This window comes from Streptomyces sp. NPDC002911, from assembly GCF_053591835.1.
This window is the reverse complement of record NZ_JBSFUO010000014.1, coordinates 113171-170841: the sequence shown is the minus strand read 5'-3', so window position 1 is coordinate 170841 and position 57671 is coordinate 113171. Positions and strand designations below refer to the sequence as shown.

Annotated in this window: 51 protein-coding genes and 1 pseudogene (2 of these 52 running past the window's edge); 41 read left to right on the top strand and 11 right to left on the bottom strand. The window is 71.0% G+C overall.

Annotated features, from left to right (window positions below; all coding sequences use genetic code 11):
• The 3 genes from ACWD04_RS22295 to ACWD04_RS22285 form a co-directional block, all read left to right on the top strand.
• A protein-coding gene (locus ACWD04_RS22295; protein WP_451134485.1) for an NAD kinase crosses the window boundary here: on the top strand, window positions 1–754 show its 3' portion. 170 nt of this gene lie to the left of the window's left edge; the window shows 754 of its 924 coding nt (coding positions 171–924); its start codon lies off the left edge, out of view; the stop codon is at window positions 752–754.
• An 83-nt stretch (window positions 755–837) separates the two neighbouring features.
• Window positions 838–2583, top strand: coding sequence for a DNA repair protein RecN (gene recN, locus ACWD04_RS22290; protein ID WP_451134483.1), 1746 nt, complete (start codon window positions 838–840; stop codon window positions 2581–2583).
• Between the two features lie 176 nt (window positions 2584–2759).
• Window positions 2760–3839: a glycosyltransferase family 4 protein gene (locus ACWD04_RS22285; protein ID WP_451134481.1), complete on the top strand. Its 1080-nt coding sequence runs from the start codon at window positions 2760–2762 to the stop codon at window positions 3837–3839.
• Window positions 3840–3846: 7 nt separating this feature from the next.
• Here the strand turns inward: ACWD04_RS22285 and ACWD04_RS22280 are convergent, their stop codons facing one another.
• The 3 genes from ACWD04_RS22280 to ACWD04_RS22270 form a co-directional block, all read right to left on the bottom strand.
• Entirely contained in the window at window positions 3847–5475 is a 1629-nt protein-coding gene (locus ACWD04_RS22280) for a PucR family transcriptional regulator (RefSeq protein WP_451134479.1), read from the bottom strand.
• A 98-nt stretch (window positions 5476–5573) separates the two neighbouring features.
• A complete protein-coding gene (locus tag ACWD04_RS22275) occupies window positions 5574–6971 on the bottom strand; it encodes an FAD-binding oxidoreductase (protein ID WP_451134477.1) in 1398 nt (465 codons plus the stop codon).
• Window positions 6972–7239: 268 nt separating this feature from the next.
• On the bottom strand, window positions 7240–9042 hold the full coding sequence (locus ACWD04_RS22270) for a glycoside hydrolase family 15 protein (protein ID WP_451134515.1): 1803 nt from the start codon (window positions 9040–9042) through the stop codon (window positions 7240–7242).
• A 440-nt stretch (window positions 9043–9482) separates the two neighbouring features.
• Here ACWD04_RS22270 and ACWD04_RS22265 point away from each other — a divergent pair, with 440 nt between their 5' ends.
• From ACWD04_RS22265 to ACWD04_RS22200, 14 genes are all read left to right on the top strand, one after another.
• Window positions 9483–11153 (top strand): CTP synthase, encoded by a 1671-nt coding sequence (locus tag ACWD04_RS22265; protein WP_451134475.1) that lies wholly within the window; start codon window positions 9483–9485, stop codon window positions 11151–11153.
• Between the two features lie 77 nt (window positions 11154–11230).
• Complete coding sequence (locus tag ACWD04_RS22260; RefSeq protein ID WP_451134473.1) at window positions 11231–11857, top strand: NUDIX domain-containing protein; 627 nt, start codon at window positions 11231–11233, stop codon at window positions 11855–11857.
• Between the two features lie 220 nt (window positions 11858–12077).
• Window positions 12078–14153 carry a tetratricopeptide repeat protein gene (locus ACWD04_RS22255; RefSeq protein WP_451134471.1) on the top strand — a complete coding sequence of 692 codons (2076 nt, stop codon included), beginning with the start codon at window positions 12078–12080 and terminating at the stop codon, window positions 14151–14153.
• A 163-nt stretch (window positions 14154–14316) separates the two neighbouring features.
• On the top strand, window positions 14317–15432 hold the full coding sequence (gene ald / locus ACWD04_RS22250; RefSeq protein WP_451134513.1) for an alanine dehydrogenase: 1116 nt from the start codon (window positions 14317–14319) through the stop codon (window positions 15430–15432).
• Between the two features lie 358 nt (window positions 15433–15790).
• Entirely contained in the window at window positions 15791–16909 is a 1119-nt protein-coding gene (locus tag ACWD04_RS22245) for a ParA family protein (RefSeq protein WP_451134469.1), read from the top strand.
• Entirely contained in the window at window positions 16894–17484 is a 591-nt protein-coding gene (locus ACWD04_RS22240; RefSeq protein ID WP_451134467.1) for a hypothetical protein, read from the top strand. The genes ACWD04_RS22245 and ACWD04_RS22240 overlap by 16 nt, the downstream gene beginning before the upstream one ends.
• Before the next feature lie 101 nt (window positions 17485–17585).
• Window positions 17586–18596 carry a segregation and condensation protein A gene (locus ACWD04_RS22235; protein WP_451134465.1) on the top strand — a complete coding sequence of 337 codons (1011 nt, stop codon included), beginning with the start codon at window positions 17586–17588 and terminating at the stop codon, window positions 18594–18596.
• On the top strand, window positions 18593–19243 hold the full coding sequence (gene scpB / locus ACWD04_RS22230) for an SMC-Scp complex subunit ScpB (protein ID WP_451134463.1): 651 nt from the start codon (window positions 18593–18595) through the stop codon (window positions 19241–19243). Before ACWD04_RS22235 ends, scpB begins: the two co-directional genes overlap by 4 nt.
• Window positions 19243–20382: a pseudouridine synthase gene (locus tag ACWD04_RS22225; protein WP_451134461.1), complete on the top strand. Its 1140-nt coding sequence runs from the start codon at window positions 19243–19245 to the stop codon at window positions 20380–20382. Before scpB ends, ACWD04_RS22225 begins: the two co-directional genes overlap by 1 nt.
• A 131-nt stretch (window positions 20383–20513) precedes the next feature.
• On the top strand, window positions 20514–21167 hold the full coding sequence (pnuC, locus tag ACWD04_RS22220; RefSeq protein ID WP_451134459.1) for a nicotinamide riboside transporter PnuC: 654 nt from the start codon (window positions 20514–20516) through the stop codon (window positions 21165–21167).
• On the top strand, window positions 21164–22243 hold the full coding sequence (locus ACWD04_RS22215) for an AAA family ATPase (protein WP_451134457.1): 1080 nt from the start codon (window positions 21164–21166) through the stop codon (window positions 22241–22243). The genes pnuC and ACWD04_RS22215 overlap by 4 nt, the downstream gene beginning before the upstream one ends.
• Entirely contained in the window at window positions 22240–22983 is a 744-nt protein-coding gene (locus ACWD04_RS22210; RefSeq protein ID WP_451134455.1) for an NUDIX hydrolase, read from the top strand. The genes ACWD04_RS22215 and ACWD04_RS22210 overlap by 4 nt, the downstream gene beginning before the upstream one ends.
• Window positions 22980–24002, top strand: coding sequence for an ADP-ribosylglycohydrolase family protein (locus ACWD04_RS22205; RefSeq protein WP_451134453.1), 1023 nt, complete (start codon window positions 22980–22982; stop codon window positions 24000–24002). Before ACWD04_RS22210 ends, ACWD04_RS22205 begins: the two co-directional genes overlap by 4 nt.
• Window positions 24003–24004: 2 nt before the next feature.
• Window positions 24005–24796 carry a nucleotidyltransferase domain-containing protein gene (locus tag ACWD04_RS22200; protein WP_451134511.1) on the top strand — a complete coding sequence of 264 codons (792 nt, stop codon included), beginning with the start codon at window positions 24005–24007 and terminating at the stop codon, window positions 24794–24796.
• 20 nt (window positions 24797–24816) lie between these two features.
• Here ACWD04_RS22200 and ACWD04_RS22195 read toward each other — a convergent pair whose 3' ends face one another.
• Window positions 24817–25383 (bottom strand): helix-turn-helix domain-containing protein, encoded by a 567-nt coding sequence (locus ACWD04_RS22195; RefSeq protein ID WP_451134451.1) that lies wholly within the window; start codon window positions 25381–25383, stop codon window positions 24817–24819.
• A gap of 47 nt (window positions 25384–25430) precedes the next feature.
• Between ACWD04_RS22195 and ACWD04_RS22190 the strand changes: the two genes are divergently transcribed.
• Window positions 25431–26297 (top strand): class I SAM-dependent methyltransferase, encoded by an 867-nt coding sequence (locus tag ACWD04_RS22190; protein ID WP_451134449.1) that lies wholly within the window; start codon window positions 25431–25433, stop codon window positions 26295–26297.
• Here the strand turns inward: ACWD04_RS22190 and ACWD04_RS22185 are convergent.
• Window positions 26293–26968, bottom strand: a pseudogene (locus ACWD04_RS22185) (nucleotidyltransferase domain-containing protein); the annotation flags it as partial. The gene ACWD04_RS22190 and the pseudogene ACWD04_RS22185 sit on opposite strands and share 5 nt — an antisense overlap.
• Before the next feature lie 248 nt (window positions 26969–27216).
• On the opposite strand from ACWD04_RS22185, the gene aroH reads away from it, so the two are divergent.
• The 5 genes from aroH to der all read left to right on the top strand — a co-directional run bounded on the left by aroH (window position 27217) and on the right by der (window position 31683).
• A complete protein-coding gene (aroH, locus tag ACWD04_RS22180; RefSeq protein WP_451134447.1) occupies window positions 27217–27579 on the top strand; it encodes a chorismate mutase in 363 nt (120 codons plus the stop codon).
• A complete protein-coding gene (locus ACWD04_RS22175; RefSeq protein WP_451134445.1) occupies window positions 27576–28661 on the top strand; it encodes a prephenate dehydrogenase in 1086 nt (361 codons plus the stop codon). Before aroH ends, ACWD04_RS22175 begins: the two co-directional genes overlap by 4 nt.
• A 114-nt stretch (window positions 28662–28775) precedes the next feature.
• Window positions 28776–29492, top strand: coding sequence for a (d)CMP kinase (gene cmk / locus ACWD04_RS22170; protein WP_451134443.1), 717 nt, complete (start codon window positions 28776–28778; stop codon window positions 29490–29492).
• The gene (locus ACWD04_RS22165) at window positions 29489–30157 is read left to right on the top strand and encodes a lysophospholipid acyltransferase family protein (protein ID WP_451134441.1); all 669 of its coding nucleotides are present in this window, start codon (window positions 29489–29491) and stop codon (window positions 30155–30157) included. Before cmk ends, ACWD04_RS22165 begins: the two co-directional genes overlap by 4 nt.
• Window positions 30158–30213: 56 nt before the next feature.
• Window positions 30214–31683 carry a ribosome biogenesis GTPase Der gene (gene der / locus ACWD04_RS22160; protein WP_451134439.1) on the top strand — a complete coding sequence of 490 codons (1470 nt, stop codon included), beginning with the start codon at window positions 30214–30216 and terminating at the stop codon, window positions 31681–31683.
• A 71-nt stretch (window positions 31684–31754) separates the two neighbouring features.
• Here der and ACWD04_RS22155 read toward each other — a convergent pair whose 3' ends face one another.
• Window positions 31755–32057, bottom strand: a complete 303-nt coding sequence (locus ACWD04_RS22155) for a hypothetical protein (protein ID WP_451134437.1) — start codon at window positions 32055–32057, stop codon at window positions 31755–31757.
• Between the two features lie 140 nt (window positions 32058–32197).
• Window positions 32198–32986, bottom strand: coding sequence for a hypothetical protein (locus tag ACWD04_RS22150; RefSeq protein ID WP_451134435.1), 789 nt, complete (start codon window positions 32984–32986; stop codon window positions 32198–32200).
• A gap of 301 nt (window positions 32987–33287) precedes the next feature.
• Between ACWD04_RS22150 and ACWD04_RS22145 the strand changes: the two genes are divergently transcribed.
• Both ACWD04_RS22145 and ACWD04_RS22140 read left to right on the top strand, forming a co-directional pair.
• Window positions 33288–34568, top strand: coding sequence for a glycosyltransferase family 4 protein (locus ACWD04_RS22145; protein WP_451134433.1), 1281 nt, complete (start codon window positions 33288–33290; stop codon window positions 34566–34568).
• 426 nt (window positions 34569–34994) lie between these two features.
• Window positions 34995–35210, top strand: coding sequence for an I78 family peptidase inhibitor (locus tag ACWD04_RS22140; protein ID WP_451134431.1), 216 nt, complete (start codon window positions 34995–34997; stop codon window positions 35208–35210).
• A gap of 83 nt (window positions 35211–35293) precedes the next feature.
• On the opposite strand, the gene ACWD04_RS22135 is transcribed toward ACWD04_RS22140, so the two are convergent.
• Window positions 35294–36340, bottom strand: a complete 1047-nt coding sequence (locus ACWD04_RS22135; protein WP_451134429.1) for a phosphatase PAP2 family protein — start codon at window positions 36338–36340, stop codon at window positions 35294–35296.
• Between the two features lie 479 nt (window positions 36341–36819).
• Between ACWD04_RS22135 and ACWD04_RS22130 the strand changes: the two genes are divergently transcribed.
• Window positions 36820–38544 carry an MFS transporter gene (locus tag ACWD04_RS22130; RefSeq protein WP_451134427.1) on the top strand — a complete coding sequence of 575 codons (1725 nt, stop codon included), beginning with the start codon at window positions 36820–36822 and terminating at the stop codon, window positions 38542–38544.
• A gap of 89 nt (window positions 38545–38633) precedes the next feature.
• A complete protein-coding gene (locus tag ACWD04_RS22125; protein WP_451134425.1) occupies window positions 38634–39863 on the top strand; it encodes an acyl-CoA dehydrogenase family protein in 1230 nt (409 codons plus the stop codon).
• Window positions 39864–39885: 22 nt separating this feature from the next.
• On the opposite strand, the gene ACWD04_RS22120 is transcribed toward ACWD04_RS22125, so the two are convergent.
• On the bottom strand, window positions 39886–40326 hold the full coding sequence (locus ACWD04_RS22120) for a cell division protein SepF (RefSeq protein ID WP_451134423.1): 441 nt from the start codon (window positions 40324–40326) through the stop codon (window positions 39886–39888).
• A gap of 287 nt (window positions 40327–40613) precedes the next feature.
• Between ACWD04_RS22120 and ACWD04_RS22115 the strand changes: the two genes are divergently transcribed.
• A complete protein-coding gene (locus tag ACWD04_RS22115; RefSeq protein ID WP_451134421.1) occupies window positions 40614–41840 on the top strand; it encodes a DUF5685 family protein in 1227 nt (408 codons plus the stop codon).
• Between the two features lie 30 nt (window positions 41841–41870).
• On the opposite strand, the gene ACWD04_RS22110 is transcribed toward ACWD04_RS22115, so the two are convergent.
• Window positions 41871–42809: an ABC transporter substrate-binding protein gene (locus tag ACWD04_RS22110; RefSeq protein WP_451134419.1), complete on the bottom strand. Its 939-nt coding sequence runs from the start codon at window positions 42807–42809 to the stop codon at window positions 41871–41873.
• Between the two features lie 450 nt (window positions 42810–43259).
• On the opposite strand from ACWD04_RS22110, the gene ACWD04_RS22105 reads away from it, so the two are divergent.
• The 10 genes from ACWD04_RS22105 (at window position 43260) to ACWD04_RS22060 (ending at window position 53729) form a co-directional block, all read left to right on the top strand.
• Window positions 43260–44126, top strand: a complete 867-nt coding sequence (locus ACWD04_RS22105) for an amino acid ABC transporter permease (RefSeq protein ID WP_451134417.1) — start codon at window positions 43260–43262, stop codon at window positions 44124–44126.
• On the top strand, window positions 44123–45964 hold the full coding sequence (locus tag ACWD04_RS22100) for an FAD/NAD(P)-binding protein (RefSeq protein WP_451134415.1): 1842 nt from the start codon (window positions 44123–44125) through the stop codon (window positions 45962–45964). Before ACWD04_RS22105 ends, ACWD04_RS22100 begins: the two co-directional genes overlap by 4 nt.
• A 45-nt stretch (window positions 45965–46009) precedes the next feature.
• Window positions 46010–46912 (top strand): amino acid ABC transporter permease, encoded by a 903-nt coding sequence (locus ACWD04_RS22095; protein WP_451134413.1) that lies wholly within the window; start codon window positions 46010–46012, stop codon window positions 46910–46912.
• 35 nt (window positions 46913–46947) lie between these two features.
• The gene (locus tag ACWD04_RS22090; RefSeq protein WP_451134509.1) at window positions 46948–47700 is read left to right on the top strand and encodes an amino acid ABC transporter ATP-binding protein; all 753 of its coding nucleotides are present in this window, start codon (window positions 46948–46950) and stop codon (window positions 47698–47700) included.
• Between the two features lie 30 nt (window positions 47701–47730).
• Complete coding sequence (locus ACWD04_RS22085) at window positions 47731–48705, top strand: ABC transporter substrate-binding protein (RefSeq protein WP_451134411.1); 975 nt, start codon at window positions 47731–47733, stop codon at window positions 48703–48705.
• Between the two features lie 16 nt (window positions 48706–48721).
• A complete protein-coding gene (locus ACWD04_RS22080) occupies window positions 48722–49798 on the top strand; it encodes an LLM class flavin-dependent oxidoreductase (protein WP_451134409.1) in 1077 nt (358 codons plus the stop codon).
• Complete coding sequence (locus ACWD04_RS22075; protein WP_451134407.1) at window positions 49795–51084, top strand: NtaA/DmoA family FMN-dependent monooxygenase; 1290 nt, start codon at window positions 49795–49797, stop codon at window positions 51082–51084. The genes ACWD04_RS22080 and ACWD04_RS22075 overlap by 4 nt, the downstream gene beginning before the upstream one ends.
• Window positions 51085–51088: 4 nt before the next feature.
• Entirely contained in the window at window positions 51089–51895 is an 807-nt protein-coding gene (locus ACWD04_RS22070) for a DUF1684 domain-containing protein (RefSeq protein ID WP_451134405.1), read from the top strand.
• Window positions 51896–52160: 265 nt separating this feature from the next.
• Window positions 52161–53063, top strand: coding sequence for a S1 family peptidase (locus tag ACWD04_RS22065; RefSeq protein WP_451134403.1), 903 nt, complete (start codon window positions 52161–52163; stop codon window positions 53061–53063).
• A gap of 186 nt (window positions 53064–53249) precedes the next feature.
• Window positions 53250–53729 carry a hypothetical protein gene (locus ACWD04_RS22060; RefSeq protein WP_451134401.1) on the top strand — a complete coding sequence of 160 codons (480 nt, stop codon included), beginning with the start codon at window positions 53250–53252 and terminating at the stop codon, window positions 53727–53729.
• A 10-nt stretch (window positions 53730–53739) separates the two neighbouring features.
• Here ACWD04_RS22060 and ACWD04_RS22055 read toward each other — a convergent pair whose 3' ends face one another.
• Window positions 53740–54669: a DUF4231 domain-containing protein gene (locus ACWD04_RS22055; RefSeq protein ID WP_451134399.1), complete on the bottom strand. Its 930-nt coding sequence runs from the start codon at window positions 54667–54669 to the stop codon at window positions 53740–53742.
• Window positions 54670–54880: 211 nt separating this feature from the next.
• On the opposite strand from ACWD04_RS22055, the gene fxsA reads away from it, so the two are divergent.
• From fxsA to fsxC, 3 genes are all read left to right on the top strand, one after another.
• Window positions 54881–55045: an FxSxx-COOH cyclophane-containing RiPP peptide gene (gene fxsA / locus ACWD04_RS22050; RefSeq protein ID WP_351279986.1), complete on the top strand. Its 165-nt coding sequence runs from the start codon at window positions 54881–54883 to the stop codon at window positions 55043–55045.
• 110 nt (window positions 55046–55155) lie between these two features.
• A complete protein-coding gene (gene fxsBH / locus ACWD04_RS22045; protein ID WP_451134397.1) occupies window positions 55156–57432 on the top strand; it encodes a radical SAM/SPASM protein FxsBH, inactivated beta-hydroxylase extension form in 2277 nt (758 codons plus the stop codon).
• A 150-nt stretch (window positions 57433–57582) separates the two neighbouring features.
• Window positions 57583–57671: the 5' portion of an FxsC protein gene (gene fsxC / locus ACWD04_RS22040; RefSeq protein WP_451134395.1), read on the top strand. Its footprint extends 1213 nt past the window's final position; 89 of the gene's 1302 nt are visible here — the first part of the coding sequence; the start codon lies at window positions 57583–57585; its stop codon lies off the right edge, out of view.

Below are 57671 nucleotides of genomic sequence, written 5' to 3'. Positions count from 1 at the left end.
GCCCTCCGTGGTGACGGTCACGGACGCGACGCCCACGGCCGTGGACGGCTGCGAACTGCTGATCGTGCTCGGCGGGGACGGGACGCTGCTGCGCGGCGCCGAGATCTCGCGCGCCTCGGGCGTGCCGATGCTCGGCGTCAACCTCGGACGGGTGGGCTTTCTCGCCGAGGCGGAGCGTGACGACCTGGACCAGGTCGTCGACCGGGTCGTCACCCGGGCGTACCGGGTCGAGGAGCGCATGACCCTCGACGTCGTCGTGCACAGCAACGGTGACGTCGTGCACACGGACTGGGCGCTCAACGAGGCCGCCGTCCAGAAGGTCTCGCCCGAGCGGATGCTCGAGGTCGTCCTGGAGATCGACGGCCGTCCGGTGACCGGCTTCGGATGCGACGGGATCGTCTGCGCCACCCCGACCGGCTCGACCGCGTACGCCTTCTCGGCGGGCGGCCCCGTCGTCTGGCCGGAGGTCGAGGCCCTGCTCATGGTGCCGATCAGCGCCCACGCGCTGTTCGCGAAGCCGCTGGTGACCTCGCCCGACTCCGTGCTGGCCGTGGAGGTCCAGCCGCACACCCCGCACGGGGTGCTGTGGTGCGACGGGCGCCGGACCGTCGAGCTGCCCGCCGGGGCCAGGGTGGAGGTGCGGCGCGGAGCGGTGCCCGTACGGCTCGCGCGGCTGCACCGGGCGTCGTTCACCGACCGTCTGGTGGCCAAGTTCGCGCTGCCCGTACAGGGCTGGCGGGGCGCTCCGCACTGATTTCCCGAGCGGCTGCGCACACCCGCGTGAGTGAATCCGTCGCAGGGGTCCGTCGCACACCGGGCTCCGGACCTCGTAAGGTCATGTCCGTGTTGGAGGAGATGCGGATACGGTCGCTCGGAGTCATCGACGACGCGGTGGTGGAGCTGTCACCCGGTTTCACCGCGGTGACGGGTGAGACCGGCGCGGGCAAGACCATGGTCGTCACCAGCCTCGGGCTGCTGCTCGGCGGGCGCGCCGACCCCGCCCTGGTGCGGGTCGGTGCCAAAGCCGCGGTCGTCGAGGGGCGGATCACGGTGTCCCCGGGCGACGCGGCGGCGGTGCGCGCCGAGGAAGCCGGGGGCGAGATCGAGGACGGTGCGCTGCTCATCAGCCGTACCGTTTCGGCGGAAGGGCGCTCCCGGGCACATCTCGGGGGCAGATCCGTGCCCGTGGGAGTGCTCGCCGAGCTCGCCGACGAACTCGTCGCCGTGCACGGCCAGACCGACCAGCAGGGACTGCTGAAGCCCGCCCGGCAGCGCCAGGCTCTTGATCGTTACGCCGGCGGAGGTGTGGAGGGCCCGCACACCGAGTACGCCGCGGCCTACCGGCGGCTGCGCTCGGTCGTCACGGAGCTCGACGAACTGACCACCCGGGCCAGGGAGCGGGCCCAGGAAGCGGACCTGCTGCGCTTCGGTCTCGAAGAGGTCGCCGCCGTGGAGCCGCTGCCCGGGGAGGACACAGCCCTCGCCGCGGAGGCCGAGCGGCTCGGCCACGCGGAGTCCCTCGCCTCGGCGGCGGCCCTGGCCCACGCGGCGCTCGCGGGCGATCCGGAGGACCAGGAGGGCGTGGACGCCACCACGGTGGTGGCGGCCGCCGGACGGTCCCTGGACGCCGTACGGGCGCACGACCCGGCCCTGGCCGCGCTCGCCGACCGGATCGGCGAGATCTCGATCCTGCTCGCCGACGTCGCCGGGGAACTCGCCGGTTACGCCGATCAGCTGGACGCCGACCCTCTGCGGCTCGCCGCCGTGGAGGAGCGGCGTGCTGCGCTCACCGCGCTCACCCGCAAGTACGGCCAGGACACAGCCTCCGTGCTCGCCTGGGCCGAGGACGGAGCCTCCCGGCTGACGGAGCTGGAGGGCGACGACGACCGCATCGGTGAGCTGACGGCGGAGCGTGACGCGCTGCGTGCCGAGCTCTCCGTCCTCGGGCAGGAGCTGACCGACGCGCGGACGGAGGCGGCGGCGCGATTCGCCGCCGCCGTCACGGAGGAGCTGGCGTCGCTCGCGATGCCGCACGCACGGGTCTCCTTCGCCATCCGGCAGACCGAGGCGCCGGACGCGGCGTCCGGCATCGACATCGGTGGCCGGAGCGTGCTCTACGGGCCGTCCGGTGCCGACGAGGTGGAGCTCCTGCTGGCACCGCACCCAGGGGCCCAGCCCCGGCCGATCGCCAAGGGAGCCTCGGGCGGTGAGCTGTCCCGGGTGATGCTCGCCGTCGAGGTGGTCTTCGCGGGCTCCGATCCCGTGCCGACGTATCTTTTCGACGAGGTCGACGCGGGTGTCGGCGGCAAGGCGGCCGTCGAGGTCGGCCGGCGGCTGGCGAAGCTCGCCAGGTCCGCGCAGGTGGTCGTGGTCACCCACCTGCCGCAGGTGGCGGCCTTCGCCGACCGGCAGCTGCTGGTCGAGAAGACCGTGGACGGCTCGGTGACCAGGAGCGGCGTCACGGTCCTGGAAGGAGAGGACCGGGTGCGCGAACTCTCCCGGATGCTGGCGGGCCAGGAGGACTCGGAGACCGCCCGGGCGCACGCCGAGGAACTGCTGGAGACCGCGCGGGCCGACGGATAGCGGGCCGACGGGCGTCAATTCCGCGCCGCCCTGTTCACTCGTGCGAGTGGGGCGGCCTGATCCGCTGTTGCCGCGACGACGGGAAGAACGTTTCGTCGGTGCCGGAACGTGCGTGCGGACTGGCATCCTTGGCGCTGTACATACCGCCGACTCGGCAGCCCCGGGAGCCAATCAACGTGTCACAGCTGCGTACGGTCCAAGTCCTGGGCGGCGGTGCCGGAAGCAGCGCTCATGTCAGCTCGCTCGCCGCGGGTCTGGTCGCCAGAGGTGTGCAGGTCACCGTCTGCGCCCCGGCCGGTTCCGGCTGCGCCCATGGCCTCCCCGCGACGGGCGCCCGCTTCGTGGCGGTGCCCCGGCGCAGCGACCCGGCGGCCGTCGCCGCGCTCCGTACAGCCTGCACCGGGGCGGACATCGTCCACGCACACGGGCTGCACGCCGCCGTACGCGCCGGGATCGCGCTGAGCGGCCGGGGCACCCCGCTGGTCGTGACCTGGCACACCCGCGCCCATGCCGAGGGCGCCCGCGGGCGACTGCTGCGGATGATGGAGCGAAGGGCCGCCCGCGCGGCCGCCGTCGTGCTGGGCAACTCGTGGGAGCTGGTCGACCGTGCCCGCCGCCGAGGCGCCAGGGACGCACGGCTCGCGCCGGCCGCGATCCCCGCGAGCCGCTTCCCCGGCGCACCCGATCCCCCGGACGACGGCAAGACACGCGCCGAACTGGGCGCGCTCGGGAGGCCGTTGCTGGTGTCGGTGGCTCAGCACGGTCACGAGACGCTGCTGGACGCGGCACGCGAATGGAGCGCAATGGACCCCGTGCCCCTGCTGGCCGTCGTGGGGGAGGGGCCCCGGGCCGGTGCCCTGCGGCGCCGGATCGCGGCGGAGGGGTTGCCCGTCGTCGCGGCCGGCGGCTCGGCGGGCATCGGCGAACTACTCGCCGCTGCCGACATCGCCGTGCTGTCGGGACAGGGGGAGGGCGGGCCGCTGCTCGCCCGGGAAGCCCTGCGGCTCGGCATCCCGCTGGTCGCGGCCCGCGCCGACGGCCTGCCCGAACTCGTCGGCGAGGCGGCCGAGTTCATTCCCTCCGGGGACGCCGGTGCGCTGGCCCGCGCCGTCGTGCGGCTCCTCGGCGACCCGGGGCAGCGGGAGCGGCTCGCCGTCTCGGGGCGCGCGCAGGCCGCGAGCTGGCCGACCGAGGACGACACGATCGCCCATGTGCTTTCCGTCTACGACGAGTTGGCGCAGCCCCTGGCGGGTTAGGCCTCAGTCAGCGGGTGTGGCGGCGGGCCCGCATGGCCAGGCTCAGGGCGAGCACCGACTGCGGGTCGTCGAGATCGGTGCCGAGCAGCTCGCCGACGCGGGCCAGCCGGTTGTAGAGCGTCTGCCGGTTCAGATGCAGTTCGCGTGCCGCCTCCGCCTTCCGGCCCGCGTGGGCGAGGTACGCCTCCAACGTGGGAAGCAGCGCGGGGCGCGATGTCCGGTCGTGCTCGCGGAGCGGCCCGATCGCCCGGTCCACGAAGGACTCCAGGTCCGGATGGTCGCGCAGCCGCCACAGCAGCAGGTCGATGTCCAGGCGGCGTGCGTCGTGCCAGGGGCGCTCCGCGAGCCCCTGCGCGGCCGTCGCCGCCTCCGCCGCGTGCCGCAGCCCCGCGCCCGCCGCCGCCCAGGCGCCTGCGGCCCCGACCACCACGACCACCGGCGTACGGTCCCCGGCCCCCTCCAGGCCCGCCCGGTCGGCCCCGGCCCGCAGCGCCGCCGCCACCCGGTCCGCCAGCGCCGCGCGCGTCGTCCCCGGGCGCAGCGCCAGCAGCAGCGGAACCCGGCCTTCCACCGGGCGTACCCCCACCAGCACGGGCGCCCCCACCGCGGCGAGCTCCTCCGCCACGGCCCGGGCCAGCAGCGCCCAGCTGCCCGACGGAGCCGGCTCGGGGGCGAGCCGCATCACCACCGGCAGCAACGGGTCCCCGCCCGGCCTGAACCCCAGTACCCCCGCCTGTGCGGGAGCGTCCCCGGGAGCGATCCGCCCCTCGGCGAGGTCCGTGAGGAAGTCACCGCGTCCCCGCGCCGCCACTTCGTCCTCCTGGCGGGCCTGCATCAGCACGACCGCCAGGATGCCCGCCGCCCGCTCGGCCGCCATCCGGTGCACCGTCACCAGCGGGCCCGCCACCGCGAGGAGCACCAGCCGGGCCCGTACGGAACCCGTCCCGAGGCCACCTCCCGGCACCTCCACCAGGACCGCACCGGCCGGTGGCGCCTCACGGGCCGCGGGTGCCCCGCGCAGCCCCTCCCAGACCTGCAGTGGTTCGGCGCCCACCGGCCCCTTCCCGGCCCCCGCCGCGAACAGCAGCCGGCCGTCCGGAGTCTCCAGGAAGACCGGGTTGGCGGCGAAGTCCGCCAGGATCCCCAGGACCTGCGGAACCCCACCGCCGCCCAACACCGCCTCGGTGCACCGCCGGTGGACCTCCTCCGCCCGCTGGAGCAGCGCGTAGTGACCGTTGACGATCTCGGTGTGAATCTCCTCGGTCACCGCCACGAACGGCACCTCGCGGTGCAGCTGGACGAGCGGCAGTCCCGCCGTCCGCGCCGCCTCCACGATCGCCGCGGGCAGCCGGCTGAAGCGTGGGCCGAGCTCCACGACCAGGGCGGCGATACCGCGGTCGGCCAGCTTGCGGACGAAGGCGCGCTGGTCGCCGGACCGGGACCCGAGGCCGAGCCCCGTCGTGAGCAGCAGCTCCCCGCCCTTGAGCAGGGCGGGGATGTTCGGCGCCTCACCGGCGTGCACCCAGCGCACCGTGCGGTCCAGCCGGTCCGCGCACGTCAAGACCTCCGGGAGCCCGCCGCGCAGCCCCGGCAGCCCCAGCGCCCGCCGCACGGTGATCCCGCCCTCTGTCTCCACCGGCTCCGGCCTCGTGCTTCCGTTTCTGCGCCCGCGCGCTCGTGTACATGAGGCGCGAACGGCCTCGGTCAGAAGCTACCGGGCCCCGCCGGGGCTCGTCACACCATGGCCACCGCGGGCTTGACGTTGTGATTGAGGTGGAACAGGTTGTCCGGGTCGTACCGGGCCTTGACGCGGGACAGCCGCTCGTAGGCGCGCTCACCGAACCCGGCCACGACCCGTTCCTGCCCCTCGCGGCCGATGAAGTTGAGATACACCGCGCCGTTCGCCCATGGCATCATCGCGCTGCGCACCTCGCGCACCCACTGTCTGACCTGCTCGTCGTCGGACTCGCTCTCCCAGACGCCGAAGGGGTGCACGGCCCACGGCGAGGAGCGCCACGGCAGCGGGTAGTCGGCGGGTCCCCGCGCCACCGCGCCGCCCATGGGAAACAGCACATGCTGGGAGTTCGTGGGCACGGGCAGCGTCGCCGCGCCCGCGCAGAAGGCCGCCGTCGCCTCGTCGGGGAATCCGTCCAGATACTCCGCTGACCAGTAGTTCCGCATGCCGGGCGGATCGTCGAGCATGCACTGCAGGTCAGCGTACGGAATCGTGTCGACGACCTCCGACTCGTGCTCCAGCGCCAGCAGAGGCGCGGCCACGTCGCGTGCTTCCGACTGCGTGCCGGCGAAGGTGATCAGCGTCGCGCACACGAGATGGCCCACCAGGGTCTCGGGCACCCACTCCTCGGGCGGCCCGGTGATGTAGATGCAGGCGCCGCCCGCCGCGTCCGGGGCGGACTCCATCACGTCGCGGTACGTGCGGACCGCTTCGGAACCGTTCTCCGGGCGGAAGAGCAGCAACACCATACTCATCGCCGGCAGGGCGTGCAGCTGCAGCGTCAGTGAGGTGACCACGCCGAAATTGCCGCCGCCGCCGTGCAGGGCCCAGAAGAGTTCCGGATTCTCGTCCGCACTCGCGTGTACGGTGCCGCCGTCCGCCGTCACCACGTCGGCGGCCAGCAGATTGTCGCAGGCCAGCCCGAAGACACGCTCCAACCACCCCGATCCGCCGCCCAGGGTGAAGCCACCGACGCCGGTGGTGGAAACCCGGCCGCCCGTGGTCGCCAGGGCGTACGGCTGGGTGGCCCGGTCCAGGTCGCTCATGACGGCGCCGCCGCCGACGCGAGCCGACCGGGCGTCCCGGTCGACGCTCACCGAGCGCATGCGGCGCAGGTCGATCACGAGACCGCCTTCGCTCAGAGCCATCCCCGCGACGCTGTGACCACCCCCGCGCACCGCGACCTCCAGCTCCTGGTCACGTGCGACCGCGAGCGCCCGCGCGACGTCGGCCTCCGAGGCGCACCGCGCCACCACTGCGGGTCTGCGGTCGATCATGCTGTTGAAGACGGTACGGGCCTCGTCGTAGCCCGTGTCCCCGGGCGCATGGACCTCACCGGTGAAATCGGAGCGGAGGGCCGTGAGGGCGGCGTCCGGCAGAGATTTTCGGGGCGTCATGCTGTGTCCCCTTCGCCGTGCGTGACAGGGCCCTTCCATCCTAGGTCCGGCCGGGGACATCGGCCCTTCCGCAGCGTCCTGTCGCGTCCTTCGGAAGGGACTTCGCCCGGCCTTCTCCACGGCCGGACCGGTCGGTCACCACTGACGGTGCGCAGCTGCCTCTCCGGCCGGTCACCGGGCTCGCCGGCGGGACGTCATCGGTCACGACCGCGCCGGGGTCCTGGCCTGCCCGGCCGTGCACGCAGGCGACGGCCGGGCAGGCCGCCGATCAGCCGGCGTACGCCCCGCTGGCCGTCAGCCGCAGCGCCGTGTCGATCAGCGGCACATGGCTGAACGCCTGCGGGAAGTTGCCCACCTGCCGCTGGAGGCCGGAGTCCCACTCCTCGGCCAGCAGGCCGAGGTCGTTGCGGAGGGCCAGCAGCTTCTCGAAGAGCCGACGGGCCTCGTCGACCCGGCCGATCATCGCCAGGTCGTCCGCCAGCCAGAACGAGCAGGCCAGGAACGCACCCTCGTCCCCCTCCAGGCCGTCGACGCCCGCGTCGTCCCCCTCGGTCGGGTAACGCAGGACGAAACCGTCCTCCGTGGACAGCTCCCGCTGGATCGCCTCGATCGTGCCGATGACGCGCTTGTCGTCCGGAGGCAGAAATCCCATCTGCGGAATCAGCAGCAGGGACGCGTCCAGCTCCTGGGAACCGTAGGACTGGGTGAAGGTGTTGCGTTCGGGGTCGTAACCCCGCTCGCAGACATCGCGGTGGATGTCGTCGCGCAACTGGAGCCACCGCTCCAGCGGCCCCTCCGCGTCCCCGGACTCGATCAGCTTGATCGTGCGGTCGACGGCGACCCAGGCCATCACCTTGGAGTGCACGAAGTGCCGACGCGGCCCGCGTACCTCCCAGATGCCCTCGTCCGGCTCGTCCCAGTGCTTCTCCAGATAGGTGATCAGCTTGAGCTGGAGGCCCATCGCGTAGTCGTTGCGGGTCAGCCCCGTCATGTGCGCCAGGTGCAGCGCCTCGGTGACCTCGCCGTACACATCGAGCTGAAGCTGGTTCGCGGCGCCGTTACCGACCCGGACCGGGCCGGAGTTCTCGTATCCGGGCAGCCAGTCCAGCTCCGCCTCGCCGAGCTCGCGCTCACCCGCGATGCCGTACATGATCTGCAGGTTCTCCGGGTCGCCCGCGACGGCCCGCAGCAGCCACTCGCGCCAGGCGCGCGCCTCCTCCCGGTACCCCGTGCGGAGCAGGGAGGAGAGCGTGATCGCCGCGTCCCGCAGCCAGGTGTAGCGGTAGTCCCAGTTCCGTGAGCCGCCGATGTCCTCCGGAAGGGAGGTGGTCGGGGCCGCCACGATGCCGCCGGTCGGTGCGTAGGTGAGCGCCTTCAGCGTGATCAGCGAGCGGACGACCGCCTCACGGTAAGGACCGTGGTACGTGCACTGCTCGACCCACTCGCGCCAGAAGTTCTCCGTCGCCTCCAGGGAGGCCTCGGGTTCCGGCATGGCGGGCGGCTCGTGGTGGGAGGGCTGCCAGCTGATGGTGAACGCGATCCGGTCACCGGGGGACACGGTGAAGTCGGAGTACGTGGTCAGATTCTGACCGTACGTGTCCGTGTCCGTGTCCAGCCAGACCGAGTCGGGACCCGCGACGGCGACCGTGCGGCCGTCGACCTTGTGTACCCAGGGGGTGACCCGCCCGTAGCTGAAACGCATCCGCAGTTCGGAGCGCATCGGTACCCGGCCGCTCACGCCCTCCACGATGCGGATGAGCTGCGGCGCTCCGTCACGAGGCGGCATGAAATCGGTCACGCGGACCGTGCCGCGGGGGGTGTCCCATTCCGATTCCAGGATGAGTGAGTCGCCGCGATAGCGGCGCCGGTCCGCATTCGGTGGCTCCGCCCCCTCGGGACGGGCGGGTCCAAGCCGCCAGAAACCGTGCTCCTCGGTACCGAGAAGTCCGGCGAAAATGGCGTGTGAATCGAAGCGGGGCAGGCACAGCCAGTCCGCTGTGCCGTCCCGGCAGACCAGGGCTGCGGTCTGCATGTCTCCGATGAGTGCGTAATCCTCGATGCGCCCGGCCACGTGCGTCTCCAGTCGAACGGCCATGTCGCCCCGAAGGGCGCTTACTGCTGGTCAAGGGGTCGTTGTAGTAGAACCGACGAGCTCTTGCACGGGTGAGCGGGCTGGGGTGGTGCCGCTGGGCCGGCCAACTCGGCAGCGAGTGTTTGAGCAGGATACGACGCACCAGGGGGTTCCGCGCGACTGTCCACAACTTGTCCGTCGCCTGGCACCGGCGAATGGGTGGGACCTGAAACGGACCCGTGGTGATCTTGTGTCCGCACCGGTGGGCGCATGGCCGGAAGCGGCCTCCTTTCGTCGCTGTTACCCTGGTAGCCCGTGGACCGGTGGCCGTCCCCGCAGTGGACGAGGCCCCCGAACCGCAGCGACGGCGCCTCCGGAATTCTCCGTACGGCATGCCGGTACGCACCTCACGATCGCGACCACGGGAGCCCCCTTTGGCTATGCAGCCCACATCCACGACGACCAAGCACATCTTCGTCACCGGGGGTGTCGCCTCCTCCCTCGGCAAGGGTCTGACTGCCTCCAGCCTGGGTGCCCTGCTCAAGGCACGTGGCCTGCGGGTCACCATGCAGAAGCTCGACCCCTATCTCAACGTCGACCCCGGCACGATGAATCCCTTCCAGCACGGTGAGGTGTTCGTCACCAACGACGGCGCCGAGACCGACCTGGACATCGGCCACTACGAGCGCTTCCTCGACGTAGACCTCGACGGTTCGGCCAACGTCACGACCGGTCAGGTCTACTCGCAGGTCATCGCCAAGGAGCGGCGCGGTGAGTACCTCGGTGACACCGTCCAGGTCATCCCGCACATCACCAACGAGATCAAGCACCGCATCCGCCGCATGGCGACCGACGACGTCGACGTCGTCATCACCGAGGTCGGTGGCACGGTCGGCGACATCGAGTCGCTGCCCTTCCTGGAGACCGTCCGCCAGGTCCGCCACGAGGTGGGCCGCGACAACGTCTTCGTCGTGCACATCTCGCTGCTGCCCTACATCGGCCCGTCCGGTGAACTGAAGACGAAGCCGACCCAGCACTCCGTCGCGGCCCTGCGCAACATCGGTATCCAGCCCGACGCCATCGTGCTGCGCGCCGACCGTGACGTCCCGACCGCCATCAAGCGCAAGATCTCGCTGATGTGCGACGTCGACGAGACCGCCGTGGTGGCCTGCCCGGACGCCCGGTCGATCTACGACATCCCCAAGGTGCTGCACACCGAGGGCCTGGACGCCTACGTCGTACGCAAGCTGGACCTGCCGTTCCGTGATGTCGACTGGACCACCTGGGACGACCTCCTGGACCGGGTCCACAACCCCGACCACGAGGTAACCGTCGCCCTGGTCGGCAAGTACATCGACCTGCCCGACGCCTATCTCTCGGTCACCGAGGCCATCCGGGCCGGCGGCTTCGCGAACAAGGCGCGGGTCAAGGTCAAGTGGGTCGCCTCTGACGACTGCAAGACCCCGGCCGGTGCCCAGAAGCAGCTCGGCGACGTCGACGCCGTCTGCATCCCCGGCGGTTTCGGCGAGCGCGGCGTGGTCGGCAAGGTCGGCGCCATCCAGTACGCCCGCGAGAACAAGGTGCCGCTGCTCGGCCTCTGCCTCGGCCTCCAGTGCATCGTGATCGAGGCCGCGCGGAACCTCGCCGGTATCCCCGACGCGAACTCCACCGAGTTCGACGCCGCCACGGGCCACCCCGTCATCTCCACGATGGAGGAGCAGCTCGCATACGTCGAGGGCGCGGGGGACCTGGGCGGCACCATGCGGCTGGGCCTGTATCCGGCGAAGCTCGCCGAGGGCTCCCTGGTCCGCGAGGCCTACGCCGGTGAGCCGTACGTCGAGGAGCGCCACCGCCACCGTTACGAGGTCAACAACGGCTACCGCGCCGAGCTGGAGAAGAAGGCCGGCCTGGTCTTCTCCGGCACCTCCCCGGACAACAAGCTCGTCGAGTACGTCGAATACCCCCGCGAGGCGCACCCCTACCTGGTCGCCACCCAGGCGCACCCGGAGCTCCGCTCCCGTCCGACCCGCCCCCACCCGCTCTTCGCCGGCCTGGTGAAGGCCGCCGTGGAGCGCAAGGTCGCGGCACACGGGACGGACGCCGACGCGTAAGGCGCTACGGTTGACCGGGGCGCGGATCCTTCACCGGATGCGTGCCCCGGTTTCTGTTCGTTCGTGGGAGGACGTACATGGGTTTCCAGGACACGCCCGAGGAGTGGCAGGTCACCGCGACGGTGACCCCCTTCACCGGTAACAAGACCAGCGTCCGCACCGACGATGTCGTGATGCCCGACGGGAGCGTCCACAGCCGCGACTACCAGGTCCATCCCGGATCCGTGGCCGTGCTCGCGCTCGACGCGGAGGGCCGGGTGCTCGTCCTGCGGCAGTACCGGCACCCGGTGCGCCACAAGCTGTGGGAGATCCCGGCGGGGCTGCTCGACATCCCCGGCGAGAACCCGTTGCACGCCGCGCAGCGCGAGCTGTACGAGGAGGCGCACGTCAAGGCCGAGGACTGGCGGGTGCTGACCGACGTCTACACCACGCCCGGCGGCTGCGACGAGGCCGTGCGCATCTTCCTCGCCCGGGACCTCTCCGTGGCCGACGGCGAGCGCTTCGAGGTTTCCGAGGAGGAGGCCGACATGGAGCAGGCACGGGTGCCCCTCGAGGAGCTCGTGCGGGGTGTGCTCGCCGGCGACCTGCACAACAACTGCCTGGTCGTGGGTGTCCTGTCGCTCACCGCGGTGCTCGCGGGCGACGGCGTGGACTCGCTGCGCCCGGCCGAGGCGCCCTGGCCGGCCCGCCCGTTCGAGGCCTGACCCGCTCCGTCCGGCCCGCCCGTACGAATTCCGACCCGGCCCGTCCCCGTCGGGGCGGGCCGGCAACGGGCCGGCCAGGAGCCAATCGTACGAAATGCTGATCCGATCGAGGGATGTGCCGGTACCGCTCGACCGTGATCGTCCGCACCACTGAACTACGCTCGAAAGGCCCCGACCGGAGTTCCGGCGGGCAACCGCGTGCAGAAGTGGAGCGTGGCCCGTGACCGATCAGGCGGTGGACACCAGCGGCCCGGCCGACGTGGCGGGGACGGCAGGAGCCAAGAAGCCGCCGGACGTAGCCCCATCGCAATTCTTCGGGCGCGTGCGCGAGTTGAAAGCCCTTCAGGAGGACATCGCGCGCGCGGGCCTGGACACCCTGGCCGGCCGCAAAGCCGCACGCGCCCGGGTCCTGCTGATCGCCGGACGGCCCGGATCCGGACGTACCGCCCTCGCCGCCGAACTCGCCCGCCGGCTCGCGGAACCCGGTGACTATCCCGACGGGGTGTTCCGGGTCTCGCTCACCGAACCCGGCGGCGAGCGCGTCCCCGTGGAGCGGACCGCGCGCGCACTCCTGGACCTGCTGTCCGTCACCGGCCCGCCCGGAGCGGACGAGGACGAGCTCTCCGAGATGGTCCGCGAGGCCTTCGCCGCACGCCGCGCACTCATCCTCCTCGACGACGCCGTGGACGCGGGACAGGTCGATCCGCTGCTGCCGGACAACCCGGACTGCCTGGTGGTCGCCACTGCGACCGGCCCCCTCACCGGGATCCCCGGCGTCCGCCCGTGCACCATCGGGGGGCTGGACGCGGGCTCCGCCGTGCGACTGCTCGCCCGCACCATCGGCCAGGTCCGCATCACGGTCGATCCGCGCACCGCCGAGACACTCACGGAGGAGTGCGGGGGGCAGCCCGCCGCCCTGACCCTGGTCGCGGGCTGGCTCGCCGCACGGCCCGGCGCGTCGGTCGCAGACGTGGCCAAGCAACTGCGCGATCAGCGGGACGACCCCGAACAGCCCACCGGGTCCCGGCCGTTGGCCCGAGCCTTCCGGCTGGTCCACGACTCGCTCCCGCCGACCGCCGCCCGGATACTGCGACTGCTCGCCCTCGCGCCCGCCGGGCTGGCCGACGCCCACACCGCCTCCGCGCTGGCCGGGTGCTCGGTGTCGGCCGCTCAGACGACCATGGACGACTTCGTCCGGTTCGGGCTGCTCCGGACGAACGGCGCCGAGCTGCCGCAGTACGAGGTGCCCGGCTGCCTCGCCCCAATGGTGCGCGCCGTGCTGGAGGAGCACGAGAGGCCCGCCGAGATCCAGCTGGCCCGGGCCAGGATGCTGGAGCGGACCGTGCGCCGGCTCCAGGCATGCCGAGCGGTCACCGATCCCGAGAATTCCCCGGCCCGCCGCAAGCTCGCCGGACTGCCGCGCTCGCTGCGCTTCCCCCACCCGGAGTCCGCCGCCGAGTGGCTGCGGATCCGCGAGCCGGCGTTGCTGGCCGCCGCCCGGGCCGCGGTGTGCGACGGGGACCTGGACACCCTGGCCCGCCGCCTTGTCGCCGCCCTCGTCCGCGCCCTGGCCGCGCACCGGGGCACCGAGGAAGCCGCCCCTGTGCTGTACGGGCTGCACGGGCTGGTCCTCGATGTCGCGGAGCGCCGCGACCTGCCCCGGGAGAAGGCCGCCGCCCTGCTCAACCTCGCCGATCTGGACGCCAGGACCGGCCGTACGCGGGAGGCGCTGGCACGCTACCGGGCCGCGCTGGACGCCGGACGCGCGGCACACGACCTCTACGCGACCGGCAGGGCAATGGAATCCGCAGGTGGTGCGTACGCGGAGCTGGGGGACTTCGACCGGGCCTCCGACTGGTACGGCCGGGCGCTCGCGCAGCGGCTCACACAGGGGGAGCGGGCCGACGAGGCGCGACTGTACGGGCGGCTCGGAGCGGTCCACACGTACGCAGGGCGCTACGGCGAGGCGCTGCGCAACTGGCGTGCGGCCGCGGCGGGCCACCGCAGGCTCGGGGACCTCCCGGCTCAGGCGCGGGCGCTCAGCGAGGCCGCGCGGGTGCAGGAGTACGCGGGCCGGCCGCAGGAATCCCTGCACACCTGCCAGGAGGCGGTCGACCTGGCGCGCCGGGCGGGTGACGTGCGCCTCCAGGCCGCGCTGGAGCTCAGGCTGGCGGACACCCTGGACCGGCTCGGGGACCCGGCGGCGGCTCGGCTGCACCGGGCGGCAGCCGACAGACTGCTGGGAGTGGAGAGCCGGACCGCTGGTCAAGGAGGGTTAGACCTGCGAAATCCGTAGTGCTTAGATCAAAACTTAATGCTTTGTAAGGCTGGACAGCGAGAAGTCCTTCATTAATGATGGCTCTGCCGCAGATCTCTGTGGTGTCTCCCCTTATGCTTGGTTCATGCGGGTATCTCCCGTTATGTCCGAGCCATTCTCCGAGTCAAGGACCGTGATCGACGTGAAGGTCGGCATCCCGCGCGAAGTCAAGAACAACGAGTTCCGGGTGGCGATCACCCCTGCCGGAGTGCATGAGCTGGTCCGTCACGGCCATCAGGTCCTCGTCGAGCGGCACGCCGGCGAGGGGTCCTCCATCCCGGACGAGGAGTACGTCGCCGCCGGCGCGCGGATCCTGCCCACCGCCGACGAGGTCTGGAGCGCCGCGGACCTGCTGCTCAAGGTCAAGGAGCCGGTCGCCGAGGAGTACCACCGCCTCCGTAAGGGGCAGACGCTCTTCACGTATCTGCACCTCGCCGCCTCCCGCGCGTGCACGGACGCCTTGCTCGAATCGGGCGCGACCGCCGTCGCGTACGAGACCGTCGAGGCCGCGAACCGCGTGCTGCCGTTGCTCGCCCCGATGTCCGAGGTCGCCGGCCGCCTCGCCCCGCAGGTAGGCGCGTACCACCTGATGCGCTCGGTCGGCGGGCGCGGTGTGCTCCCCGGCGGTGTCCCCGGCACGGGGGCGGCCAGGGCCGTCGTCATCGGCGGCGGAGTCTCCGGCTGGAACGCCACGCAGATCGCCGTCGGGCTCGGCTTCCACGTCACGCTGCTCGACAAGGACATCAACAAGCTGCGCGAGGCCGACAAGATCTTCGGCACCAAGGTGCGGACGGTCGTCTCGAACGCGCTGGAGCTCGAGAAGGCCGTCGTCGAGGCCGATCTCGTCGTGGGCGCCGTGCTGATCCCGGGTGCGAAGGCGCCGAAGCTGGTCACCAACGAGCTCGTCGCCAAGATGAAGCCCGGAAGTGTTCTTGTCGACATTGCGATCGACCAGGGAGGCTGCTTCGAGGACTCGCATCCGACGACGCACGCCGAGCCGACCTTCATGGTGCACAACTCGGTCTTCTACTGCGTCGCCAACATGCCGGGCGCGGTGCCGAACACCTCTACCTACGCCCTCACGAACGCCACGCTTCCTTACATCCTGGAGCTCGCGAACCGGGGCTGGGCCGATGCCCTGCGACGTGACGCCGCGCTCGCCAGGGGTCTCAACACCCATGACGGCCAAGTGGTTTACCGCGAGGTGGCCGAGGCGCACGGTCTCGACCACGTCGAACTGAGCACGCTTCTCGGCTGAGCGGTCAACCCTCTCCGTCAACCTCGCGCGCCCGGCCGGACCTTGCCCAGCAAGGTCCGGCCGGGCGCATGAGGGGCCCCGGCCCGACCCGCCGGAGACGTAACCCTCTACCCTTTTTGCACCCCCGCGAAAGGTGCGCCCCGGGCGCTCCGTGCTCTTGACAGAGGGGTGTTCGATTGCCGACACATCGGGCCGGGTCCGGCGGATTGTGTTGCTGCGAACCGGTGACACGCCATAGAGTCGCCAATCGTCGGCATGGTGCCACGCTGACCTATCGATAAGTTTCCTGGTCACATCCAAGGAGGTAAGACGACTTGTGAATGAGTCGACAATTACTCCCGGGAGCAGTCAACCAGGGATGCCTGCACGGGGTCTGAGCCCGATCGGGCTCGAAGCTGTCGGCTCCGTCGCTGTCCGCACCTTCGCCACCCACCAGCACATGACGACAGCCCCCCAGATGATGGACGGCCTACACGTGAACGCCATGGCCGGCAACGAGAGTGGCCGAAAGACTGACCACTTCGCCGACTTCGCCGAGGTGCCCGAGGGGCACTTCTACGACCCCGATGCCGAATACGAGCCCGATCCGGAATACGCGGCCACCCTCGCGCCCGACGCCGCACGCCAGCGCCGCGAGCGGATCGGCCCGACCGGCCGGCCGCTGCCGTACTTCCCGATTCCCGGTCCGCTGACCGAGCACGGCCCCGCGAAGATCATCGCGATGTGCAACCAGAAGGGCGGCGTCGGCAAGACCACGTCGACCATCAACCTGGGCGCCGCACTCGCGGAGTACGGCCGGCGCGTCCTGCTCGTCGACTTCGACCCGCAGGGAGCCCTGTCCGTAGGTCTGGGCGTCAACCCGATGGAGCTCGACCTCACCGTCTACAACCTGCTCATGGAGCGGGGCATGGCGGCCGACGAGGTCCTGCTGAAGACGGCCGTGCCCAACATGGACCTGCTCCCCAGCAACATCGACCTCTCGGCCGCCGAGGTGCAGCTGGTGAGCGAGGTGGCCCGGGAGTCGACGCTGCAGCGTGCTCTCAAGCCGCTGTTGGCCGATTACGACTACATCGTGATCGACTGTCAGCCGTCGCTCGGCCTGCTCACCGTGAACGCCCTGACGGCCGCTCACAAGGTGATAGTCCCGCTCGAGTGCGAATTCTTCGCGCTGCGCGGTGTGGCACTGCTCACCGAGACGATCGAGAAGGTCCAGGAGAGGCTCAACCCCGAGCTGGAGCTGGACGGCATCCTCGCCACCATGTACGACTCCCGCACCGTGCACAGCCGTGAGGTACTCGCGCGCGTCGTCGAGGCCTTCGACGAGCACGTCTACCACACCGTCATCGGGCGCACGGTGCGCTTCCCCGAGACGACGGTCGCCGGTGAACCCATCACCACGTACGCGTCGAACTCGGTCGGTGCCGCCGCCTATCGCCAGCTCGCCAGGGAGGTGCTCGCCCGGTGTCACGCCGAGTGAGTCTGCCGGGGGCCGACGAGCTGTTCCGTACCACCGGGGGCACGGGCCTGCAGGCCTCCTCCGCCGAGCGGCGGCGCAAGGCCGGCGCCGAGGGGCGGGTTCCCGCACCGGCCGCAGGAAGTGATGCGGCGGAGAGCGGCCAGGGCGGCGCACCGGGCGGTGATGACACACCCGCAGGGGCGTCCCGCGAGGAGCACTCCGCGGCGGACGCCGACGGCGGCGGCTCGCGCAGCCGCGCCGACGGGGACGACCGGGCTGCCGCAGCCCCGCCCCGGGCCCGTACCGCGCCGCCGCAGGAAGCGACCACCACCGTCCAGCCGCAGCGCGGACGCGGGGGCGGGCGGGGAGCGAACCGCCGGCCCAGCGGCCGGGAACGCCACGACGAGAAGATCACCGTCTATGTGTCGGCCGAGGAACTGATGGACCTCGAGCACGCGCGCCTCGTGCTGCGCGGTGAGCACGGGCTGGCCGTCGACCGAGGGCGCATCGTCCGGGAGGCGGTGGCCGTGGTGCTGGCCGACCTGGAGTCGCGCGGCGACGCGAGCATCCTCGTACGGCGGCTGCGGGGCCGCTGACCGGTGCCGCGCCGGTAGCCTGCCGGGGGAGGGCCGCCGTACGGGCGGCCCGGCCCCGGGGCCCATGGCCCGCCACCCGCCGCACTCCTGGACCCCAGCACATGCCGACTGCCGACGACGTGCCCCGCCCGCCCCGCCGTGCCCTCGGCCCCGGGCCGGGGGGCCGGGATGCGGCGGCTCCCGAGGCCCCGTCCGGGCCCTCAGCGACCCCTGAGCCCTCGGCGGCCCCGTCGGACGCTCCTGGGTCCACCGAGAGCCTTCCGGGCCGGGGAGCGGTCGGCCAGGAGGCCCTTGAGGCTGGTGGCGACCGCAGGTTCACCGTGCGGCTGGTCAATTTCGAGGGCCCCTTCGATCTGCTCCTGCAGCTGATCGCCAAGCACAAGCTCGATGTGACCGAGGTCGCGCTGTCGAAGGTCACCGACGAGTTCATGGCACACATCCGGGCCATGGGACCCGACGGGGATCTCGACCAGACCACCGAATTCCTCGTCGTCGCCGCGACCCTGCTCGACCTGAAGGCCGCCCGGCTTCTGCCCACCGCGGAGGTGGAGGACGAGGCGGACCTCGCCCTCCTGGAGGCGCGGGACCTGCTCTTCGCACGGCTGCTGCAGTACCGCGCGTACAAGCGGATCGCGGAGATCTTCAGCGACCGTCTGGAGTCCGAGTCCCGCCGCTACACCCGCACGGTGGGGCTCGAGCCCCAGCACGCCGAGCTGCTGCCCGAGGTCGTGATCAGCATCGGCCCCGGGGGCTTCGCCCGGCTCGCGGTGAAGGCGATGCAGCCCAGGGCCAAGCCGCAGGTGTACGTCGACCACATCCACGCGCCGCTGGTCAGCGTGCGTGAGCAGGCGGACATCGTGGTGGCGCGGCTGCGGGCGGAGGGCGAGATCAGCTTCCGGGCGCTCACCGAGGACGCGGAGAACACCCTCACGGTCGTCGCCCGCTTCCTGGCGCTCCTCGAGCTCTACCGGGAGAAGGCGGTCACGCTCGACCAGGAGGAGGCGCTGGGTGACCTCCTGGTGCGCTGGGCCGGGGGCGAGGGGGCCGAACCGGTGGTCACGGACGAGTTCGACCAAGAGGCGCGCGAGCCACAGGAGGACGTACAGGCATGAGTGCAGACGACGGCGGGCGCGACGCCCCGGTTGCCGGGCTCGACCTCAAGCCCGCGCTGGAGGCGGTCCTCATGGTCGTCGACGAGCCCGCCACCGAGGAACACCTCGCCACGGTCCTCCAGCGGTCCCGCAGGGCCGTGGCGGACGCCCTGCGGGAGCTGGCGGACGAGTACACCGTCCAGCGCCGCGGATTCGACCTGCGGCTCGTCGCCGGGGGCTGGCGCTTCTACACCCGCCCCGAGTACGCGGAGGCGGTCGAGGGCTTCGTCCTGGACGGCCGGCACGCCCGGCTCACCCAGGCGGCGCTGGAGACCCTCGCGGTGGTCGCGTACCGTCAGCCGGTCAGCCGGTCGAGGGTCTCGGCGGTACGCGGAGTGAACTGCGACGGCGTCATGCGGACCCTGCTCCAGAGGGGTCTCGTCGGGGAGGCGGGCGCGGAACCCGAAACAGGTGCGATCCTGTACAGGACGACGAACTACTTTCTGGAGCGCATGGGCCTGCGAGGCCTGGACGAGCTCCCGGAGCTCGCGCCCTTCCTCCCGGAGGCGGACGCGATCGAGGCTGAGACGCTAGAGGGTGTGCCGTCGTTCGATCCGGACGCACCGGACACCCCGGAAACTCACGCAGACGACAAGACGGAATTTTGATGCGAAGCAGTGGCAGCAACAGCGGAAGCGGCAGCGGCAAGAGCGGCGGCAACCGGAACCCCCGGGGCGGCTCGGGCGCGAAGGGCGGCGGCTCCTTCCGTCCCAAGGCCGCGGGAGGGCGCGACGACAAGCAGGAGGAGCAGCGCCCCCGCCGGCCCCGTCCCGAGGAGCGTCGCTACGACGTGGGCTCCGACAAGCCGGGCGGCGACGGTGGCCCCCGCAAGGGCCGCGGCGCGGCAGCACGCGGCGGCGCCAAGGGCGGCCCGAAGCCCGCACAGAACGTGTCCAAGGGCGGACGCCGTGTGGGGGCTCCGTCCCGCCCCCGCGAGCTCGACGCCAAGATCGAGCAGCGCAACCGTGACCGGTACGCGGACAAGCCCGAGATCAGGACCCCCAGGACCAACCCGGGCGCCGAGCAGGAGGGCGAGCGTCTGCAGAAGATCCTCGCCCGCGCCGGCATGGGCTCGCGCCGGGCGTGCGAGGAGCTGATCGAGCAGGCCCGCGTCGAGGTCAACGGCGAGATCGTGCTGGAGCAGGGCAAGCGTGTCGACCCGCAGAAGGACGAGATCAAGGTCGACGGCCTGACCGTCGCGACCCAGTCGTACCTCTTCTTCGCGCTGAACAAGCCCGCCGGCGTCGTCTCCACCATGGGCGACCCGGACGGCCGTCAGAACCTCGGGGACTACGTGAACAACCGCGAGACGCGGTTGTTCCACGTCGGGCGGCTCGACACCGAGACCGAAGGCATCATCCTGCTCACCAACCACGGCGACCTCGCGCACCGTCTGACGCACCCCAGGTACGGCGTGAAGAAGACCTACCTGGCCGCGATCCAGGGCCCGCTGCCGCGTGACCTCGGCAAGCGCCTCAAGGACGGCATCCAGCTGGAGGACGGCTACGCCCGTGCCGACCACTTCCGGGTCGTCGAGAACACAGGTAAGAACTACCTGGTCGAGGTCACCCTCCACGAGGGCCGCAAGCACATCGTCCGCCGGATGCTGGCCGAGGCCGGCTTCCCGGTCGAACGCCTCGTGCGGACGTCCTTCGGACCGATCCCGCTGGGCGACCAGAAGTCGGGCTGGCTGCGCCGCCTGACCAACACCGAGGTGGGCATGCTGATGCGCGAGGTCGGCCTGTAGCCACCGCCCGATCCCCGACGGCCCGCGGCCGGTTTCTCGTTCTTTTTCGAACAGAGACCGGCCGCGGGCCTTTCGCTGCCGCCGTTTCATCTTTATAGTCATAGTGACTCTAAAAAGAAGGAAGGGACGGCGTGACGCTCGCGGACGTACTCGGCCCCCTGCAACAGCCCCTGGTGACGATCCTTGGCACCCCGGTCAGCTGGACCGAGGTGCTGGGCTTCGGCAGCGGTGCGCTGTGCGTCTGGCTCGTGGCCCGCCAGCATCTCGCCAACTGGCCGGTCGGTATCGCCAACAACCTGTTCTTCATCCTGCTGTTCGCCCAGTCCGGTCTGTACGCCGACGCCGGCCTGCAGATCGTCTTCATCTCCCTCGCCGCGTACGGCTGGTGGACCTGGACCCACGGGGGTGGACCAGGGACATCCGTCCTGCCGGTGCGGAGCACCACCCGCACCGAATGGGCCTGGCTGCTCGCGGCGGGGGCGGTGGGGGCCCTCGGGCTCACCCTGCTGCTGTCCCGGGCCACGGATTCGACCGTGCCCTTCTGGGACGCCCTGACCACCTCACTGTCCCTCATGGCGACGTACGGACAGTGCCGCAAGCGCGTCGAGTCCTGGTGGCTGTGGATCGCCGCCGACGTGGTGTACATCCCGCTGTACGCCTACAAGGATCTCTACCTCACCTCCCTGCTGTACGCCGGATTCCTCGGGCTCTGCATCGTCGGACTGCGCAACTGGAACCGGGACCTGGCCCCGGACCGGCGCGAGGACGCGGTGGTGGCGGCATGAAGCGCCACGGGCACGGCCTGGTCCTCGGCAAGTTCTATCCGCCGCACGCCGGCCACCACCACCTCGTCCGCACCGCACGGGACCGCTGCGAGAAGCTCACCGTCCTGGTCTGCGCCGCCTCCGTCGAATCCGTCCCGCTCGCCGACCGGGTCGCCTGGATGCGGGAGGCCCACCCCGACTGCCGGGTGGTCGGCACCGTCGACGACATCCACATGGACCTCACCGACGCGGCCGTCTGGGACGCCCACATGGAGGTGTTCACCACGGCCGTGCCCGAGCGGGTCGATGCCGTCTTCACCTCGGAGTCGTACGGCGAGGAGCTGGCGCGCCGCTTCGGCGCGGAGTCCGTCCTCGTCGACCCGGACCGCACCCTCTTTCCCGTCTCCGGTACCGCGGTCCGCGCCGACCCCACCCGCTGCTGGGACTATCTGGAGCCGCCCGTTCGTGGCGCGCTCGCCCGCCGGATCGTCGTCCTGGGCGCCGAGTCCACCGGCACCACGACCCTGGCCCGCGCCCTGGCCGACCACTATCGCCGGCGCGGCGGCGTATGGGCGGGGACCCGGTACGTCGCCGAGTACGGGAGGGAGTTCAGCGAGGCCCGACTCGCCGCCCTGCGCAACCGGTGGCCGGGCGCCCAGTGGGAGGACGTCACCTTCACCACCGACGACTTCCCCCTCATCGCAGAGGCCCAGAACGCCAAGGAGGAGGCCGCCGCGCGGACGGGGTCCCCGGTGCTCATCTGCGACACCGACTCGTTCGCCACCACCGTCTGGCACGAGCGCTACATCGGCGGACGCAATCCGCTCGTCGAGAGGACCGCCGACCGGGTCACCCACCACCTCTGGCTGCTCACCGACCACGAAGGTGTTGCTTTCGAGGACGACGGACTGCGCGACGGCGAGGAGCTGCGGCCCTGGATGACGGACCGCTTCCGCGCCGAACTGACCCGTACCGGACGGCGGTACATCGAGGTCACCGGGTCCCGTAGCGAGCGCCTCGACACGGCGGTCGCCGCCGTGGACGCTCTCCTCGCCACCGGATGGCACTTCACCGCACCCCTGCCGGAGCGACGATGAGTACCGCCCCCGAGGGATATGACCCCCACGCCTACGTCCCCTTCGCCGTCACCGTCGACCTCGCCGTCTTCACGGTCCGCGAAGCGCGGCTCCATGTGCTGCTCGTGGAACGGGGCGAGGCCCCCTACGCGGGGCGGTGGGCGCTGCCCGGCGGCTTCGTCCTGCCGCGGGAGTCCGCCGAGGAGGCGGCCCGCCGCGAGCTCGCCGAGGAGACCGGCCTCACCAGGAAGTCCGTATGCGGCTTCCACCTCGAACAGTTGCGCACCTACAGCGATCCGGACCGCGACCCCAGGATGCGGGTCGTCTCCGTCGCGTACGCCGCACTCGTGCCCGACCTCCCCGAACCGCGGGGCGGCGGGGATGCGGCGAAGGCGCAGTGGTGGGACACGGGCGGCACCGGACCGCTCGCCTTCGACCACGACCGCATCCTCGCGGACGCGCACGACCGGATCGGTGCGAGGCTCGAGTACTCCTGCCTGGCCACCGCGTTCTGCCCGGACGAGTTCACCCTCGGCGAGCTCCAGCAGGTCTACGAGACCGTCTGGGGCGTCGAGCTGGACCGCCCCAATTTCCGGCGCAAGGTCCTCACCACGCCCGGCTTCGTCCAGGCCGTGGACGGGCCGCCGCGCCGCACCGGCGGACGGGGAAAACCTGCCGCCCTCTACCGGGCGGGTGCCGCTACCGCCCTGCACCCTCCATTGCTGCGCCCGGAAGGACGCCCTGAAGGACGGACATCATGATCCCGACAAGGATGCTCACCAAACACGCGGCCACAGGCGCGCTGACCGGGCTGGCACTCGGCGACGCGCTGGGCTTCCCCACCGAGTTCAACAACGTCCCCGCGATCCTCGCGAAGTGCGGTCCCTGGCGCCGGATGCGGCTGCCGAAGCCCGCGTTCGTCACCGACGACACCCAGATGACCCTCGCTCTCGGCCGCGGCATCCGCACCGCCATGGACCGGGGCCTGCTCACCCCGGAACGTCTGGTGGGGCCGGTCCGGGAGGAGTTCGTGCGCTGGTACCGCTCCCCGGAGAACAACCGCGCCCCAGGCCGTACCTGCATGACCGCCTGCCGCATGCTCGAGGAGGAGCGGCCCTGGCAGGAGGCCAGCCAGACCGGATCCAAGGGCTGCGGCGCCAATATGCGGGTCGCGCCCGTCGGTCTCGTACCGGGCCTCAGCGAGGAACAGCGCTCCGGCGCCGCCCAGCTCCAGGCCGCACTGACCCACGGTCACCCCACCGCGCTGGCCGCCTCCGACCTGACGGCCCGCGCGGTGTTCCTGCTGGCGCAGGGGGCCGAACCGATGGGCCTGGTCGGCCAGTTGCGCAGCTACGCCTACGAGAGCGCCGACCGCTATCCGGCGCGCTGGCTCGGAGACCTCTGGCGCCATGCGGGTGATGCCTCGCCCGAGGCGTACATGCGGCGCGGCTGGGACGAGTGCCTCACCGCCCTCGCCCGGGTCCAGGACGCCCTGCGGGCCCCGTCCCCCGAGACCGACCCCTGCGAGGCCACCGGAGACGGCTGGGTCGCTGAGGAGGCCCTCGCGACGTCCCTGCACTGCTTCCTGCTCTTCCCCGAGGAACCGGTCACCGCCCTGCGCCGGGCCGCCTGCACACGGGGCGACTCCGACTCCCTCGGCTGTCTCACGGGTGCGCTGGCCGGAGCGCACCTGGGGGCGGACGCCTGGCCCAAGGAGTGGTCCGAGCGCATCGAGTACCGCAGCGACCTGCTGTCGCTGGCCGCGCTCTGGGACGCATGACCATGCACAGCGACACGACACTTCGAGGCGCCGGGCTGCCGGACGCCGACCTGACCGCGGTGCTCGCCGAGGAGCCCTGCCCGCTCCTGTTCGCCACGGTCTCGGGTGCCCATCTGTACGGCCTCCCCTCGCGGGACTCGGACGTGGACCTGCGGGGGGTCCATGTCCTGCCCGCGGAGGATCTCGCCGGCCTCAGGGAGCCGGAGGAGACGCGGTCACGGATGTGGGACCAGGACGGGGTCGAGATGGACCTCGTCACCCACGATCTCCGCAAGTTCGTCCGGCTCATGCTGAAACCCAACGGCTACGTGCTGGAACAACTGCTGTCCCCGCTGGTGGTGCACACCACCGGGCTCCACGCGGAACTCGTGGAGCTGGCACCCGCGGTGGTGACCCGCAACCACGCCCACCACTACCGGGGATTCGCCGGTACGCAGTGGCGGCTGTTCGAGAAGACCGGCGAACTGAAGCCGCTGCTCTACACGTTCCGCGCACTGCTCACCGGCGTCCATCTGATGCGCACCGGCACGCTCGTGGCGCATCTGCCGACCCTGCTGGACGAGGTGACAGCCGCACCGGCCTGCCTGCCCGCGCTGATCGAGGCGAAGGCGGACGCCGAACACGGGGTGGCGCAGCCGGCCGACCGCGCGGCCGTCGCCCGGGACGCCGAAGCCCTGCACGCGGTGCTCGACGAGGCCCAGGCCGCGTCACGGCTCGCCGAGGTGCCTACGGGCTTCGACGCCCTGCACGATCTCGTCGTCCGGGCGCGGCTGGGAGGGCCCGCCGTGTCCTGACCGCCCTGGCGGCCGCCCTCTCACCCGCGCTCGCGCAAGTGGGAGCGGCGGCCGTCCCGGTCGAAGATCCCGAGGATTTCGGCGGGGCCGCCGACGGCGCCCAGCGCGTGCGGGAGCATCGTGGTGAACTCCGCCGCCTGCCCCTCCTCCACCCGCAGCCGCCGTTCCCCCAGCAGCAGCAACGCCGTGCCGGACAGCACCGTGAACCACTCCCGGCCGGGGTGCGCCTTGAGCGCCGAGGGACCTTCGGGCGGGGGACCGGTCAGCCGTATCCGCGCCACGGTGACGCCGGGATCGCCGCGCAGGGCCCACTGGGTCAGGCCCCGGGCCGGGTGGCGCGTGGGGTTCACGACCACATCGTCGGCGGCGGACTCGACAAGCTGGTCGAGCGAGGCACCGAGGGCCCGGGCGATCACGGTGAGCTGGTCCAGCGCGATCCTGCGGTGGCCGGTCTCGATCCGGCTGAGGGTGGAAGGGCTGAGGTGGCAGCGGGCGGCGAGGTCGTCGAGCGACCAGCCGTGCGCGGCCCGCAGGGCCCGGATCCGTTTGCGTACGAGGCCGTCGAGGTCACTGCCTTCTTGCGTCATGGGCAAGACAGTATGCGCTGTGCGCAAAACTTCGTAGGCTCGGCCGTATGACACCTTCCGCACCCCACCCCCACGCCCACCAGCACGGGCACGGCGACTCGGCCCCGCAGGACGGCCTCGCCCGGATGCTCGATCTCGACGCCGAGCTGTTCGCGCCCTACCTCACCTCGGTGACCGCCCTGATCGCCGGTGCGGCGGGAGCGGGCGTCACCCACGTCGTCGACCTGGGTTCGGGCACCGGGACCGGCACGTTCGCCCTGCTGGAACGCTTCCCCAGCGCCCGTGTGACAGCCGTCGACAGCTCCCCGGAGATGCTCGCCCGGCTTGCCGCATCCGCCCGCGCCAAGGGCCTGGGCGACCGGGTGCGCACCCTGGAGACGGACGCGGGCGCCGGGCTCCCCGGTATCGCGGACGCCGACCTCGTCTGGGCGTCGGCCTCCCTGCACCACGTGGACGATCCGGCCTCCGCCTTCGCCGGGGCCCGCGCCGCGCTGCGCCCGGGCGGGCTGCTGGCCGTCGCCGAGATGGACGGACAGCCGCGCTTCCTCCCGGACGACGCGGTGGCCGGCCGCCCCGGCCTGGAGGCGCGGTGCCGGGAGGCGTTGGGTGCGCTCCACGCCGAGCAGGTGCCGTACCTGGGCGCAGACTGGGGCGCCCTGCTGGCCGCGGCCGGTCTCACCGTCGAGCAGGAACGCGCGGAGCTCCTGGAGCTGACCGCCCCGCTGCCCGCTGCCGCCCGCCCGTACGCGCACCTCGTGCTCAGCCACGTCCGCGGCGCCCTCGACGGCCGGGCCGATCCCGCGGACCTCGCCGCGCTCGGGACGCTCGTCGACGGCGGCCCGGCGGACGTGCGCCACCGCGACGACCTGGTCGTCCGCTCCGGACGTCAGCTGTGGGTGGCCCGCCGCCCCTGAGCGTCATCAGGAAGGCCTCCACGCGTGCGCGGTCGGGGTCGGGGTCGGCCGGCAGGGGGGAGCGGGAGGCCGCCTCCTCGTTCTCCTCGGCCAGGCGCGTCATCCGGCGTTCCACTTCGGCCCATGGGACCTCGCCCGCTTCACCGCCGGCAGCTCACCGCGCGCGTCCCCGGCCTCGATCCGCAGCTCGCCCGTTCGCAGCAGCTCCCGGCCGGACGTCAGCAGCCGCAGCAGGTGCATGGCGTGCTTCCACCGTGGGGCCCCGTGCGTACGGACGTCGGCCTGCAGTTTCCGCCGCTGGCCCAGCGCATAGCGCACGGACGCCCCGTGGGCGTGCCGGGACAGGAATGCCCCGCGCAGGGCGAGGAGCTCACGCCCCGTGGCGTCGATGTGCTCCACCAGCGGTGAGTGCAGGCACTCCAGCACGTTCGGGTCCGCCCGCAGCGCCAGCTCGCAGAAGCGCTCCAGCTCCCAGGAGAACTGCTCGTCGGCGGGACCTTCGACATGGGCCGGCGGTTTCGTGAAGCCCCGGAACAGCGGGTCGGGCGCGAGGAACACCCCGCGCTGGTCCGTGTCGCTGTCGTCGGTGGCCAGTCCGAAGGCGCGGGAGCCCATCACACAGGAGTAGACCGTGGCTCCCGCACCAGCCGCTCGCCTTCAGGGGTGATCATGCGCGCGAGAGTACGCGTCCGGGACGAGCCGGATGCCGTCGCCTCCGAACGGCATGCGGCCCGGCGGGCAGCGGGCGCGTCGCCCGGCCGTGCTCGACCACCCGTCCTCGATGCCGAACACGCCCGACCGGGCGCTCCGGACCGGCACGCCCCGCCGCCGCGTCTCACGGACAGAGCGCCGTGACCGGCGCCGCCACCGCACCTCTAGGCTGAAAGGGCACGCAGCACGAAGCGACGAGGGGTACGACGTGGCGGTACGAGCAGTCCGTGGAGCCGTCCAGCTGGACCGGGACGAAGCCGGTCACATGGACGAGCGGGTGAGTGAACTCCTCACCGCGGTCCTGGAGCGCAATCAGCTGGCCGCCGACGACCTGATCAGCGTCTGGTTCACCGCCACCCCCGATCTGCACAGCGATTTCCCGGCGGCCGCGGCCCGGGGCCTCGGTATCGTCGACGTACCGCTGATCTGCGCCCAGGAGCTCGACATCACCGGGTCCATGCCCCGCGTGGTCCGCATCCTCGCGCACGTGGAGACGTATCTCTCCAGGTCAGAGATCAGCCACGTCTACCTCGGCGCCACCGGCGCCCTCCGCAAGGACATCGCCCAGTGAGAACAGCCCTCGTCATCGGAACCGGCCTGGTCGGCACCTCGGCCGCCCTCGCCCTCGCGGGGCGCGGCGTCCAGGTGCACCTCGTCGACCGCGACCCGTCCTCGGCGCAGACCGCCGCCGCGCTCGGAGCCGGCACGGACGAGGCGCCCGAGGGCCCCGTCGACCTTGCGGTCGTCGCCGTGCCGCCCGCCCACACCGCCACGGTGCTCGCCACGGCCATGCGCGACGGGATCGCCCGGGCCTACCTCGACGTCGCCAGCGTCAAGGGCGGCCCGCGCCGCGAGCTGGAAGCGCTCGGCGTCGACCTCACGCCGTACATCGGTACGCACCCCATGGCCGGCAAGGAGCGCTCCGGGCCGCTCGCTGCCACCGCTGACCTGTTCGAGGGTCGTCCCTGGGTCCTCACTCCGACCCGGGAGACCGACACCGAGGTCCTCAACCTCGCCCTGGAGCTGGTCGCGCTCTGCCGTGCCGTCCCGGTCGTCATGGACGCGGACGCGCACGACCGCGCCGTCGCCCTGGTCTCCCACACCCCGCAGCTGATCTCCTCGATGGTCGCCGCCCGGCTGGAGGAGGCCGACGAGACCGCCGTACGCCTGTGCGGCCAGGGGATCAGGGACGTCACCCGCATCGCGGCCTCCGACCCCCGGATGTGGGTGGAGATCCTCTCCGCGAACCCCGGCCCGGTCGCCGACGTGCTGGCCGGGGTCGCCGCCGACCTGGACGAGACCGTCCGGGCCCTGCGCGGGCTCCAGTCCGCCGACGAGGACCGGCGCCGCACGGGCACCGAAGGCATCGAGGACGTCCTGCGCCGCGGCAACGCCGGCCGGGTCCGGGTCCCCGGCAAGCACGGGGCCGCCCCGACGTCGTACGAGATCGTCGCCGTGCTCATCAGCGACCGGCCGGGTGAGCTGGCCTCGATCTTCGCCGACGCGGGGCGGGCCGGCGTCAACATCGAAGACGTCCGCATCGAGCACGCCACCGGCCAGCAGGCCGGACTGGTCCAGCTGATGGTCGAGCCGAGCGCCGCACCCGCACTGAGCGCGGCCCTCAGCGACCGCGGCTGGTCGATCCGCCCCTAGCGGACCGGAGGGCGGGGGCCCGGAGACAGGGGTGCAAAGGCGCTTCGCGCACTCGGTAACCTTGGGGGAGGCCGTCCCGTGGCCCCGCTCCGCCCGTCCCCGTGTACCAGGAAGGTGTCCACCACCGTGGAAACCGTAAGCGCCGCCGCCCGGACCGCCCAGGCCGCAGTGATCGTCGCTGTCGACGGTCCCTCCGGCACAGGCAAGTCGAGCACATCCAAGGCCGTCGCCGCCCAGCTCGGCCTGAGCTACCTGGACACCGGCGCCCAGTACCGGGCGATCACGTGGTGGATGCTGAACAACGGCATCGACGTGCAGGACCCGGCCGAGATCGCCATGGCCGCCGCCAAGCCGGTCATCGTCTCCGGCACGGACCCGTCCGCCCCGACGATCACCGTCGACGGCGAGGACGCCTCGGGCCCGATCCGTACCCAGGAGGTCACCTCCAAGGTCAGCGCCGTCAGCGCCGTGCCCGAGGTGCGCGCCCTGATCACCGAGCTGCAGCGCTCGATAGCCACGGAGGCCGAGGGGGGCATCGTCGTCGAGGGCCGTGACATCGGTACCACCGTGCTGCCCGACGCCGACATCAAGATCTTCCTGACCGCCTCCCCGGAGGCGCGCGCCGCCCGCCGCAGCGGTGAGGTCAAGGGCTCCGACCTCACCGCCACCAGGGAGGCGCTGATCAAGCGGGACGCAGCCGACTCCGGCCGCAAGACCTCGCCGCTGGCCAAGGCCGACGACGCCGTCGAGGTGGACACCACCGACCTGACCCTCGCGCAGGTCATCGAGTGCGTCGTCACCCTCGTCGGGGAGAAGCAGGCCGCGAAGTGACCGAAGCCACAGCCGCGCCGACGCTGCGCGGAGCGGCCGTCGGGCGCGGGATCGGCATCGGGCTCATGTACGGCCTGTTCAGGCCCCGTGTGCTCGGAGCGTGGCGGGTCCCCACGGCGGGACCCGTCATACTCGCGGTGAACCACGCGCACAATCTCGACGGACCGATGCTGATGGGCACCGCGCCCCGGCCCGTCCACTTCCTGATCAAGAAGGAGGCGTTCGTCGGCCCCCTCGACCCGTTCCTGCGCGGAATCGGCCAGCTGAAGGTGGACCGTACGACCGTCGACCGCACCGCCATCACGCAGGCACTCGGCGTGCTGGACGACGGCGGGGTCCTCGGGATCTTCCCCGAGGGCACCAGAGGCGAAGGCGACTTCGCCTCTCTGCGCGCGGGGCTCGCGTACTTCGCGGTGCGTGGCGGAGCGCCGATCGTTCCCGTCGCGGTCCTGGGAAGCTCGGAGCGCCGCGGACGGCTGGTATCGGCACTGCCTCCGCTGCGGAGCCGGGTCGACGTCGTCTTCGGCGACGCCTTCCAGGCCGGTGACGGCAGTGGGCGGCGGACCAGGAAGGCGCTGGACGAGGCGACGCTGCGGATCCAGGCGGAGCTGACCGCGCACCTGGAAAAGGCCAGGCGTCTCACCGGACGCCTGGGTGACACTTGAGTAGTGGGCCGCGCGATCGTGGTCCATCGATGATGATGCAAAGAGGAACGGACTTCATGAACGACCAGATTCACTCCGACGGCTCGGACCACGAGCACGGAGCACTTGGCGATGCCGAGTACGCGGAGTTCATGGAGCTCGCCGCGCAGGAGGGGTTCGACCCCGAGGAGGTCGAGGGCGCGATCGGTGAGGCCGGTCACGGACCGCTTCCCGTGCTCGCCGTCGTCGGCCGCCCGAACGTCGGCAAGTCGACCCTGGTGAACCGGATCATCGGCCGCCGTGAGGCCGTCGTCCAGGACAAGCCCGGTGTCACCCGTGACCGCGTCAGCTACGAGGCCGAGTGGGCCGGGCGCCGCTTCAAGGTCGTCGACACCGGCGGCTGGGAGCAGGACGTGCTGGGCCTCGACGCCTCCGTCGCCGCCCAGGCCGAGTACGCCATCGAGACGGCCGACGCGGTCGTCTTCGTGGTGGACGCCACCGTCGGCGCCACCGACACCGACGAGGCCGTCGTCAAGCTGCTGCGCCGGGCCGGCAAGCCCGTGGTCCTCTGCGCCAACAAGGTCGACGGGCAGAGCGGCGAGGCCGACGCCACCGCGCTCTGGTCGCTCGGCCTCGGCGAGCCTCACCCGGTCTCCTCCCTCCACGGCCGCGGCACCGGCGACATGCTGGACGCCGTCCTGGAGGCCCTGCCCGAGGCCCCGGCCCAGACCTTCGGCACCGCGCTGGGCGGCCCGCGGCGCATCGCGCTCATCGGCCGGCCGAACGTCGGCAAGTCCTCCCTGCTGAACAAGGTCGCCGGCGAGGACCGTGTCGTCGTCAACGCCCTGGCTGGCACCACCCGTGACCCGGTCGACGAGCTGATCCAGCTCGGCGGGACCACCTGGAAGTTCATCGACACGGCGGGCATCCGACGCAAGGTCCACCTCCAGGAGGGCGCGGACTACTACGCCTCGCTGCGTACCGCCGCCGCCGTCGAGAAGGCGGAGGTCGCCGTCATCCTGATCGATTCCAGCGAGTCCATCAGCGTGCAGGACCAGCGCATCATCACCATGGCGGTCGAGGCCGGCCGTGCTGTCGTGGTCGCCTTCAACAAGTGGGACACCCTCGACGAGGAACGCCGCTACTACCTCGAGCGCGAGATCGATACGGAGCTGGCCCAGATCGCCTGGGCCCCACGCGTCAACGTCTCGGCCGTCACCGGCCGGCACATGGAGAAGCTGGTTCCGGCGATCGAGACCGCGATCGACGGCTGGGAGACCCGCATCCCCACCGGCCGGCTGAACGCCTTCCTCGGTGAGATCGTCGCCTCCCACCCCCACCCGGTGCGCGGAGGCAAGCAGCCCCGCATCCTCTTCGGCACCCAGGCGGGCACCAAGCCGCCGCGGTTCGTCCTCTTCGCGTCCGGCTTCCTGGAGCACGGCTACCGTCGCTTCGTCGAACGCCGTCTGCGCGAGGAGTTCGGCTTCGAGGGCACGCCGATCCACATCTCCGTCCGCGTACGCGAGAAGCGCGGCCGCAAGAAGTGACGTAGGCACACGGCGAAGCCCCGGACCACCCGGCAAGGAACTCGGGTGGTCCGGGGCTTCGCCGTATTCCCTCAGGCGTCCGTGGACCCCGGCGGCAGCGCCGCGGGCCGGGCGCGGCCGGCATGCCTGCCGACCCGCTGCCAGGAACCGGGGTTACCGGCCCCGCTGTGGCTTCCCTGGGCGTTCACCGCCGGACGGCCGCCCAGCGGCGCACGGCTGCCGAACATCCCGACGCCGAACGTTCTGAAGCCGAGACTCTCCTCACCGGTGCGGTCCCCGGGAAGCGCCCGGAACGATCGCCTGTACTCGGAGTACAGGGCGTCGTAGATCGGGGTGGGGGACTTGCCGCCCGAAGGGTCCTGCGACGGGCGCATGGCCGGGATCGGGGTCTGCTGCTGGCGAGGAGGGTCGTATGAGTGCACGTAGGTGCCAACGACCTCACCGCCCGTCGGATGCGGTCCGGGCGGAGAAAACGCGGTTCGGCGGGCAGGGGAGGGCAGTCGTACGGACATGCTCAGGTCCCGGCGAGCGGCATCGTCGCGCCGACCAGGAGGCCGTTGACCGCTGCCTTGTCCAGCGCGTCACGGAGCAGGTCCTCGCGCGGCTGCTGGCCGATGGAACCGGCCGGCGCGGCGAAGACCAGCACGCTCCGCGACTTGCTGGCAGCCGTCCGCCAGCCCTCGGTGACCTGGAGCGGCTGGTGGGCCTGCCACCAGGCGACCGGGCTGCCGCCGCCGGCGCCCGGTTGCAGCACGGCGTGCAGCTGGCCCATGGCGAGGAGGACCGACCAGCCGGTGAGGACACCCGGCAGCCGGTTCAGATGGGGCGTGGGCAGGAAGCCCTGCTCCAGCAGAAGCTGGAGGAACTGGTCGCCGCCGCCGCCGCTGCCGTCGGTGCCGGGCCGGGCGATCGGGCCGGTCGGTTCGACGACCAGAGCCGGGCGGAGGTCGTCCTCGATCAGGACGAGACCGCTGGTGATGCCGAGGACGGCCTGTTCGGGCATGAGGCCCTCCGGATTCTGTGGCTCGCTGCCGGTGATGGACCGCACGGCGCCCTGGAGTTGGTCCTCCGTGACCTGGACCACCTGCGAGGGGATGCAGGTCGCGTGGGCGAAGGCGAGCACGGCGGACTCGTCGCCCACGAACAGCACCGTGCTGGTGCGTTCCTGGTCGGAGTCGCCGGGGGTGCGGCATGAGGTGCAGTCGTAATTGCCTGGGGCACTGTCGCCGACGAGCAGCCGGTCGGCTTCGGCATCGCCGATCTCGGCGCGTACGTCCTCGCTGACGTCGAGCATGCGCGGCACGGGTGGCTCCTCGAACTCGGTGCGTGGGCCGGGTGGTTCCCGGCTCATGAAGAGACAACGGAAGACCTGGGGCCGGAGTCACGCGCCAATCGAGGAGATTAGGCGCCGGAAGCGGCCGCTCGGCGAACCGGGAGATCGCACAGGTGATTCGGAGTCGAGCATTCCGCGCAAAGACCCCCGATGCAGGCGCGTGCGTTCGAGACGTTACGGGTTTGTGCGACTCCTGTGCGAATGCTGTGGTGTCTTCTGACGCCGCGTAAGGTCCGTTGCAGACCAGTCGAACAGGGGAAATGACTACGTAATGCACATTTCATTTCTGCTCCACAACGCGTACGGCATCGGGGGAACGATCCGTACCACTTTCACGCTCGCCAGGACCTTGGCGGAACAGCATGACGTCGAGATCGTCTCCGTCTTCCGGCACCGCGACGACCCGAAGCTCGGCGCACCCGCCGGCGTGCGGCTGAGCCACCTCGTCGATCTTCGCAAGTCGAGCCCGGGATACGAGGGGGCGGCCGCCGACCAGGCCCGGCCCGCGGCGGTGTTCCCCCGGGGCGACACCCGGCACCGGCAGTACAGCAGGCTCACCGACAGCCGTATCGCGGCCCATCTGGGCGCGCTGGAGGCCGATGTCGTCGTCGGCACGCGTCCCGGTCTCAACGTCCACATCAGCCGGCAGACGCGGCGCGGCCCGGTGCGCGTCGGCCAGGAGCACCTCACCCTGGAGAGCCACGGCTACCGGCTGCGCCGGGAGATAAGGCACCGGTACGGGCTGCTCGACGCGGTCACGACCGTCACCGAGGCCGACGCCCGGGACTACCGCTCCGGGCTGCGGCTGCCCGGCGTGCGGATCGAGGCCATCCCGAACAGCGTGCCGGAGCCCGCCGGTCCGCCCGCCGACTGCGACGCGAAGTGGATCGTGGCGGCGGGCCGGCTGCACCGGGTCAAGCGGTACGACGTACTCGTCCGGGCTTTCGCCGAGATCGCGGCCGTGCGCCCGGAGTGGCGGCTGCGCATCTACGGAGCCGGTGACGCGTCCGGCAACGAGCAGCGGCCCCTGCGCGGGCTCGTCGGCGAGCTCGGCCTTCGGGAGCGGGTGCTCCTCATGGGGTCGGTCGACCCCATGGAGGCGGAGTGGCCCAAGAACTCCATCGCGGCAGTCACCTCCGAGCGTGAGTCGTTCGGCATGACCATCGTGGAGGCGATGCGCTGTGGTGTGCCGGTCGTGGCGACCGACTGCCCCCACGGACCCGCCGAGATCATCGACGACGGCACGGACGGGCGGCTGGTGCCCCTGGGGGACACCGGGGCCTTCGCCAAGGCCCTGCTCGGTCTGATCGACGACGACGCCCTGCGGCGCCGGATGGGCCGTGCCGCGCGGGTCTCCGCCGCGCGGTTCGATCCGGCGCCGATCGCGGAGCGGCACGAGAAGCTGTTCACCGAGCTGGCCGCGGAGGGTGGCGGGAGGAGATCTCAGGGCGTGCTGCGCAGCGGGTTCCACCGTTCCAGGGGCAGCGTGCTGGACGGCGCGTATGCGCTGCGTCACAAGGCCGCGGGGGTGCTCCGTCGAGGGCGGACCTGAGCCTGGGCGCCCGGGCTACGGTCCGGGCGCCGCATCCTGGACCGCTGCATTCCGGATGGTGTGGCGTGCGGAGGCTCTTCGGCGGAGGGACCGCAGCAGGCGGGCGGGAAAAGTAAGGCCCGCGTAAGGGAGAGTTAATTCCAGGTGGCCTGCCCGTATATTCTTCTTTTCGCGGGCACCGGAAAACGGGACTGCGCATGGCCCCCGGTCACCGGTAATTCCTTTCGGCGGCCCTTCGGGAGGTATTCGGCGGGCGGTGCGCAATTGCGGTCAGGTGCCGCCCGACTCCTGTTCGGGTGAAGTTGTCCCGCGTAAACGCCCGTGGGGATCCTGTGACACAAGCGTGACCGCAGAGGTACAAGAGGATGGTCGGGAGCCGTGATCGCCCGCTTCCGCCACGGCGCCGAGCGGCCTACGGTGAGAGGCATGGCACCTGTACCGACCCCTCCCGCCCAGCCGGACGACACCCCCCAGTCATATGTCGGCCTCGACGCCGAGGTTGCCGAACGGCAGGCCAGGGCACGTGGCTGGAGCACGGTCCGGGCTCTCCCGCCGGGCACCGTCATCACCATGGAGTTCCGTGGCGGACGCATCAACTTCCAGGTGGACGCCGCGACCGTGACCCGCTGCTGGATCGGCTGAACCCGGCCCGACGAGTGAAGGCCCCGACCGGAGTCGGGGCCTTCACTCGTCGCGCGAGCGGGTACGTGTGCTGTCCCCACAGGTCAGGGAGCCACCGGGCCGCCCGCCACCGGGCGGGACGGCCCTGCGCCACTCCGCGGCGAGCGGTCGGCGTGCGGCGTGCGGCGTGAGAGAGCCGGGGTCAGCGGCATCCTTTCCGGACGTACAGGGTGCGCCTGGTACGCCCGGGCTCTGGCAGCCGCGCCCGGATGGCCGCCCGCGGTTCCCGCCGTCTCGGGTGCCGGAGCCCTGCTCGTGGCCTCGTGGGAGTCCTCGGCAGCCGCCCCACCGCCCAGCGACTGCGGCAGCAGGACGGGCTTCGGCGCTACGGGAGCGGGCGGAGCGGACTCCCGGAGCCTGCGTCGGGCCCGCCACTGCTCACGCATCGAGAGGATCAGGGTCTCCGCACGGGTGATCAGCGGCTCGAACCAGGGCAGGGCCAGCAGGATCAGCAGGCCGGCCGCCCAGCCCAGCAGGACGTCGCTGAGCCAGTGGGTGCCGATGTAGACGGTGGTGAGCCCCACGCCCAGGGAGACGAACGCGGAGAGCGCCGACAGGTAGCGCCTGGCGCGCGGCGTGGTGGCGAGATAAGCGAGGATTCCCCAGGTCACCACGGCGTTGGCGGTGTGTCCCGAAGGAAATATATCGCCGCCGGCGTAGAGCTCCGCCGAGCCGATCTGGGTGGCGTAGTGCGGGCCCAGCCGCCCCAGGCCGAGCTTGACCGCGCCCACCGACAGATTGAGCAGCAGCAGGGAGGCGCCGAGCGTGAGCAGCGGGCGCAGCGTGTGCTGGCGCCAGGAGCGCCAGCCGAGCCAGGAGGCGACCATCACGGCCGTGGGGCCACGCTGGCCGAGCACGACGTAGTAGTCGAGGAAGGCGTGGAGTTCCGGCCACTGCTGGTAGGGCCGGAACAGCATGACCTTCCAGTCGAGGGCCACCAGCCAGGACGAGACCAGCACGGCGACGACGATGGCGAGATAGAACGCCAAAGTCCCGCCGAAGAGGACGATGCGGTGACGGCTCATCCGCGGGGTCTCTATCTTCGGCGGTTCCGGCTCCCGGTCCAGACGGGCAAAGATGTCGGTACGCACGCAATGGACGTTACAGCGAGTGAGTGTGGGATCCGGCCGATCTCGCGTCTTTGTGATGACGATGTGATGTGGACTTTGTCTCAGACAGGTATCCATTCACTGTATGCAGGCGAATGGTTTGCACCCGTCGGCTATTTATTCCGAGCACTATTCGCAGAAATGTTTGAGCGTCGATGAAATGGCGCAGCGTGACCGCGTCGCGTAGCTGTGGGGCCATTCGGGGGAGCCGTCGGCCGACGGGCAGGCGCTCCGCGGCGGCAGCGGCGTGGCGGTCCGGACGTGACCCCGCGTGCAGGGGGTGAAGTGGTGTACGCCACACTCAGTGGCTGGTGAACGTATGAGCTGCACCACGCGTGGCCACCTGGAACTCGCGTACGCTGACGGCTCACTCGCCCGTCGATGCCGGGCCCGGGGGACGCCGCGAGCGGATCCCCAGCAGGTCTGCCGAGCGCGAGGGACTCATTGTGGGAGGTACGTACATGACTGGGACGTCCACGGCCGTGAGCAGGCTGCGCGCGGCAGCCGACGGCACCAACCGCTGGCTCGTCCTGGTCGTCCTCTGTCTCAGTCTGCTTCTCGTCGCGCTCGACGCGACCGTGCTGCACGTCGCCGTCCCGGCCGTCACCGAGGACCTGCGGCCCAGTGCCGTCGGCCTGCTGTGGATCGTGGACGCCTATCCACTGGTCTGCGCCTCGCTGCTGATCCTCTTCGGCACACTCGGCGACCGGATCGGCAGACGGCGCGTCCTCCTCTTCGGTTACGCGCTCTTCGGGGTCGCCTCCGCGCTCGCCGCGACGGCCGGCTCACCCGGTGTGCTGATCGCCGCGCGCGCCCTGCTCGGTGTGGGCGGCGCGATGATCATGCCGGCCACGCTGTCGATACTCCGCCAGGTCTTCCCCGACCGTCGCGAACGGGCCATGGCCATCGGCATATGGACCGCGGTCGCCGCGGTCGGCGCCGCGACCGGCCCCGTCATCGGTGGATTCCTCGTCGAGCACTACTGGTGGGGCTCGGTCTTCCTGATCAACATCCCGCTCATGGCACTGCTCCTCCCGGTCGGGCGCTGGCTGCTGCCGGAGTCCCGCGGCGAGAGCGACGGTCCCTGGGACGTGCTCGGCGCGCTGACGGCCGCGGCGGGTGTGCTCGGGGTGGTCCTCGGGGTCAAGCGGATCGGTGGCGGCGAGGGGCTGATGAACCTCGCCACCCTCGCTCCGCTGCTCGCGGGGGCCGCACTGGTCGTCCTCTTCGTGCGCAGGCAGAAGCGGCGTACGTACCCCCTGATCGACATCGCGATGTTCTCCAGGCCCGCTTTCACCACCGCCGTCGGCTGCATCGTGCTCGCCATGCTGGCCCTGGTCGGCCTGGAACTGATCGCGGTCCAGTACCTCCAGCTGGTGCTGGACCTGAGCCCACTGGAGACCGGCCTGCGGCTGCTGCCGCTGACCTTCGCCGCGATGGCGGCCGGCGCCACGGGTTCGTACACCCTGAGCCGCATCGGCCCGCGCCGGATGGTCGGCTGGGGCTTCGTGCTCACGGCGGCCTCGGTGCTCCTGCTGACCCTGATGGGCCAGCACGACCGGCCGGTGCTGCTGACCGTCGGCTTCGTGCTGCTGGGCTTCGGGCTGCAGTCCACGCTGTTCGGGGCGTACGAATCGATGCTGAGCGAGGTTCCCGCCGAGCGGGCGGGCGGCGCGGCCGCCATCGGCGAGACCTCGTACCAGCTGGGCGCGGGCCTGGGGATCGCTCTGCTCGGCAGCGTCATGAACGCCGCCTACGCCCCCGGGCTCTCCCGGCTCCACGAGGAGGGCGTGCCCGCCGCCGCCGGATCGGCCGCCTCGCATTCGCTGGGAGAGGCCTACCAGGTGGCCGGCCGGCTGGGCGGCCCCATGGGCGACCTGCTGCGGAACACGGCCCGGCACGCCTTCGTCGACGGTCTGCACGTCACGCTGCTGGTCAGTGCCGGACTGCTGCTGCTCGGGGCGCTGGCGGCGCTGCGGCTGCCGCGTGCCATGGACTGTCCTCCGGTGAAGAACGCCTGCCGGGAGCAGTCGGCCGTCGTGCCGGAGCAGGCCACGGGGCCTGGCGTCGCCGCGCCCGAGCCTCGCGCGCTCCCGGCGCCGGACGCCCCGACGGGGCACCGGGCCCCCCTTCCGGCCGGGCGCGAACCCGCCGAGGCCGCGGGCCCTGGACGATCAGGACGCTGAGCCGTAACGTCGGCACGGCGCCGTAACTACCGCTGCTAGTTTTAGTACCGTGGCGCGTTTCCGTACCGTGCGAGCTGCCGGAGGCACCCATGTCCACCACCGAGTCCGCGAAGCCGTCGGAGCCGTCGAAGGGGCAGCCGTTCGATCCGGGTGACCCCCTCGGCATCGACGACCTCCTCGGCCCCGAGGACCTCGCGATCCGTGACACCGTGCGCAGCTGGGCCACCGGCCGGATCCTCCCGCACATCGCCGAGTGGTACGAGAACGGTGAGCTCCCCGGTATCCGTCACCTGGCCCGCGAGCTCGGCGCGCTCGGTGCGCTGGGCATGTCCCTCCAGGGGTACGGCTGCGCCGGGGCGAGCGCCGTCCAGTACGGCCTGGCCTGTCTGGAGCTGGAGGCCGCCGACTCCGGCATCCGCTCCCTGGTCTCCGTCCAGGGCTCCCTCGCCATGTACGCCATCCACCGCTTCGGCTCCGAGGAGCAGAAGCAGCGATGGCTCCCCGGCATGGCGGCAGGCGAGACCATCGGGTGCTTCGGCCTGACCGAACCGGACCACGGTTCGGACCCCGCCGGAATGCGGACATACGCGGAGCGGGACGGCGGGGACTGGATTCTCACCGGCCGCAAGATGTGGATCACCAACGGGTCGGTCGCCGGGGTCGCCGTCGTATGGGCCCAGACCGACTCGGCGGGTGGCGGCTCGGGAATCCGCGGCTTCGTCGTGCCGACGGACAGTCCCGGCTTCTCCGCACCCGAGATCAGGCACAAGTGGTCGCTGCGCGCCTCGGTCACCAGCGAGCTGGTCCTGGACGGCGTACGGCTGCCCGCCGACGCGGTCCTGCCCGGGGCCATCGGACTGCGCGGCCCGCTCAGCTGCCTCAGCCATGCCCGCTACGGAATCGTCTGGGGAGCGATGGGCGCCGCGCGGGCGAGCTTCGAGGCGGCTCTGGACTACGCGAAGACCCGCGAGCAGTTCGGCAGGCCCATCGGCGGATTCCAGCTGACCCAGGCCAAGCTCGCGGACATGGCCCTGGAACTCCACAAGGGCGTCCTGCTCGCCCACCATCTGGGCCGGCGGATGGACGCGGGCAGGATCCGCCCCGAGCAGGTCAGCTTCGGAAAGCTCAACAATGTGCGCGAAGCGATCGAGATCTGCCGCACGGCGCGGACGATTCTCGGCGCCAACGGAATCTCGCTGGAATACCCGGTGATGCGGCACGCGACGAATCTGGAGTCGGTGCTCACCTACGAGGGCACCGTGGAGATGCACCAGTTGGTGCTGGGCAAGGCGCTCACCGGCCTGGATGCTTTCCGGTAGGACTTTCCGGCGAGCGCTCTGCTCAGCTCTGGTTGAAGAAGCCGTCGGCGGGCCGGCCGGCGGCTTCGCCGTTGACCACCTGGGTGTGGGCGGGCGTCAGCAGGAAGACTCTGGTCGCCACGCGCTCGATGGAGCCGCGCAGCCCGAAGGTCAGTCCCGCGGCGAAGTCCACGACGCGCTTCGCGTCGGTGGGGTCCATCGCCGTGAGGTTGACGATCACCGGCACACCGTCCCGGAAGAGCTCGCCGATCCCACGCGCGTCCCGGAAGCTGTCAGGGGTGACGGTGGCGATCCGGCGTCCCGTGTCCACGGCCTTCTCGGAAGCCACTTGCACGCGGGGGTCGGTCACCCATGGCTGATTCGTGCCGGTCTCCGCATCCTCGGAGTACTCGTCGTCGTAGTACCGATCGTCGTTGTCCTCCACGAGGCCCAGCCAGGCGCTCGCCTTGCGCACCGATCCCATGGACTCCTCCTCTCACCGCGGTTCGTTGGTGTTCCGTATCTCTTTCCTATCCCCATGGTCGACCATGATGCGGATACAGCGCCAAGGGGATAGGTGTCGGGCAGGCGATTCGTGACGCTACTGGTGCAGAAGATGTGGCGGTTCGTCAGGGTTCATACCGCATAGGGGGGCTTGCGGAAGGAAAATATGACGCTCCCCTCCGTACGGGTGACATGGGGGGCGTACGGGTGAACGGATCGCTCGATACGATGCACGCCGCGCGCTGGTAGACGGGCGCGGTTCGTCAGATGAGCAGCTCCCGGGGGATCGTCGTGTTCGGAATCGTGAGGCCATGTACCCATCGGCTGTCCGAAGGGCTCAAGACGGAGTGGATGGCTCATCTCTGCGGTCTCTGTCTCGCTCTTCGCGCCGACCACGGGCAGTTCGCCCGCGTCGTCACGAACTATGACGGCCTGATCGTCTCGGTCCTGACGGAAGCTCAGTCCGAACGCTCCGCCGGACTACGGCGCACCGCGGGCCCCTGCCCGCTGCGCTCGATGCGGACGGCTCCGGTCGCCCGCGGCGAGGGGGCCCGGCTCGCCGCCGCCGTATCGCTCGTGCTGGCGTCCGCGAAGGTGCGTGACCATGTGGCCGACCGCGACGGGCTGTTGAAGCGGCGCCCGGTGGCCGCCGCGGCCCGCCGGGTCGCCGCGGGCTGGGACAGGGCAGGGGCGCGTACCGGGGCCGAGCTCGGCTTCGACACGGCGGTCCTGGTCGACGCGGTCGACCGGCAGACCGGTATCGAGTCCCTCGCCGGCCCGGGCACCCCGCTCCTGACGGTCACCGAACCCACCGAGACGGCCACGGCCGCAGCCTTCGCGCACACCGCCCTGCTGGCGGGCAAGCCGCGGAACGCCGTACCGCTCGCCGAGGCGGGGCGGCTCTTCGGGCGGCTCGCCCATCTGCTGGATGCCGTGGAGGACCGTGAAGCTGACGCCGCGTCGGGTGCCTGGAACCCGCTCGCGGCGACTGGCACGTCGCTCGCCGAGGCCCGCCGTCTGTGCGACGACGCGCTGCACGGTGTGCGCCTGGCGATGCGGGACGCGGAATTCACCGACGGCAAACTGGCGCATGTGCTCCTGGTGCACGAGCTGCGGCGCTCCGTGGACCGGGCCTTCGGACCCGTGTCGTGCTCACACCAGCGGGACGGGCAGCCCTCGGGGGCCTTCGGTCCGCCGCCCGGCAACCCGTACGCGCCGACCCCCGGCGGTCCGCCCGGGCCGCCGCTCCCGCCCGAGCCGCCCCGCAACCGGCGTGGCCTCATAGCCGGCTGTCTGGTCTGGGCCGGCCTCGCCTGCACCTGCCAGATGTGCTGTGCCGGCAGCTTCAACGACCCCTGGAGCGGCCAGGAGCGCGAAGGGCTCTGCCACAAGAACGACTGCAACGACTGGTGCGAGGGTTGCTGCGAGGGGTGCAACTGCTGCGGCCAATGCGGCGACTGCTGCGACGGCTGTGACTGCGGGTGCAACTGCTGACAAGAAGTCAGGCAGCCGCACCCCTCGTGCTCACCTGATCTCGGGCGGTGAGATCTGCGAAGTCCGGATCGCCGACTCGGCGGTGCCCCACTTCTTCAGGATGCGGTCGTAGGTCCCGTCGGCCTTGAGGCCGTTGACCGCGGCCCGGAAGGCAGGTGCCAGCGGCGTTCCCTTCTTGAAGGCGAAGCCGACGTCGAGCCGCTTGTACTCGTTGAGGAAGCGCAGCCCCTCCTGCTGGGTCACCGCGTACCGCAGTCCGTTGATCGTGGACATCAGGACGTCGCTGCGGCCCTGCTGCAGCGAGATCCAGACCGCGGCCTGGTCGGCGTACGTCTTGACCTCGTACGGCTTCCTGCCCGCGTCGGCGCAGCGGTGCTTGTTCTCCTCCAGGGTCGCCTCGAAGGTGGTCCCGGCGCCGGTGCCGACGGTCAGGCCGCAGAGCTGCGTGAGGTCGGTGACCTTCTTCAGGTCGCTGTCGTCGCGGACGGCGAAGCCCTGCCCGTCGTTGATGTACGTGACGAAGTCGATCGTCTTCCGGCGTTCGTCCGTCACTCCGAAGTTGCCTGTGCCCAGGTCGTACTTGCCGCTGCCGAGGGCCGGAAGGATCGCCTCGAAGGAGGCGACCTCCCGCTCGAGCTTCAGCCCGAGCGTCCGGGCCACCGCGTCCGCGAAGTCGATGTCGGCACCCGCGAGCGTCTTGCCGTCCTCCCGGTAGAACGCCCCGGGCGGAGCGCCGACGCTGGATGCGAGGGAGAGGGTTCCCGAGGCGCGCACCTTCTCGGGCAGCAGCTTCGCCGCGTCGTCGTTCCGCTTCACCGAAGAGACCACATCGGCCGTCGGGATCTTCCCCTTGCCCGCGGACCCCGCGCCGGCCGGTGAAGCAGCGGGGTCACCCGATCCGCAGGCGGTGAGCGAAAGGGCGGCCACGGTGATCAGTGCGAAGGCAGCGGTCTGCCGGGTTCGGGGCATGACGGAGTTTCTCCGGGTTCGTCGACCGCGCTCCGGTGCCTGGGCAGCACGGAGCGTCGGGGCGGGAGATCAGCGATACGAGGGGAGGGCGGAGCGATGTTGTGTACGTGAAGGAACGCGGGGGAATCCGCTCGGGCGCCGGCAGGGGCGCGAGCGGGAAGAACGAAGACGCAGGGGGGTCAGCTCAACAGGAACAGGACCACACGCGACCGAAGTCGATGTGGGAGCGGGTGACCAGCCACAGCTGCGAATACATGGCCCAAGTGGAACAGGCATCCGGTTGCGCGTCAACCGAGGTGAGACGTACAGCTCACACTGTGGACAAGCTTGACAACAGCACCGGGTGGCGCTTTTCTCGGAAGCGGACCGGCGCTGAGGGGCCCGGTCCACGTTGTGTTTCGCGCTGAAGGCACGCCCCGTGTTCGATCTCTGCATCCACGGAGCCTTCGCATGTCCGCGCAGACAGAAATCCATGCCCCGTCCCTTCCCGCACCACCGGGCAAGCGTGCGGAGGACGCCGCCCCGCGCATCGTCCCCGTACGCCGAACCGGCCAGTGGGCGGCGGCCGTTGTCGTCCTGCTCCTCCTCGTGGGGGCTCTGGTCTCCGTCGTCCGCAACGACGCCTTCCAGTGGGACGTCGTGGGCGACTACCTCACGACCGACTCCGTGCTGCGGGGCCTCGGCCTCACCCTGTGGCTCACCGGCCTCGTCATGGTGCTCGGCTTCGCCCTCGGCACCCTGCTCGCGGTGTTCAGGCTCTCCGGCAACCGTGTTCTCCAGGCGGTGAGCTGGGGCTACATCTGGCTGTTCAGGTCGACACCGATCCTGGTCCAGCTGCTCTTCTGGTTCAACATCGGCGCCCTCTACCCGCAGATCCTGGGCGTCAGTACCGTCAACCTCCTCGGCCCGGTCACCGTCGCCGTCATCGGACTCACGCTGCACGAGGCCGCGTACGCCGCCGAAGTGGTCCGCGGCGGCATCCTCTCCGTCGAACGGGGACAGCTGGAGGCGGCCCAGTCGCTCGGGCTGGGACCCTGGCGCCGGCTCCGGCGGATCGTGCTGCCGCAAGCCATGCGCTCCATCGTCCCGCCCGCCGGGAACATGCTGATCGGGACCCTGAAGGGCACCTCGATCGTCAGCATCATCGCCGTGCAGGACCTGCTGTACTCCGTGCAGCTCGTCTACCACCGCACCTACGAGGTCATCCCGCTGCTGCTGGTCGCCACCCTCTGGTACGTGGCCGTCACCTCTCTCCTGTCCATCGGGCAGTACTACGTCGAACGCCACTACGCACGCGGCACGGCAGGCGCACGGTGACCGGCGCACCGGCGCTCGTCGTCATCGGCGGCGGACCGCGCGGCACCGGAGTCATCGAACGCATAGCGGCCAACGCCGCCGAGCTGTACGGCGACCGGCCCCTGGACATCCACCTCGTCGACCCGTTCCCGCCGGGCGGCGGCCGGATCTGGCGGCAGGACCAGTCCCCGCTGCTCTGGATGAACTCCATGGCCGAGGACGTCACCATGTTCACCGACGACACGGTCCAGCTGGACGGTCCGGTCCGCCCCGGCCCCGCCCTGCACACCTGGGTCGCGGACGTCCGCGAAGGGCGGACCGTCATCTCCGCCGACGCCACGGTCCTGGAGGAGATGCACGGCCTCGGCGACCAGGACTTCCCCAGCCGCCGGCTGCAGAGTGCCTATCTCCGCTGGGTGTACGAACAGACGCTCGCCGCGCTCCCGCCCGGCATCACCGTCCACGAACACACCGGCTACGCAGTGCGCGTCTTTGGGCCCCGTGGCGGCCGGCAGCGTGTCTGGATCCAGGGGCGTGCCGAGCCGCTCGCCGCCGATCTCGTCGTCCTCACCGTCGGCCATCTCGACGCCGAACCGGACACGGAACAGCAGGAGCTGTCCGCCTTCGCCGCACGCCACGGACTCGTCCACCTGCCGCCCGACTTCACCGCCGACACCGACCTGACGTCCCTGCCCGCGGGAGAGCCCGTCCTCGTGCGCGGCTTCGGCCTCGCCTTCATCGACCTGATGGTGCTGCTCACCGAGGGGCGCGGCGGGCGCTACGAGAACGGGGCCTACGTGCCCTCCGGCAGGGAGCCCGTCCTGTACGTCGGGTCACGGCGAGGAGTCCCGTACCACTCCAAGATCGGCTACACCTGGGAGGGCGAACGGCCGCCCCTGCCACACCACTTCGGCGCCGATCAGGTGGCGGAGGTCCTCGGCCGCCCCGGCCCCGTGGACTTCCGTCGCGATCTGTGGCCGCTGGTCACCAAGGAGCTGGGCCACGCCCACTACCACCGGCTCTTCACCGCCCATCCCGAGCGCACCGTCGTGGACCATGGAGACTTCGAGGAGAAGTACGCCGTCGCCGAGCCCGGCAGCCCCGAGCTCGCGGCCCTCGTCGCCTCGGCCGTCCCCGATCCGGCCGACCGGCTCGACCTCGACGCCCTCGACCATCCGCTCGACGGGGTGCGCCACGCCTCGTACGACTCACTGCAGGACGGGCTGCGCGCCTACATCACCGCCGACCTCGAACGCCGGCACGACCCCCGGCACAGCCCCGACCTCGCCGTGTTCCTCGGACTGCTCTCCGTCTACGGGCAGTTGGTCAGCTTCGGCGACATCGGCGAGCGGTGGCACGGCTTCTTCAGCTACCTCGCCTCCGGACCGCCCGGCCCCAGGCTGCGCCAGCTCCTCGCCCTCTCGCAGGCCGGCGTCGTCCGCTTCCTCGGGGCCGGCATGACCGTCGAGGCCGACGAGGAACAGGGTGTCTTCCGGGCCCGCAGTGCCACTGTGCCCGGCGCGCACACCGAAGCCCGCGCCCTGGTCGAGGCCCGGCTGCCCGACCCCTCGCTGCGCAAGACCCGCAGCCCGCTGCTGAGCGGACTGTACGAGGACGGTGCGGCGGGCACCGACACGGGGCTGCTCTCCGTCGACCCGGCCGACGGCCGGATCCTGGACCGTGAGGGCCGCCCCCACCCCCGCCGCTTCGCCCTCGGCCCCTACACCACCGCACGCTCCAGCGGTGCCTTCACCCGGCCGCGCACCGGCGGCCCGGCCTTCCGGCAGAACGACGCCACCGCCCGGACGGCGCTCGCGTTCCTGCGCGACCTCTCCTGTCGGGACCGCCTCACCGCGTGAGCACGGCCCCCCTTTCGTCCTCCCGTCGCAGAAGGAACCTCCACCATGTCGCTGACCAGCGATCCACCCGTCCACCCACCGGCCAGGACCACCGTCGCCGAGGAACCGGACGTCGACGAGTACGCGGCCCTGAAAGTCGTCCCCGTACGCCACCCCTGGCACTGGGTCGCCGTCGCGGCCACAGCCGTGCTGCTCGCCCAGTTCCTGAACGGCCTGATCACCAACCCCGGCTGGGAATGGGACGTCTTCGCCCGGTTCATCACGACCGAGACCATCCTCCACGCCGTCTGGGTCACCCTCCAGCTGACCTTCTACGGCACGGTGATCGGCTTCGCGCTCGGCATCGTCCTAGCCTTCATGCGGCTGTCCGCCAGCCCGTTCCTCAGGGCGGTCTCGTACGCGTACATCTGGGCGTTCCGTTCGATCCCGCTCATCGTCCAGCTGCTGTTCTGGTTCAACCTGGCGTACCTCTACAAGGAGCTCGAGTTCGGCATACCGTTCGGGCCCGGATTCGTCTCCTTCGACACGATGAACCTCGTCGGCGCGATGAGCGCCGCCGTCCTCGGGCTCGCCCTGCACCAGGCAGCGTACGCGGCGGAGATCGTCCGTGGCGGCGTACTGGCCGTGGACAGCGGCCAGTTGGAGGCGGCCGCCGCGCTCGGGATCCCACGGCTGCGGCAGCTGCGGCGCATCGTGCTGCCGCAGGCGATGCGCTCCATCCTGCCGAACGCCGCCAACGAGATCATCTCCCTCTTCAAGGGCACCTCGATCGTCTCCGTGATGGCGATCGGCGAACTCTTCTACCAGGTCCAGGTCGTCTACGGACGCAACGGCCGGGTGGTGCCCCTGCTGATGGTGGCCACGGTCTGGTACATCCTCCTGACCACCGTGCTCTCCGTCCTCCAGCACTACGTCGAACGTCACTACGCCAAGGGGGCCGTGCGATGAGCGCACCCACAGAAGAAGCCACCGGGTCCGCCGCCATGGTCGAGATCCGATCCGTGCACAAGAGCTTCGGTCCGCTCGAGGTGCTCCGCGGCATCGACCTGTCCGTACGCGCGGGAGAGGTGACCGTCGTCCTCGGCCCGTCCGGGTCGGGGAAGTCCACCCTGCTGCGCACCATCAACCACCTGGAGAAGGTCGACCAGGGCTGGATCAGTGTCGACGGCACCCTGGTGGGCTACCGCAGGTCCGGCAACAAGCTGTACGAGCTGCGCGAACGCGAGGTCCTGCGCCAGCGCACCCGGATCGGTTTCGTCTTCCAGAATTTCAACCTCTTCCCGCACCTCACCGTCCTGGAGAACGTCATCGAGGCCCCGGTCGCAGCGCTGGGCCGCCCCCGCAAGGACGCGGTCGCCGCGGCGGAGAAGCTCCTGGCCCGCGTCGGGCTCGCCGACAAGGCCGGGGCCTACCCCAAGCAGCTCTCCGGAGGCCAGCAGCAGCGCGTCGCGATCGCCCGCGCCCTCGCCCTGGAACCGAAACTGCTGCTCTTCGACGAGCCGACCTCGGCGCTCGACCCCGAGCTCGTCGGCGAGGTCCTCGACGTCATCAAGGACCTGGCCCACGGGGGCACCACGATGATCGTCGTCACGCACGAGATCGGCTTCGCCCGCGAGGTCGCCGACACCGTCGTCTTCATGGACGAGGGACGGATCGTCGAACAGGGCCCGCCCGCCGACGTACTCGACCGGCCCGTCCAGGAGCGCACCCGCGCCTTCCTCTCCAAGGTCCTCTGAGCCATGTCCCCGCAGTCAAGGAGCAGTCACGTGTCCGTCCGCCGCACGATCACCGCAGCCCTCGCCACCCTCACCGCCGCCGGGCTGCTCACGGCGTGCGGCACCGCCGACGGCACGGAGGACGTGATCCGTCCCAAGGGCCAGAAGGACACCGGCATCAACATCGGCCCCGACCAGAAGCGGATCAGGGGCAAGAAGGTCGACGCCATCGCGGCCCAGGTGCCCGCCGCCGTCCGCGAACGCGGCACGCTCCGGCTGGGCGCGAGCGCCGACGCCTCGCCACCGCTCGGCTTCTACGCGACCGACGACAAGACCCGGATCGGTGGCGAGATCGACCTCGCCACCCTGATCGCCGACACGCTGGGACTCAAGCCGGAATTCGAGCAGGTCTCCTGGGAGAACCTCTTCGTCGGGCTCGACAGCTCGAAGTTCGACGGGGTGCTGTCCAACGTCACCGTGACCGAGGAGCGCAAGGAGAAGTACGACTTCGCGACGTACCGGCTCGACAACATCGCCTTCGAGGCCAAGAAGGGATCCGGCTGGAAGGTGAAGGGCCCGGCGGACGTCGCGGGGAAGACGATCTCCGTCGCCTCCGGCACCAACCAGGAGAAGATCCTCGTCGACTGGAACGAGGAGAACGTCAAGGCCGGCCGCAAGGCGGTGGACATCAAGTACTTCCAGAAGGACACCGACTACTACCTGGCACTCCAGTCGGGCCGCATCGACGCCTACCTGGGCCCGAGCCCCTCGGTCAACTACCACGTCGCGTCGGCCGGGCAGTCCGAGATCGTCGGCACGCTCTCCGGCGGCGGTGACGGCGTCCAGGGGAAGATCGCCGCCACCACCAAGAAGGACAGCGGGCTGGTGGAGGCGTACGGCGCCGCGATCGACCACATCATCCAGGACGGCTCGTACGCCGAGGTGCTGAAGCGCTGGGGCCTGTCCAACGAGGCCGTCGAGAAGTCGGAGATCAACCCGCCCGGCCTCCCCAAGACCGAGAACTGATCCCGAGAGGTCCCGCATGTCCGCCACCAGGCCACTTCACCTCGCCGCCGAGATCGGCGGCCCGCCGCGCTACGACGCCGGCTCCCACGTCGCGCTCGCCCGACTCGCCGAAGGGGGCGCGCTCGACTTCGTCACCCTGAGCGATTCCTTCGCCCGCCCCGGGCCCGACGCGCTCGCCGTACTGGCCCGCGTCGCCCCGGCCACCACCCGGATCGGCCTCGTGCCGACCGTCACCACCACCCACACCGAGCCCTTCCATGTCTCGTCCGCCGTCGCCACCCTCGACTGGGTCAGCAAGGGCCGGGCCGGCTGGCATGCCGACGTGTCGACGACCGAGGTTGAGGCCCGGCTGTTCGGCCGGCGCCCCGCCGCACCCGCCACCGCGCTGTGGCACGAGGCGGGGGAGGTTGCCGACGCCGGAGCGCGGCTGTGGGACAGCTGGGAGGACGACGCGGAGATCCGGGACGTCGCCACCGGCCGCTTCATCGACCGCGACAAGCTCCACTACGTCGACTTCGAGGGCAGTACCTTCTCCGTCCGTGGCCCGGCCATCGTGCCGCGGCCGCCGCAGGGCCGGCCCGTCACCGTCATCGACGGCACGAGCGGCCCGGCCCGGGAGCCCGCCGCGCGGCACGCCGACGTCGTCTACGTACGGGCCACCTCACCCGAACAGGCTGCCTCGCTCCGCGACGACCTGCGCCGCGCCGCGGCGGCCCACGGCCGGGACCCCGACAGCCTGCGGGTCCTGGTCGCCCTCACCGTCGACCTCGGGGACGCCGAGACGGCACCCGAACCCGGACTGGAGAGCGGCCCGCAGCTCGCGGGGCGGGGGACCTACTTCCGCGGCGGCCCGGTGGACCTCGCCGAACTCATCACCCAGTGGCACCGGGGCGGAGCCGTCGACGGCTTCCACCTCACCCCCATCACACCGGAGCGCGACCTCGAAAGGATCGTCAACGGAACCGTGGCCCTGCTCCAGCACCGCAGCCTGTTCCGCACCTTCTACCCGGGCGGCACACTCCGCGAGCACCTCGGCCTCGGCAGGCCAGCCAACCGCTACACGCTCGCGGGGACCTCAGGGGGAACTTCATGAAGCAGATGCACCTCGCCGCCCACTTCCCGGGCGTCAACAGCACCACCGTGTGGACCGATCCCCGCTCCCGGAGCCAGATCGACTTCGCCTCCTTCGAGCACCTGGCCAGGACCGCCGAGCGGGGGAAGTTCGACTTCTTCTTCCTCGCGGAGGGGCTGCGACTGCGCGAGCACGACGGCCGCATCCACGACCTCGACGTGGTGGGCCGTCCTGAATCCCTCACCGTCCTCAACGCCCTGGCCGCCGTCACCGAACGACTCGGGCTCGCCGCCACGGTCAACGCGACCTTCAACGAGCCGTACGAACTCGCCCGCCGCCTCGCCACGCTCGACCACCTGAGCGCGGGCCGTGCCGCATGGAACGTGGTGACCTCCTCGGACGCGTTCACCGGCGAGAACTTCCGCCGCGGCGGTTACCTCGACCGGGCCGACCGGTACACCCGCGCCGCCGAATTCGTCTCCACAGCACGTGAGCTGTGGGACTCCTGGACGCCCGACGGCGCCTCCCGGCCGTTCGCGCACTCCGGGCAGCACTTCGAGATCTCCGGGGAGTTCACCGTCCCCCGCTCACCCCAGGGGCACCCCGTCGTCATCCAGGCCGGGGACTCCGACGAAGGCCGGGAATTCGCCGCGTCCGCCGCCGACGTCATCTTCACCCGGCACGGCACGCCGGAGGCCGGACGGATCTTCTACGCCGATGTCAAGGCACGGCTTGCGAAGTACGGCAGGGATCCGGCCGACCTGAAGATCATGCCCGGGGTCACCGTCGTCGTCGGCGATACCGACGCGGAGGCACAGCAGAGGGCCGCCGAGATCCGCCGGCAGCAGGTGTCCCCGCAGAACGCCATCCTCGCCCTGGAGCAGGTCTGGGGCCGAGACCTCTCCTCGTACGACCCCGACGGACCCCTCCCCGACATCGACCCGGACCCCGGCTCGGACCTGGTCCAGGGAAGGGTGCGGGTGGCGGACCCGCTCGCCGTCGCCGTCACATGGCGGGCGCTGTCGGAGGCCAGGGGGCTGTCCATCCGACAGACGGTCATCGAGTCCACGGCCCGGCAGTCCTTCATCGGCTCCCCGGAGACGGTCGCCGCCGAACTGGAGGAGTTCGTCACCACCGACGCGGCAGACGGCTTCATCCTCGTACCGCATCTCACTCCGGGCGGTCTCGACGACTTCGTCGACCGGGTCGTCCCGCTCCTCCAGGAACGCGGAGCCTTCCGTTCCGAATACACCGGCTCCACGCTGAGGTCGCACCTCGGCCTGCCCGAGCCGGTATGGAAGGGTTGACCGCATGAGCACGGACGCACAGCAAAACAGCGAGGAGTTCCACGCCTGGCAGCGCTGGCACGAGGGGCGCATCGTCGCCGTGGCCGCGCCGCACGGCCCGCTCTCCCTCACCGGCACCCACTGGCTCGCCGACCATCCGGAGGGTCGAATTCCGGCCATGCCCGGGCTGTGGCGCGAGGAGGGCGACGAGGTGGTGCTCACCGCCGGCCCCGAGGACGGGCTGACCGTCGACACGCAGCCGTTGTCCGGCGAGATCCGCCTCGGCGCGGACCGGGGCCCCATCGACACCTCCCGGGTGGCGCAGGGGGAACGCCGACTGGTCGTACTACGCCGCGAAGGCCTCTGGGCGGTACGGGACTTCGACCCGAAGTCTCCGGCCCGCCAGGCCTTCCGCACCGTCGACGCCACCCCGTACGACCCGAAGTGGTCGCTGGACGGCACCTTCCGGCCGTACGAATCCGACCGGACCGTCCGCGTCGGCAACGCCGACGGCCGCGAGCGGGGGCTGGGGCTCTCGGGCGAGATCGCCTTCACCCTGGACGGCTCCGAGCACACCCTCCAGGTCGCGGTCGAGCCCGACGGATCGCTCTGGGCCGTCTTCGCCGACACCACCAGCGGGGACAGCAGCTACCGCTTCCGCTTCCTGCGGCCCCCGGCGCCTGACGGGGACGGCAGGGTACGGGTCGACTTCAACCGCACCCTCCTGCCTCCGTGCGCCTTCGCCGACCATTTCATCTGCCCCTTCCCGCCACCCGGCAACACCCTCACGGTGGCCGTCCCCGCGGGGGAGCGGAACCGTATCGACGGCTGAACGGTCCCAGCCGGGACGCAAGGGGCCGGCACACCGGCCCCAGCAGTCACGGGGCTGCTGGGGCCGGTTCCGTCGCGCGCCGACTCGGCCGAAAAGGCACCCTTGCGCGGCACATTGACGCCCCCGATACTCCCGAAAAGTGCCCGTCAGAAGCGTGATGTATCCGGAATTCGTACGCTTTTCCGAACGCGTGCGTGCCCCTGGCCGCGCCTCACGGGTTCCGCACCCCACAGGTGCACCCCCAACTCCCCCCGGGAGGAACGAAGTGCGGATCAAGCGCCCCAACCCCCGCAACGGCAGCACGGCGAGACGCAGCCGGATCACAGCTGTCTCCGCGGGCCTCGTCGCCGTCGTCGCCCTCGCCGTCCCCACGGCCAACGCCGACCAGACCGGGCCGTACAGCGCCGGTCAGCTGAGCGCGGCGGGAGAGGCCGTACTCCGAGCAGACGTCGCCGGCACCGCGTGGAACGCCGACCTGGTGACCGGACGGCTGGTCGTCACCGTGGACAGCACCGTCTCGCGGGCAGAGATCGACACCATCAAGGACGCGGCCGGTGCCAACGCGGGCGCCCTGCGCATCGAGCGCACGCCCGGAAAGCTGCGCAAGCTGATCTCGGGCGGTGACGCCGTCTACGCCTCGAGCTGGCGCTGCTCCCTGGGCTTCAACGTCCGCAGCGGCAGTACCTACTACTTCCTGACGGCCGGGCACTGCACCGACGGCGCCGGCACCTGGTGGTCCAACTCCTCCCGCACCACGGTGCTCGGCACCACCACGGGCTCAAGCTTCCCGACCGACGACTACGGCATCGTCCGTTACACCAACAGCTCCATCACCAAGTCCGGCACCGTCGGCAGCCAGGACATCACCAGCGCGGCCAACGCCACCGTCGGCATGTCCGTCACCCGCCGCGGCTCCACCACCGGCACCCACAGCGGCTCCGTCACCGGCCTCGACGCCACGGTCAACTACGGCAGCGGGGACATCGTCCACGGCATGATCCGCACCGATGTGTGCGCCGAACCCGGCGACTCCGGCGGCCCCCTCCACTCGGGCACCCGGGCGATCGGCCTCACCTCGGGCGGCAGCGGAAACTGCTCCACCGGCGGGACAACCTTCTTCCAGCCGGTCACGGAAGCACTGAGCGCGTACGGTGTCAGCGTGTTCTGACCCTGTCGGGCACCGCCGCACTCCCGTGAGCCCCCGCCGAACCCCGGCGGGGGCTCCCGTTCGGCCCGCGGCTTTTGAGAGGATGTCAGGACGGTCTGTGGCAGAAACACCACGGGGGCGGACGCTGTACCCGTCCGGAGGGATGTCCTCCGTGAGCCCCCGCAGACATCAGGGGGTTCCACGTCCGTGAAACGCATCGGAGTGACCGGTCACCGTTCCATCCCCCAGGAGCTCCACGCGCGTGTGCTGGAGGGGTTGGGCGCGGCACTGTGCGGACATGACGGCTCCTTGGAAGCGCTCTCCAGCCTGGCGGTCGGGGCCGACCAGCTCTTCGCCGGCCTCGCACTGGCCCACGGCGCGGAGCTGACCGTGGTCATCCCCAGCAGGGACTACGAAGCCGACTTCGCCGACGGGACGGAGCTCGAGCGATACCGGGCGCTCAAGGCCCGGGCCGCCCGCGAGATCCGGCTGGACTTCGCGCGCTCCACCGACGAGGCGTATTTCGCCGCGGGTGCCTATATCGCCGATCACTGCGACCGGCTGCTCGCAGTCTGGGACGGCCGGCCCGCGCGGGGCCTCGGAGGCACCGGCGACATCGTGACGTACGCCCGCAGCCTAGGACGGCCGGTCACCGTCATCTGGCGCGACGGTGTGGAGCGCGACTGAGCCGATGGCCTCACATCCGGTGCCTGGCCAGCCAGTCGGTGTGCTCGGGCGAGACGATCCGCTCGGTCTCGAAGACTGCGGCGGCCCACTGCCGCTCGGTGAGGGTGGTCTCCATCGCGGCCTGCATGTTCTCCAGGTCCTCCTCGACCAGGGAGTGCGCGGTCACCAGCGGGTGATGACGGCGCATCTCGTTCCAGGCGAGGCAGGCGGCAGCGGAGGCGGAGAACGTCCCCGTGAGCGCGAACGAGCCGGCGCCGCCGAAGGTCTGCATCACGGCGAGGACCAGCGCCGGGAGCGTCAGGGCGGCAACGGTGCTCGACCAGACGAGCGCCCCGCGCCGCGACCCCAGCCGACGCCTGCGGTACCAGCGACGCTGCTCGATCAGCCGGTCCCGGATGTACGTCTCCTTCCGTACGGTGAAGGCCTTGTCCCGTAACTCCCGCATGGACGCCGTGATGAGGCCGCCGCCCGAGTCCGTCATCTCCTCCCTCGGGTCGTCCCACCCGACCTTCCGCAGCTCCTGAAGCCCTTCCTCCAGCCGGCTGGCGAACACCGCTTCGGGATGCTGTACGGCGGAGTCGAAGGGCGAGCCGTGGACCGCGTAACGCCAGCAGTTGGACTTGATGAACTCCGCTGCTGAGCGGTTGAGTTGCCAATGCGACTTTGCTTTGCGCCGGGAGCCGAGGTAGGTCGAAATCAGGACACCGAGGTACGCCAACACCGCGACACCATCGAGGAGTTGGAAGCGCGCCCCGACCTCTGCGTGCCAGGGCAGGGCGGCCGGCACGGTGCCCAGTGCGAGCAGGGCCAGCTGGCCGCGGGTGGTGTTGACCGCCTCGCGCTGGCGTGCGATGGCGACCGCGTCGGTGTGGTGGAAGAGTGCGGGCAGATCAGCGCTCCTGAAGACCATGCTCTGCAGTGGTCCGGGAATCGCCGTCATGATCACTCCTGTAATCGGTGTAGTGGTCACCCCGGTTCTTGCGCGAATGGGTCCGGTTCATTTGGAGTAGTGCTGCAAATTGCTCGGTTCACCGCAGTACGAGTCGAGTTGCACACCGGGGCCATGAGAGTAAAGTCGTGCCGCCGGACACTGCAATGGTGCAGGTGCCGGTGCTGTTTCCGTGTCCGGAACGAGCCCATCGAGGACGCCCGTGAAGACCTACGAATCAACCCCGAACTTCGCTGTCGCGAAGCGTCGTGTGCCGCTTGCGAAGATCGAAGTATCCGGCAGTGCAGCAGCCAGGAAGATGGGCCGGGTGCTCGCGACCGCAGGCGGCCGCCCGACACAGATCTCGACATTCAACTCCGCGCTGTAAGGGCAGCGGGGACGGAGGCGCCGTAAAGCGGTAAAAATTCCACCCGTTCGGCCGATAGGCTACTGTAGTCGTCGGTCAAATTCCCGGCGCCGCTGGACTAGAGTGGTGGAATGACAGGCCCCGCGGTACCGTTCCGCGAAATCGTGCTGAAGGTTCACAGCAGGTGCGACCTTGCCTGCGATCATTGCTATGTCTACGAACATGCTGATCAGAGCTGGAGATCCCGGCCCAAGACGGTTTCTGATCATGTCATTTCCAAAACGGCACAGCGTCTCGCTGAGCACGCAAAGACACATGCACTGCCCTCCGTGACAGTGATCCTGCACGGAGGGGAGCCTCTGCTGGCCGGCCCGCGCCGTCTGCGGCGCGTCTGCGAGGAGTTCGGTTCCGCCCTGTCGGGTGTCGCCGACCTCGACCTCCGGATCCACACCAACGGCCTTCAGCTCAGCCCCCGGTATCTGGACCTCTTCGACGAGTTCGGCGTCAAGGTGGGCATCTCCCTGGACGGCGACCGTGCGGCCAACGACCGGCACCGGCGCTTCGCCGACGGACGCAGCAGTCACCCCCTGGTCCTGAAGGCGGTCGAACTGCTCCGGCAGGACCGCTACAGCCATCTCGATCTCGGGCTCCTGTGCACCGTCGACATCGCGAACGATCCGCACGCGGTCCTGGACGCCCTCGTCGCGCTCGACCCCCCGCTCATCGACTTCCTTCTCCCGCACGCCACATTCGAGGCGCCGCCGCCCCGCCCCGACGGATCGCCGACCGCCTACGCCGAGTGGCTCCTCGCCGTCTTCGACCGCTGGCAGGAGGAGGGCAGCCCGGTACCGGTGCGCCTGTTCTCCTCGGTCCTCTCCACGCTGAGCGGCGGCCCCAGTCTCACCGAGTCCCTCGGACTCGCCCCCACGGATCTGGTGGTCGTCGAGACGGACGGACAACTGGAGCAGGTCGACTCCCTCAAGAGCGCCTACGAGGGCGCGGCGGCCACCGGGTTCGACGTGTTCTCGCACTCCTTCGACGACGTCGCCGGACACCCCGGGGTCCGGGCGCGGCAGCTCGGCCTCGCAGGTGTCAGCGAGACGTGCCACCGGTGCCCCGTCGTCCGGTCGTGCGGCGGGGGGCTCTACACGCACCGGTACCGCTCGGTGAACGACTTCGACAATCCGTCCGTCTACTGCGCCGATCTGGATGCGCTGGTGCGGGGGATCCAAGAGCGCACGAGCGCAGCGACCGTGTCACCCGCTCTGGTCGACCGGGATGAACTGGCCGCCGAGCAGTACGACCTGACCCGTACGCTCCTTGCCGGCCTCCACGACGCACTGGACGGCCGTGGTGGCGCACGGTGGGACCAAGCGTGGGGGCTCGCCGGTGTTCTGGAGTCCTCCGGCGAGGGCGCCGCAGGCCTCGACCGCGTCCTCATGCACGCGTACACGCGTACCTGGCTGCTCGACGTCCTGGAAGGGCTGCATGCCGAGCGGCCCGAAGCCGTCGGACAGGCGCTGCGACTACCGTCGTACGTCGCGGCTGCCGCGGTGCGGTCCGGTCTGGACCTGGAGGTGCCGGCGGACTACCGGGACGGCAGGCTCTTCCTTCCCACGCTCGGCGAGCTGCGGATCGCCGAGCCGGGCGAGTCGGGCAGGGTCCGGGTACGAGCTCTCGGTGAGGGGTTCTCGGTCCGGCGGGATGACGGCGCTGAACGGCTCGTCCCGAGAGGGGCGGACAGCCCCGACTGGCTCCCGGTGCGGCACTTCGCCGCGGGGAGCGCGCCCCGGTTCGCCCTCGAGGACCTGGACCCGTACCGGAACTGCTTCGAGGCTCCGGCCGCGCCGCGCCTGGGCCGGGCGGACGCGGAGGTCTGGTCCGAGTCCATCGGCAGGGCCTGGGCGCTGCTGGAGCGGGCCGCGCCCCGCCAGGCGTCGGAAGTCACGGAAGGCCTCATCACGCTGACCCCGCTCGTCGCCGGCCGTAACGCGAGGCGCCCGCACGGGCACGGGGCCGTGGGAATCGTCATGACCGGGGACACCCGGACACTCGCCCACGCTTTGATGCGCGGTCTGCGGAAGGCCCGCCTGCGAGCTCTCCTGGACGTCACGGATCTTTACGCGCTGGACGGGTCCTGGGAGTACTCGCCGCCCTGGAATCGGAATGCAAGGGTCCCTTTTTCCGGGCTGCTGGCCGACACGTACGAACGCGTGGGACTTTCCTTCCTGGTGCCCGAATTCATGGACGGCGTGCCCGAGGCACTCGACATGATGGACGGGGCGGCCGAACCCACTGTCGGAGGAATGCAGCTGCTGAGGTCGCTCCGGGACGAGGCCGGAGGTGTCCGTGGGACAAGTGGGATGAAGAGCCTCATGAATGCCATGGATCAGGAACCTGTTTGCTGAATCCTGGGTATGGATGACTGAAAAGCGGCGTTGAATGACCGAACGCCATGGGGGTGGAGCACAGTCCGCTCCGGAATGATGAATGCGCTCGCACCCTCTCCACTGTCTTGGGATGCGGGTGCTCACACAGGACGGGGGTCGTGTGCACGCATGACGCAACAGCGAGCGGACCATCGGCCGTACTTTTTTCTGAGCTACGCGCATACACCGGGGTACGGCGGTGGATCCGACCCAGACAT

Bases quoted from the DNA above. Each gene is read 5' to 3' on its own strand.
- ACWD04_RS22110 (WP_451134419.1), bottom strand. From the start codon at position 42,809: ATGCCCCGAACCCGGCAGACCGCTGCCTTCGCACTGATCACCGTGGCC.
- ACWD04_RS22115 (WP_451134421.1), top strand. From the start codon at position 40,614: ATGAGCAGCTCCCGGGGGATCGTCGTGTTCGGAATCGTGAGGCCATGT.
- ACWD04_RS22145 (WP_451134433.1), top strand. From the start codon at position 33,288: ATGCACATTTCATTTCTGCTCCACAACGCGTACGGCATCGGGGGAACG.
- ACWD04_RS22260 (WP_451134473.1), top strand. From the start codon at position 11,231: ATGGGTTTCCAGGACACGCCCGAGGAGTGGCAGGTCACCGCGACGGTG.
- ACWD04_RS22155 (WP_451134437.1), bottom strand. From the start codon at position 32,057: ATGCGCCCGTCGCAGGACCCTTCGGGCGGCAAGTCCCCCACCCCGATC.
- ACWD04_RS22200 (WP_451134511.1), top strand. From the start codon at position 24,005: ATGCACAGCGACACGACACTTCGAGGCGCCGGGCTGCCGGACGCCGAC.
- fxsBH (WP_451134397.1), top strand. From the start codon at position 55,156: ATGACAGGCCCCGCGGTACCGTTCCGCGAAATCGTGCTGAAGGTTCAC.
- ACWD04_RS22210 (WP_451134455.1), top strand. From the start codon at position 22,240: ATGAGTACCGCCCCCGAGGGATATGACCCCCACGCCTACGTCCCCTTC.
- der (WP_451134439.1), top strand. From the start codon at position 30,214: ATGAACGACCAGATTCACTCCGACGGCTCGGACCACGAGCACGGAGCA.
- ACWD04_RS22205 (WP_451134453.1), top strand. From the start codon at position 22,980: ATGATCCCGACAAGGATGCTCACCAAACACGCGGCCACAGGCGCGCTG.
- recN (WP_451134483.1), top strand. From the start codon at position 838: ATGTCCGTGTTGGAGGAGATGCGGATACGGTCGCTCGGAGTCATCGAC.
- ACWD04_RS22095 (WP_451134413.1), top strand. From the start codon at position 46,010: ATGTCGCTGACCAGCGATCCACCCGTCCACCCACCGGCCAGGACCACC.
- ACWD04_RS22140 (WP_451134431.1), top strand. From the start codon at position 34,995: ATGGCACCTGTACCGACCCCTCCCGCCCAGCCGGACGACACCCCCCAG.
- ACWD04_RS22055 (WP_451134399.1), bottom strand. From the start codon at position 54,669: ATGACGGCGATTCCCGGACCACTGCAGAGCATGGTCTTCAGGAGCGCT.
- ACWD04_RS22090 (WP_451134509.1), top strand. From the start codon at position 46,948: ATGGTCGAGATCCGATCCGTGCACAAGAGCTTCGGTCCGCTCGAGGTG.
- ACWD04_RS22215 (WP_451134457.1), top strand. From the start codon at position 21,164: ATGAAGCGCCACGGGCACGGCCTGGTCCTCGGCAAGTTCTATCCGCCG.
- ACWD04_RS22265 (WP_451134475.1), top strand. From the start codon at position 9,483: ATGCAGCCCACATCCACGACGACCAAGCACATCTTCGTCACCGGGGGT.
- ACWD04_RS22275 (WP_451134477.1), bottom strand. From the start codon at position 6,971: ATGACGCCCCGAAAATCTCTGCCGGACGCCGCCCTCACGGCCCTCCGC.
- ACWD04_RS22105 (WP_451134417.1), top strand. From the start codon at position 43,260: ATGTCCGCGCAGACAGAAATCCATGCCCCGTCCCTTCCCGCACCACCG.
- ACWD04_RS22075 (WP_451134407.1), top strand. From the start codon at position 49,795: ATGAAGCAGATGCACCTCGCCGCCCACTTCCCGGGCGTCAACAGCACC.
- ACWD04_RS22130 (WP_451134427.1), top strand. From the start codon at position 36,820: ATGACTGGGACGTCCACGGCCGTGAGCAGGCTGCGCGCGGCAGCCGAC.
- ACWD04_RS22195 (WP_451134451.1), bottom strand. From the start codon at position 25,383: ATGACGCAAGAAGGCAGTGACCTCGACGGCCTCGTACGCAAACGGATC.
- scpB (WP_451134463.1), top strand. From the start codon at position 18,593: ATGAGTGCAGACGACGGCGGGCGCGACGCCCCGGTTGCCGGGCTCGAC.
- ACWD04_RS22245 (WP_451134469.1), top strand. From the start codon at position 15,791: ATGCCTGCACGGGGTCTGAGCCCGATCGGGCTCGAAGCTGTCGGCTCC.
- ACWD04_RS22120 (WP_451134423.1), bottom strand. From the start codon at position 40,326: ATGGGATCGGTGCGCAAGGCGAGCGCCTGGCTGGGCCTCGTGGAGGAC.
- ACWD04_RS22235 (WP_451134465.1), top strand. From the start codon at position 17,586: ATGCCGACTGCCGACGACGTGCCCCGCCCGCCCCGCCGTGCCCTCGGC.
- ACWD04_RS22080 (WP_451134409.1), top strand. From the start codon at position 48,722: ATGTCCGCCACCAGGCCACTTCACCTCGCCGCCGAGATCGGCGGCCCG.
- ACWD04_RS22070 (WP_451134405.1), top strand. From the start codon at position 51,089: ATGAGCACGGACGCACAGCAAAACAGCGAGGAGTTCCACGCCTGGCAG.
- ACWD04_RS22225 (WP_451134461.1), top strand. From the start codon at position 19,243: ATGCGAAGCAGTGGCAGCAACAGCGGAAGCGGCAGCGGCAAGAGCGGC.
- ACWD04_RS22125 (WP_451134425.1), top strand. From the start codon at position 38,634: ATGTCCACCACCGAGTCCGCGAAGCCGTCGGAGCCGTCGAAGGGGCAG.
- ACWD04_RS22190 (WP_451134449.1), top strand. From the start codon at position 25,431: ATGACACCTTCCGCACCCCACCCCCACGCCCACCAGCACGGGCACGGC.